Annotated in this window: 49 protein-coding genes, 1 pseudogene and 1 riboswitch (1 of these 51 running past the window's edge); of the genes and pseudogenes, 28 read left to right on the forward strand and 22 right to left on the reverse strand. The window is 71.2% G+C overall.

Annotated elements, in window-relative coordinates; all coding sequences use genetic code 11:
* Positions 1-1051: alpha-amylase family glycosyl hydrolase (locus tag ACF09J_RS22335; protein WP_392307191.1), on the reverse strand; the 1051-nt coding region annotated here is incomplete at its 3' end.
* Positions 1048-3165, reverse strand: coding sequence for an alpha-1,4-glucan--maltose-1-phosphate maltosyltransferase (locus ACF09J_RS22340; protein WP_392307192.1), 2118 nt, complete (start codon positions 3163-3165; stop codon positions 1048-1050). The genes ACF09J_RS22340 and ACF09J_RS22335, both read right to left, overlap by 4 nt.
* A gap of 345 nt (positions 3166-3510) precedes the next feature.
* On the opposite strand from ACF09J_RS22340, the gene ACF09J_RS22345 reads away from it, so the two are divergent.
* Positions 3511-6159, forward strand: coding sequence for a glycosyltransferase family 1 protein (locus ACF09J_RS22345; RefSeq protein ID WP_392307193.1), 2649 nt, complete (start codon positions 3511-3513; stop codon positions 6157-6159).
* Between the two features lie 9 nt (positions 6160-6168).
* Here the strand turns inward: ACF09J_RS22345 and ACF09J_RS22350 are convergent, their stop codons facing one another.
* The 6 genes from ACF09J_RS22350 to ACF09J_RS22375 form a co-directional block, all read right to left on the reverse strand.
* Entirely contained in the window at positions 6169-6687 is a 519-nt protein-coding gene (locus ACF09J_RS22350) for a DUF1990 domain-containing protein (protein WP_392307194.1), read from the reverse strand.
* Between the two features lie 71 nt (positions 6688-6758).
* A complete protein-coding gene (locus ACF09J_RS22355) occupies positions 6759-8417 on the reverse strand; it encodes a M4 family metallopeptidase (RefSeq protein WP_392307195.1) in 1659 nt (552 codons plus the stop codon).
* A gap of 381 nt (positions 8418-8798) precedes the next feature.
* Complete coding sequence (locus tag ACF09J_RS22360; protein ID WP_392307196.1) at positions 8799-10583, reverse strand: ABC transporter ATP-binding protein; 1785 nt, start codon at positions 10581-10583, stop codon at positions 8799-8801.
* The gene (locus tag ACF09J_RS22365; RefSeq protein WP_392307197.1) at positions 10580-12313 is read right to left on the reverse strand and encodes an ABC transporter transmembrane domain-containing protein; all 1734 of its coding nucleotides are present in this window, start codon (positions 12311-12313) and stop codon (positions 10580-10582) included. Before ACF09J_RS22365 ends, ACF09J_RS22360 begins: the two co-directional genes overlap by 4 nt.
* Positions 12314-12335: 22 nt before the next feature.
* Positions 12336-14195: an ABC transporter ATP-binding protein gene (locus ACF09J_RS22370; RefSeq protein ID WP_392307198.1), complete on the reverse strand. Its 1860-nt coding sequence runs from the start codon at positions 14193-14195 to the stop codon at positions 12336-12338.
* Positions 14192-16039 carry an ABC transporter ATP-binding protein gene (locus tag ACF09J_RS22375; RefSeq protein WP_392307199.1) on the reverse strand — a complete coding sequence of 616 codons (1848 nt, stop codon included), beginning with the start codon at positions 16037-16039 and terminating at the stop codon, positions 14192-14194. The genes ACF09J_RS22370 and ACF09J_RS22375 overlap by 4 nt, the downstream gene beginning before the upstream one ends.
* Before the next feature lie 208 nt (positions 16040-16247).
* Here ACF09J_RS22375 and ACF09J_RS22380 point away from each other — a divergent pair, with 208 nt between their 5' ends.
* The 4 genes from ACF09J_RS22380 to ACF09J_RS22395 are packed head-to-tail and all read left to right on the forward strand — an operon-like array spanning position 16248 to position 19803.
* A complete protein-coding gene (locus tag ACF09J_RS22380; RefSeq protein WP_392307200.1) occupies positions 16248-17150 on the forward strand; it encodes an ABC transporter ATP-binding protein in 903 nt (300 codons plus the stop codon).
* Positions 17147-17896: an ABC transporter permease gene (locus ACF09J_RS22385; RefSeq protein WP_392307201.1), complete on the forward strand. Its 750-nt coding sequence runs from the start codon at positions 17147-17149 to the stop codon at positions 17894-17896. Before ACF09J_RS22380 ends, ACF09J_RS22385 begins: the two co-directional genes overlap by 4 nt.
* Positions 17897-17921: 25 nt before the next feature.
* The gene (locus tag ACF09J_RS22390; protein ID WP_392307202.1) at positions 17922-19172 is read left to right on the forward strand and encodes a sensor histidine kinase; all 1251 of its coding nucleotides are present in this window, start codon (positions 17922-17924) and stop codon (positions 19170-19172) included.
* The gene (locus ACF09J_RS22395) at positions 19162-19803 is read left to right on the forward strand and encodes a response regulator (RefSeq protein ID WP_392307203.1); all 642 of its coding nucleotides are present in this window, start codon (positions 19162-19164) and stop codon (positions 19801-19803) included. Before ACF09J_RS22390 ends, ACF09J_RS22395 begins: the two co-directional genes overlap by 11 nt.
* A 240-nt stretch (positions 19804-20043) precedes the next feature.
* On the opposite strand, the gene glgX is transcribed toward ACF09J_RS22395, so the two are convergent.
* The gene (glgX, locus tag ACF09J_RS22400; RefSeq protein ID WP_392307204.1) at positions 20044-22629 is read right to left on the reverse strand and encodes a glycogen debranching protein GlgX; all 2586 of its coding nucleotides are present in this window, start codon (positions 22627-22629) and stop codon (positions 20044-20046) included.
* Between glgX and ACF09J_RS22405 the strand changes: the two genes are divergently transcribed.
* The 9 genes and pseudogenes from ACF09J_RS22405 (at position 22598) to ACF09J_RS22445 (ending at position 31039) form a co-directional block, all read left to right on the forward strand.
* Positions 22598-23827 (forward strand): Ig-like domain-containing protein, encoded by a 1230-nt coding sequence (locus ACF09J_RS22405; protein ID WP_392307205.1) that lies wholly within the window; start codon positions 22598-22600, stop codon positions 23825-23827. The two genes, glgX and ACF09J_RS22405, sit on opposite strands and share 32 nt — an antisense overlap.
* A 175-nt stretch (positions 23828-24002) precedes the next feature.
* Positions 24003-25247 (forward strand): Ig-like domain-containing protein, encoded by a 1245-nt coding sequence (locus ACF09J_RS22410; RefSeq protein WP_392307206.1) that lies wholly within the window; start codon positions 24003-24005, stop codon positions 25245-25247.
* Positions 25248-25321: 74 nt separating this feature from the next.
* Positions 25322-26089 (forward strand): enoyl-CoA hydratase/isomerase family protein, encoded by a 768-nt coding sequence (locus ACF09J_RS22415; RefSeq protein ID WP_392307207.1) that lies wholly within the window; start codon positions 25322-25324, stop codon positions 26087-26089.
* Positions 26090-26358: 269 nt separating this feature from the next.
* The gene (locus tag ACF09J_RS22420; protein WP_392307208.1) at positions 26359-26862 is read left to right on the forward strand and encodes an ATP-binding protein; all 504 of its coding nucleotides are present in this window, start codon (positions 26359-26361) and stop codon (positions 26860-26862) included.
* 80 nt (positions 26863-26942) lie between these two features.
* On the forward strand, positions 26943-27746 hold the full coding sequence (locus ACF09J_RS22425) for a polysaccharide deacetylase family protein (protein ID WP_392307209.1): 804 nt from the start codon (positions 26943-26945) through the stop codon (positions 27744-27746).
* Positions 27746-28921, forward strand: a complete 1176-nt coding sequence (locus ACF09J_RS22430) for a beta-propeller fold lactonase family protein (RefSeq protein ID WP_392307210.1) — start codon at positions 27746-27748, stop codon at positions 28919-28921. The genes ACF09J_RS22425 and ACF09J_RS22430 overlap by 1 nt, the downstream gene beginning before the upstream one ends.
* A gap of 97 nt (positions 28922-29018) precedes the next feature.
* A pseudogene (locus tag ACF09J_RS22435) lies at positions 29019-29260 on the forward strand (hypothetical protein); the annotation flags it as partial.
* A 65-nt stretch (positions 29261-29325) separates the two neighbouring features.
* Positions 29326-30246: a MerR family transcriptional regulator gene (locus tag ACF09J_RS22440; RefSeq protein WP_392307211.1), complete on the forward strand. Its 921-nt coding sequence runs from the start codon at positions 29326-29328 to the stop codon at positions 30244-30246.
* A 130-nt stretch (positions 30247-30376) separates the two neighbouring features.
* Positions 30377-31039, forward strand: a complete 663-nt coding sequence (locus ACF09J_RS22445; RefSeq protein WP_392307212.1) for an NADPH-dependent F420 reductase — start codon at positions 30377-30379, stop codon at positions 31037-31039.
* 7 nt (positions 31040-31046) lie between these two features.
* On the opposite strand, the gene ACF09J_RS22450 is transcribed toward ACF09J_RS22445, so the two are convergent.
* Both ACF09J_RS22450 and ACF09J_RS22455 read right to left on the reverse strand, forming a co-directional pair.
* Positions 31047-31601 (reverse strand): glycoside hydrolase family 25 protein, encoded by a 555-nt coding sequence (locus tag ACF09J_RS22450; protein ID WP_392307213.1) that lies wholly within the window; start codon positions 31599-31601, stop codon positions 31047-31049.
* 91 nt (positions 31602-31692) lie between these two features.
* The gene (locus ACF09J_RS22455) at positions 31693-32724 is read right to left on the reverse strand and encodes a phosphatidylinositol-specific phospholipase C domain-containing protein (RefSeq protein WP_392307214.1); all 1032 of its coding nucleotides are present in this window, start codon (positions 32722-32724) and stop codon (positions 31693-31695) included.
* 181 nt (positions 32725-32905) lie between these two features.
* Here ACF09J_RS22455 and ACF09J_RS22460 point away from each other — a divergent pair, with 181 nt between their 5' ends.
* Both ACF09J_RS22460 and ACF09J_RS22465 read left to right on the forward strand, forming a co-directional pair.
* Entirely contained in the window at positions 32906-34015 is a 1110-nt protein-coding gene (locus ACF09J_RS22460) for an SPFH domain-containing protein (RefSeq protein WP_392307215.1), read from the forward strand.
* A 19-nt stretch (positions 34016-34034) separates the two neighbouring features.
* On the forward strand, positions 34035-35135 hold the full coding sequence (locus ACF09J_RS22465) for a hypothetical protein (protein WP_392307216.1): 1101 nt from the start codon (positions 34035-34037) through the stop codon (positions 35133-35135).
* Between the two features lie 30 nt (positions 35136-35165).
* Here the strand turns inward: ACF09J_RS22465 and ACF09J_RS22470 are convergent, their stop codons facing one another.
* The 9 genes from ACF09J_RS22470 to gcvT form a co-directional block, all read right to left on the reverse strand.
* Positions 35166-35735 (reverse strand): hypothetical protein, encoded by a 570-nt coding sequence (locus tag ACF09J_RS22470; protein ID WP_392307217.1) that lies wholly within the window; start codon positions 35733-35735, stop codon positions 35166-35168.
* Between the two features lie 96 nt (positions 35736-35831).
* A complete protein-coding gene (locus ACF09J_RS22475; RefSeq protein WP_392307218.1) occupies positions 35832-35969 on the reverse strand; it encodes a hypothetical protein in 138 nt (45 codons plus the stop codon).
* Between the two features lie 279 nt (positions 35970-36248).
* Complete coding sequence (locus ACF09J_RS22480) at positions 36249-36689, reverse strand: helix-turn-helix transcriptional regulator (protein ID WP_392307219.1); 441 nt, start codon at positions 36687-36689, stop codon at positions 36249-36251.
* 14 nt (positions 36690-36703) lie between these two features.
* Positions 36704-38212 carry a hypothetical protein gene (locus ACF09J_RS22485; protein ID WP_392307220.1) on the reverse strand — a complete coding sequence of 503 codons (1509 nt, stop codon included), beginning with the start codon at positions 38210-38212 and terminating at the stop codon, positions 36704-36706.
* The gene (locus ACF09J_RS22490) at positions 38193-38675 is read right to left on the reverse strand and encodes a radical SAM protein (RefSeq protein WP_392307221.1); all 483 of its coding nucleotides are present in this window, start codon (positions 38673-38675) and stop codon (positions 38193-38195) included. Before ACF09J_RS22490 ends, ACF09J_RS22485 begins: the two co-directional genes overlap by 20 nt.
* A gap of 45 nt (positions 38676-38720) precedes the next feature.
* The gene (locus tag ACF09J_RS22495; RefSeq protein WP_392307222.1) at positions 38721-40088 is read right to left on the reverse strand and encodes an L-serine ammonia-lyase; all 1368 of its coding nucleotides are present in this window, start codon (positions 40086-40088) and stop codon (positions 38721-38723) included.
* A 101-nt stretch (positions 40089-40189) separates the two neighbouring features.
* Positions 40190-41452, reverse strand: a complete 1263-nt coding sequence (glyA, locus tag ACF09J_RS22500) for a serine hydroxymethyltransferase (protein WP_392307223.1) — start codon at positions 41450-41452, stop codon at positions 40190-40192.
* A 17-nt stretch (positions 41453-41469) separates the two neighbouring features.
* Complete coding sequence (gcvH, locus tag ACF09J_RS22505) at positions 41470-41847, reverse strand: glycine cleavage system protein GcvH (RefSeq protein ID WP_392307224.1); 378 nt, start codon at positions 41845-41847, stop codon at positions 41470-41472.
* Between the two features lie 127 nt (positions 41848-41974).
* Entirely contained in the window at positions 41975-43102 is a 1128-nt protein-coding gene (gene gcvT, locus ACF09J_RS22510) for a glycine cleavage system aminomethyltransferase GcvT (RefSeq protein WP_392307225.1), read from the reverse strand.
* A 157-nt stretch (positions 43103-43259) separates the two neighbouring features.
* Positions 43260-43356: riboswitch (glycine riboswitch) on the reverse strand.
* A gap of 146 nt (positions 43357-43502) precedes the next feature.
* Here gcvT and ACF09J_RS22515 point away from each other — a divergent pair.
* The 9 genes from ACF09J_RS22515 (at position 43503) to ACF09J_RS22555 (ending at position 54195) form a co-directional block, all read left to right on the forward strand.
* Positions 43503-44168, forward strand: a complete 666-nt coding sequence (locus tag ACF09J_RS22515; protein WP_392307428.1) for an AAA family ATPase — start codon at positions 43503-43505, stop codon at positions 44166-44168.
* Positions 44169-44677: 509 nt separating this feature from the next.
* Positions 44678-45469: an enhanced serine sensitivity protein SseB gene (locus tag ACF09J_RS22520; RefSeq protein WP_392307226.1), complete on the forward strand. Its 792-nt coding sequence runs from the start codon at positions 44678-44680 to the stop codon at positions 45467-45469.
* A 195-nt stretch (positions 45470-45664) separates the two neighbouring features.
* Entirely contained in the window at positions 45665-46444 is a 780-nt protein-coding gene (locus ACF09J_RS22525; protein WP_392307227.1) for an enhanced serine sensitivity protein SseB C-terminal domain-containing protein, read from the forward strand.
* A 784-nt stretch (positions 46445-47228) separates the two neighbouring features.
* On the forward strand, positions 47229-48227 hold the full coding sequence (locus ACF09J_RS22530) for an ABC transporter permease (RefSeq protein WP_392307228.1): 999 nt from the start codon (positions 47229-47231) through the stop codon (positions 48225-48227).
* A gap of 35 nt (positions 48228-48262) precedes the next feature.
* A complete protein-coding gene (locus ACF09J_RS22535) occupies positions 48263-50032 on the forward strand; it encodes an ABC transporter substrate-binding protein (RefSeq protein ID WP_392307229.1) in 1770 nt (589 codons plus the stop codon).
* Positions 50033-50103: 71 nt separating this feature from the next.
* The gene (locus ACF09J_RS22540) at positions 50104-51111 is read left to right on the forward strand and encodes an ABC transporter permease (RefSeq protein ID WP_392307230.1); all 1008 of its coding nucleotides are present in this window, start codon (positions 50104-50106) and stop codon (positions 51109-51111) included.
* Positions 51108-52202, forward strand: a complete 1095-nt coding sequence (locus tag ACF09J_RS22545; RefSeq protein ID WP_392307231.1) for an ABC transporter ATP-binding protein — start codon at positions 51108-51110, stop codon at positions 52200-52202. The genes ACF09J_RS22540 and ACF09J_RS22545 overlap by 4 nt, the downstream gene beginning before the upstream one ends.
* Entirely contained in the window at positions 52199-53413 is a 1215-nt protein-coding gene (locus tag ACF09J_RS22550; RefSeq protein ID WP_392307232.1) for an ABC transporter ATP-binding protein, read from the forward strand. The genes ACF09J_RS22545 and ACF09J_RS22550 overlap by 4 nt, the downstream gene beginning before the upstream one ends.
* Before the next feature lie 125 nt (positions 53414-53538).
* A complete protein-coding gene (locus ACF09J_RS22555; protein ID WP_392307233.1) occupies positions 53539-54195 on the forward strand; it encodes a trimeric intracellular cation channel family protein in 657 nt (218 codons plus the stop codon).
* Here the strand turns inward: ACF09J_RS22555 and ACF09J_RS22560 are convergent.
* Positions 54104-55342: an alpha/beta hydrolase gene (locus tag ACF09J_RS22560; RefSeq protein ID WP_392307234.1), complete on the reverse strand. Its 1239-nt coding sequence runs from the start codon at positions 55340-55342 to the stop codon at positions 54104-54106. The genes ACF09J_RS22555 and ACF09J_RS22560 overlap by 92 nt on opposite strands.
* Before the next feature lie 151 nt (positions 55343-55493).
* On the opposite strand from ACF09J_RS22560, the gene ACF09J_RS22565 reads away from it, so the two are divergent.
* Positions 55494-56357, forward strand: a complete 864-nt coding sequence (locus ACF09J_RS22565) for a thioesterase family protein (RefSeq protein WP_392307235.1) — start codon at positions 55494-55496, stop codon at positions 56355-56357.
* Between the two features lie 104 nt (positions 56358-56461).
* On the opposite strand, the gene ACF09J_RS22570 is transcribed toward ACF09J_RS22565, so the two are convergent.
* Positions 56462-57088, reverse strand: a complete 627-nt coding sequence (locus ACF09J_RS22570; RefSeq protein WP_392307236.1) for a TetR family transcriptional regulator — start codon at positions 57086-57088, stop codon at positions 56462-56464.
* Between the two features lie 111 nt (positions 57089-57199).
* Here ACF09J_RS22570 and ACF09J_RS22575 point away from each other — a divergent pair, with 111 nt between their 5' ends.
* Positions 57200-57358 (forward strand): hypothetical protein, encoded by a 159-nt coding sequence (locus ACF09J_RS22575; protein WP_392307237.1) that lies wholly within the window; start codon positions 57200-57202, stop codon positions 57356-57358.
* Between the two features lie 50 nt (positions 57359-57408).
* On the forward strand, positions 57409-57671 hold the 5' portion of the coding sequence (locus ACF09J_RS22580; protein ID WP_392307238.1) for a DUF4190 domain-containing protein. Its footprint extends 31 nt past the window's final position; 263 of the gene's 294 nt are visible here — the first part of the coding sequence; it begins with the start codon at positions 57409-57411; its stop codon lies off the right edge, out of view.

Consider the following 57671-nt stretch of genomic DNA (forward strand, 5'->3'; position numbering starts at 1 on the left):
TGGCGTATTCGGCCCACATGTAGTCGCGTTCTTCGTCGGTGACCATTTCGAGGGTGAGCTCGTCGTGGTTGCGCAGGAAGATGCCCCACTGGCAGGTGGCGGGGATCGCGGGGGTCTTGGCGAGGATCTCGGAGACGGGGTAGCGGCTTTCCCTCCGTACGGCCATGAAGATGCGGGGCATGACCGGGAAGTGGAAGGCCATGTGGCACTCGTCGCCGCCCGCCGCGTAGTCGCCGAAGTAGTCGACGACGTCCTCCGGCCACTGGTTCGCCTCCGCCAGCAGCACCTTGTCGGGGTACTGCGTGTCGATCTCCTTGCGCACCCGCTTCAGGAACTCGTGCGTGGCCGGGAGGTTCTCGCAGTTGGTGCCCTCCTGCTGGTACAGGTACGGCACCGCGTCCAGCCGGAACCCGTCGATGCCCAGGTCCAGCCAGAACTTCAGCGCGGAGATCATCTCCTCCTGGACGGCCGGGTTCTCGTAGTTGAGGTCCGGCTGGTGGGAGAAGAACCGGTGCCAGTAGTACTGCTTGCGGACCGGGTCGTAGGTCCAGTTGGACGCCTCCGTGTCGACGAAGATGATCCGCGCGTCCTGGTACTGCTTGTCGTCGTCGGCCCACACGTAGTAGTCGCCGTAGGGGCCGTCCGGGTCCTTGCGGGACTCCTGGAACCACGGGTGCTGGTCGCTGGTGTGGTTCATCACGAAGTCGATGATCACGCGCATGCCGCGCTGGTGGGCGGCGTCGACGAACTCCACGAAGTCGGCGAGGTCGCCGAACTCCGGGAGCACGGCGGCGTAGTCGGAGACGTCGTAGCCGCCGTCCTTGAGCGGGGACTTGAAGAACGGCGGCAGCCACAGGCAGTCGACGCCGAGCCACTGGAGGTAGTCGAGCCTGGCGGTCAGGCCCTTCAGGTCACCGACGCCGTCGCCGTTGCTGTCCTGGAAGGAGCGGACGAGGACCTCGTAGAACACGGCACGCTTGAACCACTCCGGGTCCCGGTCCTGGGCCGGAGTGTCTTCGAAGGTGTCAGGAACGGGCTCATTGACGATCATGTTGTGGGTGACCCTCCGATCTGCGGGGTGGACGGTCGCAGGACGGTGAGGACGTGCGCGGGCCGGCGGCCCGGCTCGAGACGCACATAGTTGGCCCTGCCCCAGTGGTAGGTCTCGCCGGTGAGCTCGTCGCGCACCGGCACCGACTCGTGCCAGTCCAGGCCGAGTTGCGGCATGTCCAACGAGACCGTGGCCTCCTGGGTGTGGTGGGGGTCGAGGTTGGCGACCACCAGAACCGTGTTCGAACCGCTCCGCTTCGAGTAGGCGATCACCGCGTCCTTGTCGGCGTGGTGGAAGTGCAGGTTCCTGAGCTGCCGCAGGGCCGGACTCCGTCGGCGGATGTCGTTGAGCTTGGCGATGAGGGGGGCGATGGTGCGGCCCTCGCGTGCGGCGGCCGCCCAGTCGCGGGGTTTGAGCTGGTACTTCTCCGAGTCGAGGTACTCCTCGCTGCCGGGTTTGAGGGGGGTGTTCTCGCACAGTTCGTAGCCGCTGTAGATGCCCCAGGAGGGGGCGAGGGTGGCGGCCAGGACGGCACGGACCTCGAAGGCCGGACGGCCGCCCTGCTGAAGATAGGCGTGCAGGATGTCGGGGGTGTTGGCGAAGAGGTTCGGCCGCATCCAGGCCGCCGCCTCGCCCGACAGTTCGGTCAGGTACTCGGTGAGCTCCTGCTTGGAGTTGCGCCAGGTGAAGTAGGTGTAGGACTGCTGGAAGCCGATCTGGGCCAGGGTGTGCATCATCGCGGGCCGGGTGAACGCCTCCGCCAGGAAGATCACGTCGGGGTCGGTGGCGTTGACGTCGGCGATCACGCGTTCCCAGAACACCACCGGCTTGGTGTGCGGGTTGTCGACGCGGAAGATCCGCACCCCGTGGTCCATCCAGTGCCGCAGCACCCGCAGGGTCTCGGCGATCAGGCCGTCCATGTCGGCGTCGAAGGCGACGGGGTAGATGTCCTGGTACTTCTTCGGCGGGTTCTCGGCGTAGGCGATGGTGCCGTCGGACCGGTGGTGGAACCACTCGGGGTGCTTGTGCACCCAGGGGTGGTCCGGGGAGCACTGCAGGGCGAAGTCCAGCGCCACCTCCAGGCCCAGCTCCCGGGCGCGGGCCGTGAAGTGGTCGAAGTCCTCCAGGGTGCCCAGGGCGGGGTGGACGGTGTCGTGGCCGCCCTCGGGCGAGCCGATGGCCCAGGGCACGCCGACGTCGTCGGGGCGGGCGTCCAGGGAGTTGTTGCGGCCCTTGCGGAAGGTGGTGCCGATGGGGTGGATCGGCGGGAGGTAGACCACGTCGAAGCCCATCGCGGCGATCGCGGGCAGGCGGCGGGCGGCGGTGCGGAAGGTGCCGTGCGGCCGCTCGGGCGTGCCCTCGGAACGGGGGAAGAACTCGTACCAGGACCCGTACAGCGCCCGCTCCCGCTCCACCAGCAGGCCGAGCGGCTCGGAGGCGGTGACCAGGTCCCGCAGCGGATGCCGGGCCAGGACCTCGTCCACCTCCGGCGTCAACGCCGCCGCCAGCCGGGCCGCGGCCGGCCGGTTCTCGTCCCGCAGCGCCGCCACGGCGGCGAGCAGGACGTCCCGCTCGGGCCCCTCGGGCACTCCGGCGGCGGCGCGCTCGTACAGACGCGCGCCCTCCTCCAGGACCAGGTCGGTGTCCAGACCGGCCGGGATCTTGATCTGCGCGTGGTGCCGCCAAGTGGTGACCGGGTCCGCCCAGGCCTCCACCTGGTACGTCCAGCGGCCGGGGGCTCCGGCGGTCACGGTGGCGCCCCAGCGGTCGGTGCCGGGGGCCAGTTCGCGCATCGGGGTCCACGGGCCGGCCCGGCCCTCCGGATCGCGCAGGACGACGTTCGCGGCCACCGCGTCATGGCCCTCACGGAAGACGGTGGCCGAGATCTCGAACGATTCTCCGGTCACCGCCTTGGCGGGCCTGCGGCCGTGCTGGACGACCGGGCGGACGTCGAGGACGGGTATCCGGCCGACGGCCGTGACACCCCCTGGGGGCCGGCCGGGGGCCGGCGGGGTCTCGTGGGCGGCTGCCCGTGGCCGGGCCTGCGGCGTGTCGGCGCCGCGGTTGCTCTTGCTGGTTGTCCGTGCTGCTGCCGAGTGGTGCGTGGCGGGCATGACCGCTCCTGTCCGCGTCAACGAGGGGTGTGGGCGGATGTCTGTGGGGAGGTGGGTCCTGCGGGGTACTGCTGGGTCGTGCGTGGTCCTGCTGTCGGTGTACCGGAGGAGCCTTCCCACCCTATTCGGGTGAGCAATCCGGCACTTTGTTAACTACTCGCGCGTAGGTCCAGACACAAGACCGGTCCAGTCCGGACATGGACGCAACGGGGAGTGAACCGGTCCGTTCAGGTCGATGTCGGACAGTGTCCGAACCCAGCGGTGCCCGCCCTCGGACCGGTACGGTTTTGTGTGACGGGGCGCACAGCGCAGTGCGTCCATCCAGCGAACGCGCCGAGGTGGCATGTGAAGGCGATCCGTCGGTTCACCGTCCGTCCCGTTCTCCCCGAGCCCCTGCGCCCGCTCAGCGAGCTGGCCCGCAACCTGCGCTGGTCCTGGCACGCCGAGACCCGTGACCTCTTCCAGTCCGTCGACCCCGAGCGCTGGGCCTCCTCGGGCGGCGACCCGGTGCGCCTGCTCGGCAGTGTGCCTCCCGCGCGGCTGGCCGAGCTGGCCGGTGACCGCCGCTTCCTGCGCCGGCTGACCGCCGCCGCCGACGACCTGCACGACTACATGACCGGCGACCGCTGGTACCAGGCCAGGTCCGAGGGCCTGCCCGCCGCGATCGCCTACTTCTCGCCCGAGTTCGGGATCACGGCCGCGCTGCCGCAGTACTCCGGCGGCCTCGGCATCCTCGCCGGCGACCATCTGAAGGCGGCCAGCGACCTCGGCGTACCGCTGATCGGGGTGGGGCTGCTCTACCGGCACGGCTACTTCCGGCAGACCCTGTCCCGGGACGGCTGGCAGCAGGAGCACTACCCGGTCCTCGACCCCCACGAGCTGCCCGTCACCCTGCTGAAGGACTCCGACGGGGCCCCGGCGCGGGTGTCGCTGGCGCTGCCCGGCGGCAAGGCCCTGCACGCCCGGATCTGGGTCGCCCAGGTCGGCCGGATTCCGCTGCTGATGCTGGACTCCGACGTGGAGGAGAACGACCTCGGCGAGCGCGGGGTGACCGACCGGCTCTACGGCGGGGGCAGCGAGCACCGGCTCCTCCAGGAGATGCTGCTGGGCATAGGAGGGGTGCGGGCGGTGCGGACGTACTGCCGGCTCACCGGCCACGCCGACCCGGAGGTGTTCCACACCAACGAGGGCCACGCGGGCTTCCTCGGTCTCGAGCGCATCGCCGAGCTGTGCGACCGGGGGCTGGACTTCGACTCGGGTCTCGAGGCGGTGCGGGCGGGGACCGTGTTCACCACCCACACGCCCGTACCGGCCGGGATCGACCGCTTCGACCGGGAGCTGGTCGCCCGCCACTTCGGGCCGGACGCGGAACTGCCCGGCATCGACGTGGAGCGGATCCTGCGGCTGGGCATGGAGACGTACCCCGGCGGTGAGCCGAACCTGTTCAACATGGCGGTGATGGGCCTGAGGCTGGCCCAGCGGGCCAACGGCGTCTCGCTGCTGCACGGGAGGGTCAGCCGGGAGATGTTCGCCGGACTGTGGCCGGGATTCGACCCCGAGGAGGTGCCGATCACCTCCGTGACCAACGGGGTGCACGCCCCGACGTGGGTGGCCCCGGAGGTGTTCCGGCTCGGTGCCCGGCAGGTCGGTGCCCAGCGCACCGAGGACGCGCTGACCGTGGGCGGCTCCGACCGCTGGGACGCCGTCGCCGGCATCCCCGACCCGGACGTCTGGGAGCTGCGCCGCGAACTGCGCGAGCAGTTGGTGGCGGAGGTGCGGAGCCGGCTGCGGGCCTCCTGGCGGCAGCGCGGCGCCGGGACCGCCGAGCTGGGCTGGATCGACGGCGTCCTCGACCCGGAGGTGCTGACGATCGGCTTCGCGCGCCGGGTCCCGTCGTACAAGCGGCTGACGCTGATGCTGCGTGACCGGGACCGGCTGATGGGCCTGCTGCTGCACCCGGAGCGGCCGGTGCAGATCGTGGTCGCGGGCAAGGCGCATCCGGCGGACGACGGCGGGAAACGGCTCATCCAGGAGCTGGTCAGGTTCGCCGACGACCCGCGGGTGCGCCACCGGATCGTCTTCCTGCCGGACTACGGCATGGCGATGGCGCAGAAGCTGTACCACGGCTGCGACGTGTGGCTGAACAACCCGCTGCGGCCGCTGGAGGCGTGCGGGACCTCCGGGATGAAGGCCGCGCTCAACGGCTGTCTGAACCTGTCCGTGCTGGACGGCTGGTGGGACGAGTGGTACCAGCCGGACTTCGGCTGGGCCGTCCCGACGGCGGACGGGGCGGATGGGGGTGCCCCCATGCGTTCAGCAATGGGGGACGACCCGGACCACCGCGACGACGTCGAGGCCGCCGCGCTGTACGACCTGCTGGAGCAGCGGGTCGCGCCGCGCTTCTACGAGCGCGGCCGGGACGGGCTGCCGGAGCGGTGGATCGAGATGGTCCGCCGGACGCTGTCCCTGCTGGGCCCGAAGGTGCTGGCGGGCCGCATGGTCCGCGAGTACGTGGAGCGGCTGTACGCTCCCGCCGCGCAGGCCCACCGGGCCCTCGGCCCGGACACGGCGCGTGAGCTCGCCGCGTGGAAGGCGCGGGTGCGCGGGGCGTGGCACGAGGTGACCGTCGACCACGTGGAGACCTCGGCCAGTACGGCCACCGCCGAGCTCGGCGCCACCTTCGGCCTGCGGGTGCGGGTGGGTCTGGGCAGCCTCGGCCCGGACGACGTGGAGGTGCAGGCCGTCTCGGGCCGGGTGGACGAGGAGGACCGCATCGCCGACGCCACCGCCGTCCCCCTGAAACCGGCGGGCGCCCCCGACCCCGACGGCCACTGGGTCTACGAGGGTCCCCTGTCCCTCGACCGCACCGGCCCCTACGGCTACACGATCCGCATCCTCCCCACCCACCGCTTCCTGTCCTCCCCCGCGGAACTGGGCCTGGTGACGGTCCCACCGGAGGAGGCCGGCGAGAAGGCGGGGGTCCTCCTGCGCTGACCGTGCCGGTCACGGCTCCGGGATGTCCGCGCACAGTTTGCGCAGGGTCGTTCCGCAGCGGTGGGCGTAGGTGTGCTGGAAGGCGCGGGTGAACGGGCCGGCTGCCCGGGTGTACCACTTGGCGGGGCGGCTGAAGGCGGTGATCGTGAGCCAGACGGTGCCGTCGCCCGTGCGGTCCACCAGGAAGGCCTCCTCGCCGCACTCGGGATGGCCGGGCAGGGTGCCGTAGGCCCAGCCGGCGAGGCGGGGTTCCTCCGCCGTCCAGACCACTCGGCAAGGGGCGCGCACCAGGCCGGCGAGGGTGATGGTGACGTCGACGCCGGGCGCGGCCCGGTCGGCGCCCGACTCGATGCCGACGCCGAGGGCTCGGTGCAGTTCCCATGTCATCACGGCCTCGGAGGCCCGGCGGAACACCTCCCTGCCCTCGCCTATGCGGGTGCGCACGCGCAGAGGATGGAAGCCGGGCGGGCAGTGACCCTGTTCGCGGGTCGCGCCGACCTCCTCGTAGGTGAAGTGTGCCGTCGACATGCGACCCAAGCGTAAAGCGGCCCCCGGGAGGAGAGTCCTCCCGGGGGCCGCCCCGTTCAACCAGGCAGGGATCAGGTCACGTTGACCGCGGTCCAGGCCGCGGCGACCGTGTTGTACTCGGTGCTGCCGGAGCCGTACAGCGCCGACGCCGCGTTCAGGGTCGCCGTGCGGGCGGCCTTGTAGTTGGTGGTCGACGTCATGTACGTGGTCAGCGCCTTGTACCAGATCTGGAGCGCCTTGGCGCGGCCGATGCCGGTGACCGTGGCGCCGTTGTACGTCGGCGAGTTGTAGCTGACGCCGTTGATCGTCTTCGCGCCGCTGCCCTCCGCGAGGAGGTAGAAGAAGTGGTTCGCGACGCCGGACGAGTAGTGCACGTCCTTGCTGCCCACGGTGGAGGACCAGTAGTCGGCGGAGCCGCCGTCCTTGCTGGGCTTGTCCATGTAGCGCAGCGGGGTGCCGTTGCCGTTGAGGTTGAGCTGCTCGCCGATGAGGTAGTTGCCCGGGTTCTTCGAGTTGTTGGCGTAGAACTCCACGCCGGTGCCGAAGATGTCGGAGGTGGCCTCGTTCAGGCCGCCGGACTCACCCGAGTAGTTCAGCCTGGCGGTGTTGGCGGTGACGCCGTGGCTCATCTCGTGGCCGGCGACGTCCAGCGAGGTCAGCGGGTGCGTGTTGCCCGAGCCGTCGCCGTAGGTCATGCAGAAGCAGCTGTCGTCCCAGAAGGCGTTGACGTAGTTGTTGCCGTAGTGGACCCGGGAGTAGGCGGCCACGCCGTTGTTCTTGATGCCGTTGCGGCCGAAGGTGCTCTTGTAGAAGTCCCAGGTCATCTGGGCGCCGTAGGCGGCGTCCGCGGCCGCCGTCTGGTCGGTGGTGGAGCTGGACGCGGTGCCGGTGCCCCACACGTCGGTGGTGTTGGTGAACAGGGTGCCGGTGCCGGAGGTGCCGCCGGCCAGGTTGTTGGTCTTGTGACCGCCGCGGGTCGTGTCGTACAGCTGGTACGTCGACCCCGACAGGGTGGTGCTCAGGGTGACGGTGCCCGAGTACAGGGTCTTGCCCGTGCCGGTCTCGATGCCCTGGTACTCGAAGAGCTTCTTGCCGGTGGCCGCGTCGGTGATGACGTGCAGCTGGTTCGGGGTGCCGTCGTCCTGGAGACCGCCGACGACCGTCTCGTAGGCGAGGACCGGAGTGCCCTCGCCCGCCCAGATGACCTTGCGCGGGGCCTGGTCGGCGGTGACCTTCTCCGAGCCGGCGGCCTGGGCCAGCGTCACGGCCTGCTTCTCGACCTTGGCGGTGGTGACCTTCGGGGTGAGCGTGGCGACCTTGATGGCCGACTTGTTCGCTCTGGTCACGCCCTGGGTCTTGCCGGCCTTGGAGCTGTGGACGATCAGGTCGCCGCCGAGGACGGGCAGACCGGCGTAGGTGCGCTCGTAGCGGGTGTGCACCGTGCCGTCGGCGTCCTGGATGACGTCCCTGGCGACCAGCTCCTCCTTGACGCCGAGGCCTATCTCCTGGGCGGTCTCGGAGGCGTCGGCCTGCGCCTGCTGGATCAGCGAGGTGCGGGCCGCGTTGGTCAGGAAGGTCGGGGCGGCGGCGAGGTGGGCCGCGCTCGTGGTTTCGGCCGTGGTCTGGGCCGAGGCACTGGTGGTCAGACCGGTGCTGAGGAGGGCTCCGGCGGCGACTGCGGTGGCGACGGCCAGAGTGATGCGCTTGTGACGCGCGTAGCGGGGAGTCACACAAGCTCCTTATGTGGGGGTGCCCGGTTCGGCGTGGGGCTGCCGGCCCGGATCGGGGGTGAGGGTGCTGTGCTCGTGCGGCGGGTGGAGGAAGAGTGGCACCAAGGACGCGTACATGTCAGTGCCCGGAAGTGATGTTGGCCGAAAAATGACTGTCCGGTGAATGTTGCGGCGTCATGAACTGGCCCCGGAGGGCGTGTTGTACCTCGGATCCGGCACCCGAGGTCCAAGGTCATGGACCTGTTGCGGGGGGAGCGATTTTCAGCCATCCGGGCGGCTGGATCGGCGCGATGGTCCCCGTGGCGGGACGGCACGATGTCGACCGAAATCCGAAGGTTCGGCGTGCGGCCGGCCCCGGCCGCGGGCGATCCGCGGCGGCCCCTACGGGAGCGCGCCGCCGCCCTCGCCCGACGGCGTCGCTCCGTTTCCGTGCCAGGTGTGCCACAGGGCCGCGTACGCCCCGCCGGAGGCGACCAGGTCGTCGTGGGTGCCCAGTTCGGTCAGGCGGCCGTCCTCCATCACGGCGACCCGGTCGGCGTCATGGGCGGTGTGCAGGCGGTGGGCGATGGCGATGACCGTGCGGCCCCGGAGCACGGCGGCGAGGGCCCGCTCGGTGTGGCGGGCCGTGGCCGGGTCGAGCAGCGCCGTGGCCTCGTCCAGGATCAGGGTGTGCGGGTCGGCCAGCACCACACGGGCCAGGGCGAGCTGCTGGGCCTGCGAACCGTCGGTGCGGTGACCGCCCGCACCCAGCACGGTGTCCAGGCCCTCGGGCAGTTCCCGCACCCAGCCGTCGGCCCCCACGGCGGCCAGCGCCGACCACAACTGCTCGTCACCGGCGGCGGGTTCGGCGATGCGCAGGTTGTCCCGGAGCGTGCCCAGGAACACGTGGTGCTCCTGGGTGACCAGGACGACCTGCCGGCGCAGCCGCTCCGGCTCCAGACCGGCCACGTGCACCCCGCCCACCGTGACCGAGCCCGCGGTCGGCGCGTCGACGCCGGCCAGCAGCCTGCTCAGCGTGGTCTTGCCCGCGCCGGACGGGCCGACCACCGCCAGCCGCTCCCCGGGACGCACCGTCAGGTCGACCCCGCGCAGCACCTCGCCGCCGCGCTCGTAGGCGTAACGCGCCCCGGTCACGTCGATGCGGTCGTCCGTCGGCGCCGGACCGTCGCCCTTCGGCACGGGACCCAGGGCCCGGGCGAGTCCCTCCACCCGGGCGAAGGAGGCACCGCTGTTCTGCAGTTGCTCGACCCGCATCAGGATCTCGTCGAGCGGCTGGCTGAACTGGCGCAGATACAGCGCGGCCGCCACCACCGCGCCCAGGCTCACCGTCCCGTGCGCGTGCAGCACCCCGCCGACCAGCAGCACTCCCGCGACGGGCAGCACGTAGGACACCTCCACCACGGGGAAGAACACCGTGCGCAGGTACAGCGTGTGGAAGCGGGTGCGCCGGGACGTCTCCAGCGCCTCGCGGCTCGCGGCGGTCCGCGCCTTCGCCAGCCGGAACGCCTCGACCGTGCGCGAGCCCGCCGCCGTCGCCGCGATGATCTCGGCGACCTCGGAGGTTGCCCCTCCCTCGGCGAGGTAACCGGCCCGCGCCCGGCGCAGGTACCAGCGCAGGGCGAACCAGACGGGCACCAGGCCCACGATGCCCACCGCGCCGAGCAACGGGTCGAGCACGAAGACCGCGCCGAGCACGAACAGCGCCTGCACGGTGCTGATGAGCAGCTCGGGCCCGGCATCGCGCAGGGTGGTGCCGGCGGTGGCCACGTCGGCCGTGCCGCGCGCCGTCAGGTCGCCGGTGCCGGCCCGCTCCACCACGGACGCGGGCAGCGCCAGCGCCCGGTCCACGAACTCCTCGCGCACCCGGGCCAGCGTCCGCTCGCCGAACCGGTGCCCCACGTACCGCGCCCAGCGCACCAGCAGAAGCTGCGCCAGCGAGCACAGCAGGATGACCAGGGCCATCCGGTCCACGGCACCGACCCCGCCCCCGGCCCGCACCGCGTCCACGATGCGCCCGAGCAGCCACGGCCCGGCCAGCCCCGCCGCGGCCGCCGCCGCGTTCAGCGCCAGGACACCGGCGAAGGCCCGCGCGTCGGCCCGCACCAGCCGCACGGCGGCGCGACGCACATCGGCGGGCTCGGCGACCGGAAGGTGGCGGCCCGTCATCGCACGACCTCCTCGGCCGCGTCCGAGGCCGCGTCCCGTGCCACCAGCGCCCGGTAGCCGGCCTCCTCCGCCAGCAGCCGCCGGTGGCTTCCGGTGGCCATGACCTTGCCGTCGACCAGGAAGTGCACCACGTCCGCGCGGTCCAGGACGAGCGGGGAGGTGGTCGTCACCACGGTCGTACGGCCCTCGCGGTGGGTCCGCAGCCGGTCCGCCACCGTCGCCTCGGTGTGCGCGTCCAGCGCGGAGGTGGGCTCCACGGCGAGCAGCACCTCCGCGTCTGCCAGCAGCGCCCGCACCAGCCGTACGCGTTGGCGCTGGCCGCCGGAGAGGTTGCGTCCCTGCGCGTCGATCGCCGAGTCGAGCCCTTTCGGCAGGCCCTGCACGATGTCGTCGGCCGCCGCCGTGCGCACCGCCCGCGCGATCGCCGCCTCGTCGACGTCGCCCGGCTCCCGGCATCCGGCGACCAGGTGCCGCAGCGGCCCGGCGAACAGGTCTGCCTCGTGGTCGGCGACCAGGATCCGCTCGCGGACCTGCGACAGGGGGATCCCGTCCAGGCGTACACCGCCCCAGGTGGCCTCGGAGGGCGCGTACCGGCCCAGGCGGTCGACGACGGCGGCGGCGTCGGCGGGCCGCGCCGCGGCCAGCGCGGTCAGCCGCCCGGGCAGCACCCGCACCCCCGACTCCGGGTCGTGCAACGGCGACGGCTCGGTGGGCGCGTCCGCCGTGCCGATGTCCGGCGCCGGCTCCAGCCTCAGCAGCCGTACGACGCGCCGGGCGGCGACCACGCCCCGGCTGAGCTGGTAGCTGCCCTCGATCAGGAAGGCCACCGGCCACCCGGCCAGCACGGCGACATATCCGTACACCGACACCAACTCGCCGATGCTGATGGCGCCCTGGGCCGCCATCCGGGCCGCCAGCCAGGTCACCACGGCGAGGAACAGCGTCGGCAGCCCCACCCCGAGCGCCTGGATCCAGCTGGTCACCGCCCCGACCCGATACCCCTGGGCGCGCAGCCCCTGCGAGTCCCGGCGGAAGGCGTCGGCGAACAGCGACTTGCCGCCGAGGCCGTTGAGGACGCGCAGCCCGCCCGCCAGGTCGCCGATCCGCGCGGTCAGCACGCCCTGCCGCTCGCGGTACTCCGTCTCCGTGCCCTGGAGCCGCCCGAGCAGCGGCCCGACGATCACGCCGAGCAGCGGCACCCCGACCAGCACCACCACGGCCAGCGGCACCGAGAGAGTGAGCAGCAGCCCCGCGACCACGAGGTAGGCGACGATCGCGCCGACGCCCGGCCCGACGACCGTCAGGGACTGGCTGATCGTCTGCACGTCGCCCACTCCGATCGTGACCACCTCCCCGGCCCCGACCTGTGCGGGCAGCGTGGCACCCAGCCGCACCGTCTGCCGGACGACCACCTTCACCGTGCGGAAGTTGGCGTCCATCCGCACCCGGGTCATCGTGCGGTGCCGCATGATGCTCAGCCAGGCGTTGAACGCGCCCACCAGGAACAGCACCGCCGTCCACCCGGCCAGCGCGCCCATGTCGCCGGGCTCCAGACCCTCGTCGATCGCCTTGGCCATCAGATAGGGCGTCGCCGCCAGCAGCACCATCCAGGTGCTGCCGAACACCGCGCCGGCGACGGACCGCCCCGGCTGCCGGGTCACCAGCCACCACAGGTAGTGCGGTCCGCTGCGGCGGTCGGGGCCGCCGGGTTCCTCGTAGGCGTCGATCATCCGTGCCGGATCCCCCGTTCGCTCATGCAAGGCTGTCCCGCCAGGCCCGGTGCAGCTCCGAGAACCGCCCGGTGCCCGCGATCAGCCGGTCCGGGCTGCCGTCCTCCACGATCCGGCCGTGCTCCATGACCAGCACCCGGTCGGCGATCTCCACGGTGGACAGCCGGTGGGCGATCACCACCGCCGTACGCCCCCGCAGCACCGTGGCCATCGCGGTCTGCACCGCACGCTCGCCCGGTACGTCCAGCGAGCTGGTCGCCTCGTCGAGGATGAGCACCGCCGGATCGGCGAGCAGGGCCCGCGCGAAGGAGACCAGTTGCCGCTGGCCGGCGGAGATGCGGCCGCCCCGCTTGCGTACGTCCGTGTCGTAGCCGTCGGGCAGGGCGCTGATGAAGTCGTGCGCGCCGATCGCCTTCGCCGCCTGCTCGATCTCCTCGCGGGTGGCGTCCGGGCGGCCGATCGCGATGTTCTCCGCGACCGTGCCGGAGAACAGGAAGGTCTCCTGCGTCACCATGACCACCCCGCGCCGCAGTTCGGACACGGCGAGTTCGCGCAGGTCCACCCCGTCGAGCAGGACACGCCCGGTGGAGGGGTCGTAGAAGCGGGCCAGCAGCTTGGCCAGCGTGGACTTGCCCGCGCCGGTGGAGCCGACCACGGCGACGGTCTGCCCGGCCGGAACGACCAGATCGAAGCGGGGCAGCACCTCGCCGCCGGTGCGGTAGCCGAAGCCGACCTCGTCGAAGACCACCTCGCGGCCGGGCAGGTCCGGCCTCGGCGCCGGGAGCGGCCGGGGCACCGCCGGCTCGGGCACCGACGGCGTCTGCGCCAGCAAACCAGCGATCTTCTCCAGCGACGCGGCCGCCGACTCGTAGGAGTTGAGGAACATGCCGAGCCGGTCGATCGGGTCGTACAGCCGGCGCAGGTACAGCACCGCCGCCGCCAGCACCCCCAGCTCCAGCGAGCCGTCCGCCACCCGGTAGGCGCCCCACAGCACGATCACCGCGACCGCCGTGTTGGCCACCAGCCGGGAGCCGACGACATAGCGGGCCATCTCCAGCAGCGCGTCGCCGTTGGTGCGCTCGTGGCGCCGGTTCAGGACCCGGAAACCGGCGTCGTTGGCGGCCTCACGGCGGAACGCGCGCACCGGCCGGATGCCGTTCATCGTCTCCACGAACTTCACGATCACCGCGGCGATCGCGGTCGACCGCGCCTGGAACACCCGCCCCGCACGGCGCCGGTACGCCCGGACCAGCAGGTGCAGCGGCACGAAGGACGCCACCGCCACCGCGCCGAGCCCCAGGTCGAGCCAGAGCAGCATCGCCGAGATGCAGACGAAGGACAGCACGACCGTGACGAGTTCCTGGAGCCCCTCGCTGAGCAGTTCGCGCAGCGACTCCACGTCCGTGGTGGAGCGGGAGATCAGCCGGCCCGAGGTGTAGCGGTCGTGGAAGTCGACGCTGAGGGCCTGCCCCTGGCGGAAGATCCGGCTGCGCAGATCCAGCAGCACGTCCTGGTTGACCCGGGCCGAGGCGACGATGAACGCCCACTGGAGCGCGCCGGAGGCGAGCGCGCACAGCAGATAGCCGACCGCCACCGCGACGAGCGGGCCGCGGTCGTGGTCGCGGAACGCCGGTACGGCGGTGTCGATCGCGTACGCCACGAGGAGCGGACCGGCCTGGACTGCCAGCTGCTGGAGCAGCAGCAGGGCCGTGGTGCCCGCGACCCGGGCCTTCATGGGCGCCAGCAGGGAGCGCAGCAGGGCGGCCGTGGCACCGGGCGGGGTGGGCAGGACGTCGCGGTCGAAGGGGTCGCCGGCGTCCTCGCGGCGCGGCGGATCCTGCTCGTCCCCGATGGCCGGGACGGGCTTCGTGGGGGCCGTCATCGCTCGTCGTCCTCCTCTTCCGGCGAGCCTTTGCCCGACATCAGACGGGCGTACTCGGCGTGGGTGCGCAGCAGTTCGTGGTGGGTGCCGACGGCGGTGATCCGGCCGCCGGAGAGCAGGGCCACCCGGTCGGCGAGCAGGACCGTGGAGGGGCGGTGCGCCACGATCAGGGCGGTGGTGTCGGCCAGCACCTGGCGCAGGGCCGCCTCCACGGCCGCCTCCGTGTGCACGTCCAGGGCGGACAGCGGGTCGTCCAGGATCAGGAACCGTGGCCGTCCGACGACGGCACGGGCCAGCGCGAGGCGCTGCCGCTGGCCGCCGGAGAGGCTGAGGCCCTGCTCGCCCACCTGGGTCGCGGTGCCCTGGGGGAGGGCGTGCGCGAAGCCGGCCTGGGCGACGGACAGCGCGCGGTCCAGCTCGGCGTCCCCGGCGCTGCCGCCGGCGCCCATCAGGACGTTGTCCCCGACGCTCGCGGAGAACAGGGTCGGCTCCTCGAAGGCCACCGCGACCATCGCGCGCAGTTCCTCGCGGGACATCGCGGTGATGTCCTCGCCGTCCAGCGTGATCCGCCCGGAGGTCGCCTCGTGGAGGCGGGGGACGAGCGCCGTCAGGGTCGTCTTGCCGCTCCCGGTCGCTCCGACCAGGGCCATCGACTCACCGGAGCGGACGTGCAGGTCGATGCGGTCAAGGAGGGGCGGGGAGCCGGGCGGGGCGTCGGGATAGCGGAAGCGGACGTTGTCGAAGCGGAGCCCCTCGGGCGCCGGGCCGTCCGAGCCGCCGGCCGGCACGGGCGTGCGCGCACCGCGCACCGCGGGTTCCCCGGACTCCCTTTCCGCGTCCATCACTTCGAAGTACCGCTCGGTCGCCGTCGCCGCCTCCTGGCTCATCGCCAGCAGGAAGCCGATCGACTCCACCGGCCAGCGCAGGGCCAGCGCCGTGGACAGGAAGGCGACCAGGGTGCCCGCCGAGAGACCGCCGGAGGCGACCTGGACCGAGCCCACGACCAGCGTGGCCCCGATGGCCACCTCCGGCAGGGTCATGATGACCGCCCAGATGGCCGCGAGCAGACGGGCCTTGCGCAGCTCCGTGCCCCTCAGGGTCTGCGACAGCTCGCGGAAGGCGCGCGCCTGGCTGCGGTGCCGGCCGAACCCCTTGATGACGCGGATGCCGAGCACGCTCTCCTCGACCACCGTCGTCAGGTCCCCGACCTGGTCCTGCGCCAGCCGCGCCACGTGCGCGTACCGCTTCTCGAAGACCGAGCTGAAGGCGATCAGCGGCACGGCGGGCGCCAGCATCACCAGCCCGAGCGTCCAGTCCTGCATCAGCATGATGACCACGCCCACGAGGATCGTGACCCCGTTGACCAGCAGGAACGTCAACGGGAAGGCGAGGAACATGCGCACCAGCATCAGGTCCGTCGTGCCCCGGGACAGCAACTGCCCCGACGCCCACCGGTCGTGGAAGGCGACCGGCAGCCGTTGCAGATGCCCGTACAGGTCCGCCCGCATCTCCGCCTCGACGTGCGACAGCGGCCGCGCCACCAGCCAGCGCCGCAGCCCGAACAGCAGCGCCTCCCCGACCCCGAGCAGCAGCAGGTACAGCGCGCCGAGCCACACCCCGCGCGGATCCCGGTCGGCGATCGGCCCGTCCACCATCCACTTCAGGACGAGCGGGATCACCAGCCCCACGCAGGAGGCGACGATCGCGGTGGACGCGGCGGTGAACAGCCGTATGCGGACCGGCCGCACATAGGGCCACAGGCGCAGCAGGGTGCGGACGGCCGAACGGCCGGCCGGACCGGGACGGTCGGTGCGGTCCTCGGGGGTGTCAGGTGTCGTGGGCATCACGGGCGAGCCTACGGACCGGCACCGACATCGCCCACCGAGTTTTGGCTTGACCGGACTCCGCCGCTGGTCCTACGACCTGCGTTTTCCACCGCGCGGACCACACCGGGACCGGTCCGGTCGTAGGACCGCATCAACCGATCGGCTGATGCGGCTTCGAGCGCGCCGGGCGATGTGCGCCGGCCGCGTCCGCCGGGATTCTGATGCCATGTCCGTCATCGAAGTCAGCGAACTGCGCAAGTCCTACGGCGGCCGGACCGTCGTCGACGGCGTCTCCTTCGCCGTCGAGGAGGGCGAGATCTTCGGCATCCTCGGCCCGAACGGCGCCGGCAAGACCACCACCGTCGAGTGCGTCGAGGGCCTGCGCGTCCCCGACGCGGGCCGCGTCCGCGTCACCGGCCTCGACCCCGTCGCGGACCACGAACGGGTCGCCCGCGTGCTCGGCGCCCAGCTCCAGCAGAGCGAGTTGCAGGCCAAGCTCACCGTCCGCGAGGCGCTCCAGCTCTACGCGTCCTTCTACCCTGACCCGGCCGACTGGCGGCCGCTGGCCGAACGCCTCGGCCTGACCGAGAAGCTCACCACCCGCTTCGCCAAGCTCTCCGGCGGCCAGAAGCAGCGGCTGGTCATCGCGCTCGCCCTCGTCGGCAACCCGCGGATCGTCGTCCTCGACGAGCTGACCACCGGTCTGGACCCGCGCGCCCGCCGCGACACCTGGCAGCTCATCGAGGACATCCGCGCCGGCGGAGTCACGGTGCTGCTGGTCACGCACTTCATGGAGGAGGCGCAGCGGCTGTGCGACCGGATCGCCGTGATCGACCGGGGGCGGATCGCCGCCCTGGACACCCCGCAGGGCCTGATCCGGCGCTCGGCCGGCGCCACCGTCATCAGCTTCACCCCGTCCGCGCCGCTGGAGGACGTTGATCTGAACGCGCTGCCCGAACTCGCCTCCATCGCCCGCAAGGACGGCCGGATCACCCTCTCCGGATCCGACGAGACCGTCAACGCCGTCATCACGCTGCTCGCCCGCCACCACATCACCGCCCACCAACTCCGCGTCACCGATGCCACCCTCGACGACGCCTTCCTGGACCTGACGGAGGTCGAGGCATGAGCAACACCCTGGTCGACCCGGCCGTACTGCGCACCGAGATCCGCCTGTTCGGCCGTGAGCCCGGCGCGGTCTTCTGGATCCTGCTGTTCCCCACCGTGCTCCTGGTGATCCTCGGCTCCATCCCGTCCTTCCGGGAGGCCGACCCGTCCTTCGGGGGCCTGCGCCCCATCGACGCCTACGTGCCGGTCACGGTGCTGCTCGGGCTGCTCCTCGGCGGCCTCCAGGGCATGCCGCAGGTCCTCACCGGCTACCGCGAACGCGGCATCCTGCGCCGGATGTCCACCACCCCGGTCCGGCCCGCCGCCCTGCTGTCCGCGCACATGGTGGTGTTCGGGGGCGCGGCCCTGGCCTCGGCGCTGCTCGCGCTCACCGTCGGCCGGCTCGCCTTCGGCGTGACCCTGCCGGGGCAGCCGTTCGGCTACGTCGTCGCCCTGCTGCTGGCCGTGGCCGCCGCGCTCGCCCTGGGCGCGATGATCTCCGCGCTGTCCCGCACCACGAGGATCGCGGGCGCGATCGGATCGGCGGCGCTCTTCCCGATGATGTTCTGCGCGGGCGTGTGGCTGCCGGTGCAGGCCATGCCGGACGTGCTCGCCCGGATCGTCGGCTGCACCCCGTTCGGCGCCGCCGCCCAGGCCCTGGACCAGGCCGCGGCGGGCCACTGGCCGGGCTGGTCCCACCTGGGGGTGACGGCCGCGTGGGCGGTGCTGCTCACCGCGGGGGCCGCGCGCTGGTTCCGCTGGGAATGAGCCGGCCGTGCCGGACACTGGTGGGATGACGGACGCGGCGCAGCAGCAGCCCCGGGCCTCCTTCGACACCTGGGGGCCTTGGGGGCTGCTGGCCGCCGGAGCCGTCGCGGCGGCCCTGTCCGCCCGCCTGATCGGCATGGACCGCTCCGAGACGGCCGTCTCCGGTGTGCTCGTGGCCGCGGCCGTCGTGCTGCAGGTGGGCTGGGCGAGGGCGAGACGGAGGCGGCCGGGTCCGAGCCGTACCGATGCCGTCCTCTACTTCCTGCGCTGGGCCATGGGCTTCGTGCTGACCTGGATCAACCCGTTCTTCGCCTTCTACGCCGTGACCGGCTACTACACTGCCGGCCGCGAGCTGCCCCGCCGCCTGGTGATGCCCGGTCTCTTCGTGACCGCCGTCACCATGTCCGGCAGCGAGATCGGCGGCATGCCGCCGCACGGGCCGATCCTGTGGCTCGGCTTCTTCCTTGTCCTGGCCATCAACATGTGCTTGGTCAGTGTGTTCACCCGGTACGCCGAGCAGGAGCAGGCCCGCGCCGTCGTCCAGGACGACACCATCGCCGAACTGGAGCGCACCAACACGGCGTTGCAGCAGGCCCTCGACGAGAACGCGGCGCTGCACGCCCAACTCCTCGTCCAGGCACGGGAGGCGGGGGTCGCCGACGAGCGCCGCCGGCTCGCGGCCGAGATCCACGACACTCTCGCCCAGGGCCTGACCGGGATCATCGCCCAGCTCCAGGTCGTGGCGAACGCCCCCGACCTGGACACCGCCCGCATCCACCTGGAGCGTGCCTCCGGCCTGGCCCGGCACAGTCTCGGCGAGGCCCGCCGCTCGGTGCACAACCTCGCCCCGGTCGCCCTCGCCGACGACGGGCTGCCGCAGGCGCTGAAGAAGACGGTCGCCGAATGGGGCGAACGCACCGGCGTACGGGCCGGCTTCACCGTCACCGGTACCGCCGAGCAGTTGCACGACGAGGTCTCGGCGACCCTGCTGCGCATCGCCCAGGAGGCCCTGTCCAACGCGGCCCGGCACGCCCGCCCGACCCGGGTCGGGGTCACCCTGTCCTTCATGGGCGACGAGGTCACGCTGGACATCCGCGACGACGGCACCGGCTTCGAACCGGCCGCCGTGCCCGAACGCACCCGCGCCGGCGGCTTCGGCCTCGACGGCATGCGCGCCCGCGCCGAGCGCATCGCGGGCTCCCTCACGGTCGAGTCGGAGCCGGGGCACGGCACGGCGGTCTCGGCTCGCGTACCGTTGGTGCGCCATGACCGATGACGCCGTGATCTCCCTGCTGATCGTCGACGACCATCCCGTCGTGCTCGACGGCCTGCGCGGCATGTTCGAGTCCGCGCCCGGATTCACCGTCCTCGGCGAGGCGCCGAACGGCGTCGAGGCGGTCCGCAAGGCCGCCGCGCTCGACCCGGACGTGATCCTGATGGACCTGCGCATGCCGGGCGGCTCCGGCGTGGACGCCATCCGGGAGCTGACCCGCCGCGGCGCCCGCTCCAAGGTGCTGGTCCTGACCACGTACGACACCGACTCGGACACCCTGCCCGCGATCGAGGCGGGCGCGACCGGCTATCTGCTCAAGGACGCCCCGCGCGGCGAGCTGTTCACGGCCGTCCGCGCCGCGGCCGAGGGCCGTACGGTCCTCTCCCCGGCCGTGGCCTCCCGGCTGGTCTCGGCGGTCCGCGCGCCCGCCCCGGGCAAGGAGCCGCTCTCGGCCCGCGAGCGCGAGGTGCTGGCCCTGGTCGCCAGGGGCACCTCCAACCGGGAGATCGCCCGCGAGCTGTTCATCAGCGAGGCCACCGTGAAGACCCACCTCACCCACCTGTACGCCAAGCTCGGCGTCAAGGACCGCGCGGCGGCGGTCGCGGTCGCGTACGACCGGGGCATCCTCGGCTGAGCGGCCGCCGCGACGCGCTAGTGCCGCGACAGGCAACGTTCGCCCCGTCGCGACGCCCGGCACGCTTCCCCAAGCTCTTCGAGCAGGGGGCACCCCCACTTGCCGCACCGGCCGAAAGCCCGAGTACATCCAGTACGAGGACTTCCGGCCGGCACTCCCCCAAGCTCTTCGACCAGGGGGACCCCCCAGAGCACGCACCGGACGCCGCTCCTTGACGGGCAAACGTCACCTGCCGCGGCGCTAGTCCACGACCTTGAGCAGCAGCACGCACCTCGCCGGCACCGTGATCGCGGCGGCCGAGGCGTGCTCCGTTTCCGGCGCCCGCGTCTGGTCCTCCCGCGAGGTGTCCACGATCACCTCGTAACGCCGCGCCCACGGCGGCCCCGGCAGGACGAAGTCCACCGGGCGGTCCCCGGCGTGCAGCACCGCCAGGAAGCTGTCGTCGGCGATCGGGGCGCCGCGCTCGTCGCGGCCCGGGATGTCCCGGCCGGACAGGTACATCCCCAGGGTGGCCGCGGGGGCGTACCAGTCCTGCTCCGTCATCTCCGTGCCGCACGGGGTGAACCAGGCCAGGTCCCTCAGGCCGTCCGCCGAGTGCGCGCGCCCCGAGAAGAACGCGCGGCGGCGCAGCACCGGGTGCCGGTGGCGCAGCGCGATCAGACGGGCGGTCAGCTCCGCCAGCTCCCGCCAGCCGGGGTCCTCCAGGAGGCTCCAGTCCAGCCAGCCGGTCTCGTTGTCCTGGCAGTAGGCGTTGTTGTTGCCGCCCTGGGTGCGCCCCAGCTCGTCGCCCGCGACCAGCATCGGCACACCCGTCGACAGCAGCAGGGTGGTCAGGAGGTTGCGCAGTTGCCGGCGCCGCAGCGCCCGCACCCGCTCGTCGTCCGTCTCGCCCTCCGCCCCGCAGTTCCAGGAGCGGTTGTCGTCGGTGCCGTCCCGGTTGCCCTCGCCGTTGGCCTCGTTGTGCTTGCGCTCGTAGGACACCAGGTCCCGCAGGGTGAAACCGTCGTGCGAGGTGACGAAGTTGACGGAGGCATAGGGGCGGCGGCCGCCCCAGGCGTACAGGTCGCTGGAGCCGGACAGCCGGTAGCCCATCTCCCGCACGTCAGGCAGCGCGTGCCGCCAGAAGTCGCGCACCGTGTCGCGGTAGCGGTCGTTCCACTCCGTCCACAGCGGCGGGAAGGCGCCCACCTGGTAGCCGCCCGAGCCGACGTCCCACGGCTCGGCGATCAGCTTGACCCGGCGCAGCACCGGATCCTGCGCGATGACCGCGAGGAACGGGGAGAGCATGTCGACGTCGTGCATGGCGCGGGCCAGCGCGGCGGCGAGGTCGAAGCGGAAGCCGTCCACGCCCATCTCCGTCACCCAGTACCGCAGCGAATCGGTGATCAGGCGCAGCACGTTGGGCTGGACCACGTGCAGGGTGTTGCCGCAGCCGGTGTAGTCGGCGTACCTGCGGGCGTCCGGCTGGAGGCGGTAGTAGCGCTGGTTGTCGATGCCCTTCAACGACAGTGTCGGGCCGTACTCGCCGGCCTCCGCCGTGTGGTTGTAGACCACGTCGAGGATCACCTCGATCCCGGCCGCGTGCAACGCGCGCACCATCCGCTTGAACTCGCCCACCTGGGCGCCCGCGGTGCCGGAGGAGGCGTAGGCGGCGTGCGGGGCGAAGTAGCCGATCGAGTTGTAGCCCCAGTAGTTGCGCAGGCCGCGGCGCAGCAGATGGTCCTCGTGCGCGAACTGGTGCACCGGCAGCAGCTCCACCGCCGTCACGCCCAACCTGACCAGGTGCTCGATCGCCGCCGGGTGGGCGAGACCGCCGTACGTGCCGCGCAGCTCCTCGGGAACGCCCGGGTGCAGTCTGGTGAAGCCGCGCACATGCAGCTCGTAGATCACCGAGTCCGCCCAGGGCGTGCCGGGGCGGCGGTCGTCGGACCAGTCGTCGTGGGGGGCGGGCCCCCCCCCCGCCCCCCCCGGCGCCGGGGGGGGGGGGGGGCCCGGGGGGGGGGGGGGGGGGGGGGCGCCCCCGGGGGGGGGGGGGCCCCCCCCCCCCCCCCCGACGCCCTTGGGCACGTACGGCGCCGAGTCCCGTTCGTCGCGCACGGTGTCCGCGACCCGCTGGTCCGGCCAGTCGCGTACGTGCCCGTAGACCTCGGGCGGCAGCCGGCTGTAATCATTTCCTTTGGCACCGTCCACCGCGCGCGCGTACGGGTCGAGCAGCAGCTTCGCCGGGTTCCAGCGGGCGCCCGTCCACGGGTCCCAGCGGCCGTGCACCCGGTAGCCGTAGTGCTGCCCCGGCAGGATCCCTGGCACGAAACCGTGCCAGGTCTCGTGCGTCAGCTCGGTCAGCCGGACCCTCGTCTCCTTCGCGTCCGGGCCCGGACCGTCGAACAGGCAGAGGTCGACCGCCTCCGCCCCGCCTGCCCACAACGCGAAGCCGGTGCCGGCCGCTTGGTCCGGGCCCGCCCGGAAACGGGCGCCCAGCGGTGTCGGCGCTCCCGGCCACACGGGCAGGCCGGACGACGGCGCGGCCCGCCGCACGCCGTTCACGGCGGCGGACGGCCGCTCCTCCTCGGTGGCGCGCCCGCCCGCCACCGCCTCCTGTTCGGCTGCGCTGGACACCAGGGCGGCCCCTTTTTTCGGCTCTCTGCGGCTCTTCCGGTTCCTGTCCGCCTCCGGCCCCGCCCCCTGCGGCTGACCCCCGGTCGCGGCTCCCCGTCGCGCGGTCCTCCCCACTGTTCTGCCCAGAGCTTGCCTCGCACTCACGTTTCCCGGGGGCACGCCGGTCGTTGGGCAGCTCGTGAGGCACGTAACTGGGCGCGCACGGCGCATGGGGGCCGCACTGGCCGCCGTACTGACATGGGCAGGACTGGCGGCCGGGGCCGCCGGCTGCGCCGCGGACGGCGCGGGCGGGTTCGACCGGCTCTTCGGCGGACCTCCGCGAGCCGAGGACGTCGTCAAGGTCTCGCCGGAGGACGGGCACAAGGGCGTACGCCCCGGAGAGAAGCTGCGGGTACGGGCCGCGGACGGGCACCTGGAGTCCGTCAAGGTCGTCAAGTCCCAGGACGCGAGGGACACTCCGGTGCCCGGACACCTCTCCCGCGACGGCCGCACCTGGCGGCCCGACGACGACCGGATCGCCCTCGCCGCCACCTACACGGTCGACGCGGTGGCCGTCGACGGACGCGGCCACCGCTCCGCCCGGCGCACCACCTTCACCACCCTCGTCCCCGCGGAACGCCTCATCGGCTACGTCACCCCGGAGAACCGCTCCGTCGTCGGCACCGGAATGATCGTCTCCGTGGCCTTCAGCCGGGACGTCACCGACCGCGCCGCCGTCGAACGGGCCGTCCGCGTCACCGCGCGGCCCGCCGTCGAGATCCGCCCGCACTGGTTCGGCAGGTCCCGGCTCGACTTCCGTCCACGCCGGTTCTGGACGCCGGGCACCCGCGTCACCGTCGAACTGCGCCTGAAGGACGTCGAGGCAGCGCCCGGTCTCTACGGACAGCAGGACAGGACCCTCTCCTTCACCATCGGCCGCAGCCAGTCCTCCCTGGTCGACGTCACCGCCCACACCATGCAGGTGCGCCGCGGCGGCGAACTGCTCGCCACCGTCCCCGTCACCGCGGGTGCGGCCCGGCACAGCACGTACAACGGGAAGATGGTGGTGATGGACATGCAGGAGGTCACCCGCATGAACAGCCGCACGGTCGGCCTCGGCGGTGAGTACGACATCCCCGACGTGCCGCACGCCATCCGGCTGACCGACTCCGGCACCTTCCTGCACGGCAACTACTGGTCACCCGCGGACACGTTCGGCCGCGCCAACGTCAGCCACGGCTGCGTCGGGTTGAAGGACGTCAAGGGCGGCGGCTCCCCGACCCCGGCGAGCTGGTTCTTCGACCGCAGCCTCGTCGGCGACGTCGTCGAGATCGTGCACAGCGACGACAGGACCGTCTCCGCCGACAACGGCCTGGGCGGCTGGAACATGGGCTGGGAGGACTGGAAGAAGGGCAGCGCGGTGAAGTAACCCGGTGGGGGCCGGCGCCCAGTCAAGAGGGCATGTTTCCTGGGGTCGTTGAACTTGGGACGGAACAGTGACAATTGCCTGACAACTCGCCTCTGACCTTGTGGTTAGTATGCGCCAGAGCGCGTACGGCGCGCTGGGGCACGGGTCGGGGCCGGCCCGGGGAGGGGAGAAACAAGTGAATGTGCGGCCGATATCGGGGGCGTCGGTGGGCGCGCGGGGGCGACGGGGGAGCAAGGGGCTGCTGGCGCTGGCCTCCGGCGTGCTGCTCCTGGCCGTCACCGCCTGCGGCGGGGGAGACACCCAGGGCGGGGCATCCGGCACGGGCAAGGGCAAGGACGCCGACAGCGCCCGCAGCGAGCAGTCGCAGGCGGTCGTGACCATCGCGCCCAAGAACGGCGCCAAGTCCGTCGACACCAGCGGAGCCCTGAAGGTCGGTGCGACCAAGGGCAAGCTCACCCAGGTCGACGTCAAGGACGGCAAGGGCACCGCGATAGCCGGGCGGATATCCGCCGACGGCACCTCCTGGACCCCGGACCTCCACCTGGCCGCCTCCACCAAGTACACGGTGCACGCCGTCGCCAAGGACTCCGCGGGCCGTGAGGCGGCCGAGGACTCCAGCTTCACCACGCTGACGCCGCAGAACACCTTCGTCGGCTACTTCACCCCCGAGGACGGCTCCACCGTCGGCGTCGGAATGCCGTTCTCCCTCCGGTTCACCCGGGGCATCACGGCACCCAAGGCCGTCGAGAAGGCGATCGAGATCAAGACCGAGCCGGCCGTCGAGGTCGCCGGCCACTGGTTCGGCAACGACCGTCTCGACTTCCGGCCCGAGCACTACTGGAAGGCCGGCACCAAGGTCACCGTCAAGCTCAACTTCGACGGCGTCCAGGGCCGCCCCGGCGTCTACGGCAAGCAGACCAAGACGGTCTCCTTCACCATCGGCCGCAGCCAGGTCTCCGTGGTCGACGCCAAGAAGCACACCATGAAGGTCATGCGGGACGGCAAGGTCCTCAGGACCATCCCCATCACCGCCGGCCGGCCGGGCAACGCCACCTGGAACGGCCAGATGGTCATCACCGAGAAGCTCACGGTGACCCGCATGAACGGTGAGACGGTCGGGTTCGGCGGCGAGTACGACATCAAGGACGTCCCGCACGCCATGCGCCTGACCGACTCCGGCACCTTCATCCACGGCAACTACTGGGGCGGCGGCGCCTTCGGCAACTACAACGCCAGCCACGGCTGCATCGGCCTGCGCGACGTGCGCGGAGGCTACGACGGCGGGGTGCCGGCCGCCTGGTTCTTCAACCGCTCGATGATCGGCGACGTGGTCGTCGTGAAGAACTCCCAGGACCGCACCGTCGCCCCGGACAACGGCATGAACGGCTGGAACATGTCCTGGGACGACTGGAAGGCGTAACCACTGCGACGGCTCCGCCCGGTGTGACGGACCGCACCGGGCGGACTGCCGTTAGCCCCCGTTAACCTGCCCTCATGACCGTATCTCTGGAAGTCGCCGAGGGCGTCGGCACGCTGCGCCTCGACCGCCCGCCCATGAACGCGCTCGACGTCGCGACGCAGGACCGGATCAAGGAGCTCGCCGAGGAGGCCACCCGCCGCGAGGACGTGCGCGCCGTGGTGATCTACGGCGGCGAGAAGGTGTTCGCGGCGGGCGCGGACATCAAGGAGATGCAGGTGATGGACCACGCGGCCATGGTCGTGCGGGCCCGCGCCCTGCAGGACTCCTTCACCGCCGTGGCCCGCATCCCCAAGCCGGTGGTTGCCGCGGTCACGGGCTACGCGCTGGGCGGCGGCTGCGAACTCGCGCTCTGCGCGGACTACCGCATCGCCGCCGACAACGCCAAGCTCGGCCAGCCGGAGATCCTGCTCGGCCTCATCCCGGGCGCGGGCGGCACCCAGCGGCTGTCCCGGCTGATCGGCCCCTCCAAGGCCAAGGACCTCATCTTCACGGGCCGTCAGGTCAAGGCCGACGAGGCCCTCACGATCGGCCTGGTGGACCGCGTGGTGCCGGCCGCCGAGGTGTACGAGGCCGCGCACGCCTGGGCCGCCCGGCTCGCGCAGGGCCCCGCGATCGCGCTGCGCGCCGCCAAGGAGTCGGTCGACGCGGGCCTGGAGACCGACCTGGAGACCGGGCTCGCCATCGAGCGCAACTGGTTCGCGGGCCTGTTCGCCACGGAGGACCGCGAACGCGGCATGCGCAGCTTCGTCGAGGAGGGTCCCGGCAAGGCGAAGTTCCAGTGAAACCTCGTCCGGAGCCTTGCAATTGACGTGATGTCTGATTCGGCTCCCTGGGCGGGCGGTTTGTGGCAGCCTTGAGCCAGCTTCAAGCCTGCCTTGCCGAGGGAGCCGGTCGATTGCCTCCAGCCGATCCGTCCGCCCAGGTCGACGCTTTCGACGGACCTGAAGTGCCACCGGCGCCTGCCGTTCGAAAGCCGTGCGCGGAAGGCCCCCAGGGGGCGTATTCCGCCGGAAGGGCCCCGCGCGAGACGCCGGACGGCCATGATGGGGGCATGGCGGGGCTGGAAGGCATCGGACAGCCGCGGGGACAGTCACGTGCGACCGCGGCGCGCTGGTCGCCCGCGGTCGAGGACGAACGGGCGCTGGAGGCCCTGGAGGTCCACGGCGACCCGACGGAGTGCGAGGTTCCGCTCCCGTCCCTCCCCGAGTCCGCCGCCATCGCCCGCAGACTCGCCCAGGTCGTCGTCCTGCGCCAGTGGGGCCTGTCCCCGAAACTGACCGAGGACACCGTCCTGCTGGTCTCCGAACTCGTGGGGAACGCGGTGCGGCACACCGGCGCCCGCGTCTTCGGCCTGCGGATGCGCCGCCGCCGCGGCTGGCTCCGCGTCGAGGTCCGCGACCCCTCCCGGGGGCTGCCCTGTCTGATGCCCGTGCAGGAGCTGGACGTCAGCGGCCGCGGCCTGTTCCTCGTCGACAAGCTGTCCGACCGCTGGGGGGTCGACCTGCTGCCGCGGGGCAAGACGACCTGGTTCGAGATGCGCGTGGCCGACCGCTGACCGCGCGCCCCGCGGCTGACTGACGCTCATATCGCGTCAATACGTGTGAATCGCCCGTTTTCTTACCCTCTCCCTCTTAAATGGTGCGGGTGACCACGACCGATCGCCGCGGCGTGCTGCGGACCGGTGCCGGGCTCGTCGCCGGTGCCGGGCTCGCCGCCGGGTGTTCCTCTCCCGGCGCCGCCCCGCACGCCGCCGCGTCCTCCGCCGCGTCCTCGGCCCTCTCCGCCGAGTCGCCCGCCGCCACCCCGCGGGCCGCGCCCGCGCCGCGCTCCTTCCCCCGGCAGCCCGCGCAGATCACCCACGGCCCGCGCGACCGGCCCCGCGTCGCCCTCACCTTCCACGGCCAGGGCGACCCCGAGACCGCGCGCGGCCTGCTCACCGCGGCCGAGAAACACGGCGCCCGCCTCACCGTGCTCGCCGTCGGCACCTGGCTCGACCAGTATCCGCAGCTCGCCCGCCGGATCCTCGACGGCGGCCACGACCTCGGCAACCACACCCAGCACCATGTGGCCGTCAACGACATGGCGGAGGCCGGCGCCCGCGCGGAGATCACCGGCTGCGCGGACCGGCTGAAGCGGCTGACCGGTTCGATCGGCACCTGGTTCCGCCCCTCGCGCGCACCGACCGCCTCCCCGCTGGTCCAGCGGCTGGCTCGCGCGGCCGGGTACCCGCACGTGCTGTCCTACGACGTCGACTCGCTCGACTACACCCGGCCCGGCGCCCCGGCCGTCACCCGCAAGGTCCTGGCGGAGGTCCGGAACGGATCCGTGGTGAGCCTGCACTTCGGGTACCCGGACACGGTCGCCGCCCTCCCCGACGTACTCGAAGAACTCGCCCGCCGCGGCCTCCACGCGGTCACCACCACGGAGCTGCTGAGCTGATGCCACCCACTCGATTCGCCCGGGCTCTGACCGCCGGCGCCGCCTGCCTCGCGTTCACCGCGCTCTCCGCCTGCACCGGCGGGGGCTCCAAGAACCACGCCGACGAAGCCCTCGGCAGCAAGGAACCCGCACGGCAGGCCGCCGACGTGCTGCCCGGCATGCCGCCGGTCCTCGACCCGGCAGACGTCTACGCCGCCGACCGGCCGGGCAAACTCTCCCCGGTCGTCAGGGACTTCCCCTCCCGCGTCTACGTCCCCAACACCAACTCCAACACCGTCACGGTCATCGACCCCGCGACATACAAGGTCATCGAGACCATCCCGGTGGGCCGCCAGCCCCAGCACGTCGTGCCCTCCTGGGACCTGAAGACGCTGTGGGTCAACAACGACCTCGGCAACTCCCTGACGCCCATCGACCCGAGGACCGGCAGGGCGGGCAAGCCGGTCGACGTGCACGACCCGTACAACCTCTACTTCACGCCCGACGGCAAGTACGCCGTCGTCATGGCCTCCAAGGACCACCAGCTCGTCTTCCGCGACGCGCACACCATGAAGACGGCCAAGGTCGTCCCGGTCACCTGCTCCGGGGTCAACCACGCCGACTTCTCCCTGGACGGCCGCTACTTCATCGTCTCCTGCGAGTTCAGCGGCGAACTGCTCAAAGTCGACACCGCGAGGATGGAGGTCGTCGGGCGGCAGAAGCTGGACGTCCGCGGCGCCATGCCGCAGGACGTGAAGATGTCGCCCGACGGCAAGAAGTTCTACATCGCCGACATGGTGGCCAACGGGCTGTGGATCCTTGACGGCGACACGTTCGGCAAGCCGGGCTTCCTGCCCACCGGCAAGGGCGCCCACGGCCTCTACGTCAGCCGCGACTCCCGCGAGATGTACGTCTCCAACCGAGGCGAGGGCACCATCTCCGTCTTCGACTTCGCTGAGGGCAGGCTGACCAAGAAGTGGCGCCTGCCGAACGGCGGAAGCCCCGACATGGGCGGCGTCTCCGCCGACGGCAAGGTTCTGTGGCTGTCGGGCCGCTACAACTCCGAGGTGTACGCCATCGACACCAGCACCGGCGCCCAACTGGCCCGCATCAAGGTCGGCAACGGCCCCCACGGCCTCGCGGTGTACCCCCAGCCGGGCCGCTACTCCCTGGGTCACACGGGCATCTTCCGCTGACCCGCGGCGGGTTGGCACCGGTCGGACAGGTCGTGGATATGCCACGACCGGGTGAAGATCCGCTGTCCGCCGCCGCGGAACCGGGATCGTGCCGTGCATGATCACCACTCGTCCGAGGCGGCGGACCACCGCCGCTCTGCCGTCCCTCTCCGCCGTCCTCGCCACCACGGCCGCGACCGCCGCCTCGACCTCGGCCGTGTCACACCCGCCCCGGTCTGGCGCACGACGTGCGGCACCCTGTGGCGCAACGACATCGTCGGCGCGTGCCCCGTGGACAGGACGACGAAGACGGAGATCCTGAACGGCTGCGAGAGCAACCCGCACTACCGGCCATGGCACCGAGCCCCGCCCGCCCCACCGCTCGCCTTGAGTCTCCAGCCGCTGGAAGGTACACACTCGCCGACATGACCGAAGACGGCACCGGCCTGCTCACCATCGGCGAGCTGGCCCGGGTCACCGGACTGACCGTACGCACCATCCGCTACTGGTCGGACGAGGGCGCCCTGCCCCCGGTGGCCCGCTCCACGGGCGGCTACCGCCTCTACGACGTGGCCTCCGTCGCCCGCCTGGAGCTGATCCGCACTCTGCGCGAGCTGGGCCTCGGCCTGGCCGACGTGCGCAGGGTGCTCGCAGGGGAGCGGACGGTCGCGGAGGTCGCGGCAGCCCACGTGGCCGCGCTGGACGCGCAGATCCGCTCCCTGAGGGTGACCCGGGCGGTGCTGTCGACCGTGGCCCGGCGCGGCTCGAGTGCGGAGGAGATGACCCTGATGAACAAACTGGCCCGGCTGTCTGCGGCCGAACGCAGGCGGATCATGGAGGAGTTCGTGGAGGAGATGTTCCACGGCCTCGACACCGCCGATCCCGAGATCCGGGAACGTATGCGGCGCACCGCGATGGACCTGCCCGAGGACCCGACACCCGAGCAGGTCGACGCCTGGGTGGAGCTGGCCGAACTGGTGCGGGACCCGGAGTTCCGGACCCAGATGCGCAGGGCGGCCGAGTTCAACGCAGCCGACCGCGGCCACGAGACGCCCGCCGGGGCGTCCATGTGGTTCGTCAAGCGGCTCGTCCAACTGGCAGGGCAGGCCCTGGAACGCGGCCTCGCGCCGGAGGCACCCGAAGCCGACGAGGTACTGGACGACCTCCTCGGCAACGCCGACCACGCGGCCGTCCTCGCACGCCTGGAGGCGTCCCACAACACCAGGCTCGCCCGCTACCGCGAGCTGCTGGCGACCTTGAAGGGCACGTCCGCTCCGACGCACGAGACGGAGTTCGCCTGGGTGATCGCCGCCCTGCGGGCGCGCGTGAGCAAGCCGAACACGTGATCAAGCCGAACAGGTGACACGGAGCGCTCGGCCGGCGCCGGGTCGGAATAGCCGGCGCCGCCCGGGGGTTTCATCTGTCCTGCGGAAGCTGTGCCGGACACCGACCACGGAAAGGCAAGGCGAGCAGGACATGAAGATCGGCATCATCGGCGCGGGCAACATCGGCGGCAACCTCACGCGGCGGCTCACCGCCCTCGGGCACGACGTCTCCGTGGCGAACTCCCGTGGCCCGCAGACGCTCGGCGCGCTGGCCGAGGAGACCGGCGCGACCCCCGTACCCGCACAGGAGGCGGCGCGCGGCGCCGAGGTCGTCGTGGTCACCGTCCCGGTCAAGGCCGTCCCGAACCTGCCGCCCGGGCTGCTCGACGGGGCGGCCGAGGGCGTGACGGTGATCGACACCGGCAACTACTACCCGCGTGAGCGGGACGGCCGGATCGCGGGGATCGAGGACGAGGGGCTCACCGAGAGCCGCTGGACCGAACGGCAGCTCGGCCACCGGGTGATCAAGGCGTTCAACGGGACCTTCGCCCAGGACCTCCTCGAACGTCCCCGCCCGGCCGGCGCTCCCGACCGCATGGCGCTCCCGGTGGCGGGCGACGACGAGGCGGCCAAGGCGAAGGTGCGGGCGCTCATCGACCAGCTCGGCTTCGACACCGTGGACGGCGGCGGCATCGACGACTCCTGGCGCCAGCAGCCCGGCACGCCGGTCTACGGCCTCCAGGCAGGCGCGGACACCGTCGCCAAGGCCCTGGCCGAGGCGTCCCCGGAGCGGCCGGCGCAGTTCCGGGGGTAGTCCCGGATCAGACGGCCGCCCACTGCCTCAGCGCGGTCGTGCTGCCGAAGTTCGCGACGTCCTTGTCCAGCGGGTCGTCGGTGTACTGGTGGAAGAGCCACTTCGCCTTGATCCGGGGCCGCCCGGCGGTGACGTAGTCGGCGATCCACAGGCCGTCGCCCGCGTAGGAGGTGGTGTCGATGTTGAGCCAGAAGTTCCGGTTCGTGTAGAGCACGACCCGGTTGTGCGGGCGCAGGGATTTGACCTTGCGGATGAACGCGTCCTTCTCCGCGTTGGTCGCGTGCGTGCCCTCGCCGGTCGTCTCCCAGTCGACGGCGAGGATGTCGCCCGCCTTCTCGGGCGCGTGGGAGACGAAGTACTCCGCCTGCGCGGTGATGTTGCCCGGCCACAGGAAGTGGTAGAAGCCGACCACGAGACCGGCGTCGCGGCCGTGCTTGGTCTGGTCGCTGAGCTTGGAGTTGACGTACGAGCGGCCCTCCGTCGCCTTGATGAAGACGAAGGAGAGGCCGCTCGTGCCGTAGGTGGAGGACTGGTAGGCGCTCACATCGATGCCGTGCAGCATGCACACTCCCTGAAGGTGCTGTGGGGGAGGAGTCGTTGGTTGGGTTCTGCCCCACAACTGGTACGGGCGATCCCTTCAGGGTGTTCGAACATCAGCCCCGGGGGACCACCGAACCCAGTACGGCGGCCGACTTGGCCGACCAGTCCGAGGTGATCAGGCTGGCGTGCTGCCCGGCCAGGAGGGACAGGCGAGCGGCCACCTCCGCGTCCGTGGGGTTGGTCGAGGAGATCGCCGGGGCGACCTGGGCCGCGTCCGTCGTGATCAGGATGTAGTGGTTCCGGGAGTAGAAGGACGTGTCGTAGTTCTTGGTGGCGTAGGTCGCCGCGTCGCCGTCGAAGAACACGAACCAGGGGCGGATCGAGGCGTCGTAGCGGCTCGCGCGCGGGTCGCCGGCGGCGGCGCCGAGGACGGCGGGGAAGGCCTGGGCGGAGGCGATGTTCCCGGCCGCGTACAGGTCGCGCAGGTGGTCGCCGTACTCCTGGTCGGTCCAGTAGTGGTCGAAGGGGTTGGCCTGTTCCACCGTGCCGGGGATCAGCTCGAAGAGGACCTTGCCGGTCAGGGCGTCTCGGGACGGCCAGGCGTCGGCCCTGGCGGCCGCGTCCAGCGACGCGTGCTTCCCGCCCAGCAGGTCGGACGGCTTGTAGACCAGGTCGCCGAGCTTCTGCCGCACCAGGGTGTCGAACGCGGCGGGCCCGAGTCCGAGGGTGTTGTTGAAGCCGTTCTTCATCTCCATCTTGAAGACGATGGGCCGGTGGTCGGGGTGGAGCTGGTGCCAGGCGGCGATGTTGTCCAGGCAGCTCCCGAGGTCCTGGTCGCGGCTCTTGCCGTACAGCTCGCCGGGGGCCTTCGCGGCCTCGCAGTTGTTGTCGTTGCCTAGCGGATTGCTGTGGCTGACCCGCCAGCGCCGGGTCAGCGGATCGGTGTAGACGTCGATCTCGAGCAGCGAGGCCCCGGAGTCCAGGGCCTGCGCGAAGTAGGTGTACTTGGCCTTCTCGTACGCGTTGTGCGTACCGATCGCCGTCGTCCCGGCGAACGTCGGCTCCGCCGCGCGGGCGTTGCCCGGGACCGCCGTCAGGAGCGCGACCGCACCCAGTAAGGCCGCCAGTCTTCTTGTCCCGCCCATGGCCAACTCCCTTTGCTCGTAGTTGAGTTGAGCGGAAGCGTAGGGAAGGGCGGTTACCGTTCGGTAGCCCCCGGGGGAACAGGTTCGATCAGGTGCCGGATCCCCGGGCGGGCGCCGATTGCTATCGTGCGGACGCGAAGTGAGCCGAAAGCAGAGGAAACGGGGGCGGGCCGTGGGACTGATGGACCGTATACGCGGTGAGTTCATCGACATCATCGAGTGGACCGACGACAGCCGCGACACCATCGTCTGGCGCTTCCCGCGCTACGAGAACGAGATCAAGATGGGCGCGAAGCTCGTCGTCCGCGAGTCGCAGACGGCGGTCTTCGTCAACGAGGGGCAGATCGCCGACGTCTTCACGCCCGGCACCTACACCCTGGAGACGGAGAACCTGCCGGTGCTCTCCACCCTGAAGGGCTGGAAGTACGGCTTCCACTCGCCCTTCAAGGCCGAGGTCTACTTCGTCACCACCCGCCAGTTCACCGACCTCAAGTGGGGCACCCAGAACCCCGTCATCGTCCGCGACCCCGAGTTCGGCATGGTCCGGCTGCGGGCCTTCGGCGCCTTCGCCGCCCGGGTCGTGGACGCCGCCGCGCTGCTGCGCGAACTGGCGGGCACCGACCCGCAGTTCCGCACCGAGGAGGTGCAGGAGTACCTGCGGCAGCTCGTCGTCGGGCGGCTGGCGACCGTCCTGGCCACGGCCGGGGTGCCGATGCTGGACCTGGCCACCCGTCAGGACGGCCTCGGCACCAAGCTGGCGGCCGCCCTCACCGAGGAACTGGCCCCGGTCGGCATCGCCGTGCCCAAGTTCATCATCGAGAACATCTCGCTGCCGCCCGAGGTCGAGGCCGCCGTCGACGCCCGCTCCCGGATGGGGATCGTGGGCAACCTCGACCAGTACACCCAGCTCCAGGCGGCCGACGCGATCGGCGACGCCGCACGCAACCCCGGCGCCGCCGGCGAGGGCGTCGGACTGGGCGTCGGCATGGCCCTGGGCCGGCGCATGGCGGAGGGACTCACCCCGCAGCAGGCCGCCGCCGCCCCGGCCCCCGCCTCGGCCCCGGCCGCCCCGCCGCCGCTGCCCCAGCAGCAGTGGTTCGTCGGCGTCGGCGGCGCCCAGCAGGGCCCCTACGACACCGCCGCGCTGACCGGCCTGATCAGCGCCGGCACCCTCACCCGGACCACCCTGGTCTGGCAGAACGGCATGTCCGGCTGGCTCCCCGCCGAACAGGTCCCTGAGGTCGAACGCCTCTTCGGCAGCGTCCCGCCGCCGCTGCCGCCCCAGGCCTGAGCGGACGGGGACGACGACCATGACCGAGGACCAGGCCACCGCCGCCTCCGCCCGCTCGTACCCGTGCCAGGCCTGCGGCGCCACCGTGGAGTACGCCCCGGGCACCGACGCGCTGCGCTGCCCCTACTGCGGGCACCAGCAGGCCATCGTGCCCGTCCCGCGCGCGGTCCGGGAGCACCCCATCCAGGAGCTGGCGGCCCTGCCCGCCAAGCCCCTGGCCGGACCCGGCTCCGTGAACACCTTCGTCTGCCCCGGCTGCGGGGCCCGCACCGAGAGCGACACGCTCTCCGTGCGCTGCCAGTTCTGCGCCACGCCCCTGGTGGCCGACGCGGGCGCCACCGAGCGGGTCGTCCCCGAGGCCGTCGTGCCCTTCGGCCTCGACCGCGACGGGGCTCGGGAGGCGCTGCGCACCTGGACGTCCTCGCGCTGGTTCGCCCCCAAGGACCTGAAGAAGGTCACCGAGGCGGAGTCCTTCAAGGGCAGCTACCTGCCGCACTGGACGTACGACGCGGCCACCGTCTCCGACTACCGGGGCCGGCGCGGCGAGTACTACTACGAGACCGTGACGCGCACCGTCACGGAGAACGGCGAGACCCGCACCGTGACCGAGCAGGTGCGGCACACCCGCTGGTACCCGGCCTCCGGAACGGTGTCGCGGGACTTCGACGACGTCCTGGTGCCCGGCACCGGCCATGTCAGCGCCAAGCAGCTCGACAAGCTCACGCCCTGGCCGCTGGAGGAGGCCCGGCCCTACCAGGAGGAGTACCTGGCGGGCTTCCAGACGGTGCGCTACGACATCGAGCCCGAGTCCGGCCTGGAGACGGCCAAGCAGCGGATGGCCGAGGTCATCGAGGGCGACTGCCGCAGCGACATCGGCGGCGACGAGCAGCGGGTCGAGTCGGTCGACACCCACTACTCCGACGTCACCTTCAAACTGATGCTGCTGCCGGTGTGGTTCCTGACCTACCTGCACGCCGGGCGGACCTGGCAGGTCACGGTGAACGCCCGCACCGGCGAGGTGGTCGGCGAGCGCCCGTACAGCACCGGCAAGATCGTCGCCGCCTCGCTCGCAGCGCTCGCGGTGATCGCGCTGGCCGTCTGGCTGATCGCCAGAAGGTAGCGGCCGCACGACGGCACGGGCCGGACCTCGTCAGCACTCGATGATGTTCAGGGACTTCTCAGGGACAATCCGCGACCGGTCCCGCTCCAGCCAGGTGTCCATGATCGCGAGGCCTCGCTGACCGGCTCCCGGCATGAAGTGAGCATAGTGGGTGAGCGTGGTGGTGGACGAGGAGTGCCCCAGCCATGAGGAGACGCTCACGAGGGACTCGCCCGCCTCGAGCTGCACGCTGGCGTAGGTGTGGCGCAGGACTTGGAACATGTCCTCGCGGCGCGCGGAGTAAAGCTTGACCCTCCAGCTCCGGTCGTTCCAGGTCCGGTAGTAGATCCGGTTGCCGTGCGAGGTCGTCAGCACCAGCCGCACGGTTACGGGCTTGCGCTGCCGGGCCTCCAAGGCGTTGGCCGGGGGCTCCGGAGCACGCCACGGCAACGTGCACGGGGTGGGCGGGTAGCGCCGGCAGTGCTCGCCCAGACCGAAGGCCTCTCCTTGGCGTAGCCCGAGCCCGAGACCGAGGTCGACTGCCAGCCGGTAACGGTCCTGGAGGTGAAGCCGAACAGCGTCGACGATCGGGCGGGTCCACGCCTTGGCCTTCTTGTCCAAGGCCCGCGGAGGCTTGATGCTTCGGTGCGCCTTGGTCGGGTTTCGCAGCAGCCGCTGGTCGTCGACCGCGTTGCCGGGGATCGCCGAGAGATGCCGCTAGATCACCTCGGCCGTCGAGCTCTCGACAAGGGTCAGCAGCGAGGCCGTGAAGGACCGCAGCCCCGAGGCGTCTATCTCACGAAGGGGAAGGTCCCCGAGGAGCGGGATGATGTGGTTCCGGATGCGGCTGGCCATCGGGCCCTGGGTCGAGGGCTCGTCGGTGCGGCTGGGCCACCAGTGGTCGATGATGTAGTCGGCGAGCGATATCTCACCGTCCCGCGGGTCGACGACCGTTCGTTCGACACCAGCGAGGACGCGAAGCAGTGGCTGGCCACGGCGAAGACCACACCGGCCATTCGGTGGTTCTCCGTGCTGTGGTGTGTTGTGGGTCGGTTGGTGGCAACGCTCGTAGCGGCCGGGGCTTATCCAGGCCGCGGACGGTCTTTTCCTGGTCTTTTCGAAAGGGCGCTGGTGCTACCAGAGGGACCTGGCGCGGCGTTGAGGCTTGCACGCAAGGGGGTTGAGGGCGGGGTTCGACCGGGAGTCGGCCTGCTCCTGGGCTCGTACCCACGCGTCAAGGGCGGAGACGCGGTACATCACGCGACGTCCCATGCGAAAGCTGGGAGGGCCCTGACGGCGATGGCGCCAGACGTAAAGGGCGTTGGGGGAGAGGCCGAGATGGTCGGCGGCCTTCGGGAGGGTCAGGAAGGCGGTCTCGAGGGGGCCAGTGGAGTGCTGCATCCGTTGAATTCCTGCCGTAGCTGAGGCGTTGACAGGAACAGAATCCACAGAAAGAGCGATTTGGGCGTGCCGGACCTCTCTGGTAACACGAGAGCCCGCCCGGAGGAGGCCAGGATCATGAGGCGCGTCCGTCGGAGGTCGAGCGTCGGCCTGGACCGGAGATTTTGAGGACATTCATGAGTGTCGGGTCACGCGCAAGTAGCCTTGCCGCTCTTGGTCGGCTCCAGCCACGCCTTGTTGGCGGGAAGTTTTACCGGTTCGTGCGCGATCGGGTCCCACAGCACGATAGTGCTGCCTGCGACGTTGATGAGCAGGTAGGGACGATCCGGGTTCAGCGCGGGGCCCTCACCAGGGATGTTCCCGAGCTCGGCGGTCGTCCGTACGCACGTCCAGGAAGGTTCGACGCCGAAGTACGCCGGCGATTTCGTGCCGCGTTCGGCAGCGGCCTTGGTGCGTTCGACAGCCTGGCTGGTCGAGTCCAGGGCTATTCCGGCCGTGGCGGCCAAAAGGGCAACGAAGATGAGGGCATTCAGAACGACGTTCGTGCGCTCGCCGGGCGCTGCGTAGAAGTGGTGGCGGTGCCGGGCGATGCCCCACCAGGCAGGGACGATCAACACGTAGGCCAGCATCGATACGAGCTTCAGCGAGGCGATGAACTGCCAGAGTGGCGGGACGTCGAGATCGTCGACGCTCAGGTCCAGCCCGTCGGCGTACAGGGCGTGGAGCACCGATCCCGCTGCCACGAAACTCGAGATCAGCAGCGTGGTGACGAGGGGGACAGCCCATCCGACCCATTCACCCCACGTCCACTGCCGTACCAGGAGCCAAAGTCCCGCGACCACCCCGAGAACGAGCACGGTGTAGGACATCGTGGAGGGCGTCCAGGCTTCGCTGCCGAGAAGTCCGCGCCCGGCAGCCGTCAAGAAGCCGGACGCCAGGAGGACCAGTACCGCGCCCATTGCCTTGCCGTCGGGGAAGAGCCGCCAACCGGCGTGTGCTGCTCTCACAGCGCCGGTAAGCGCGACCAGGGCCCAGAACCACAGACTTGCCGGTACTGCATGGGCTGCCAAGGCGAGGGCCACAGCCGGCATAAAAGCCCACACGACGGCATGAAGGGCCCGGCGGTTGCCTTCCTCCTCCGGCCAGCGGCGCACCGGGTCCTTCCACATGCCGTCCAAGGGACGGACGGCGACTCTTGAACCGGCCGTCGGGTTTCCGGTACGTGCCAAGCGCAGGGCTTGTCGTGCGGGGCCGGTTATGAGGCCACCGACGTCGTAGGCGCCGCGAGCCATGGCCCAGTTGGCGACGTACCGGCGCCAAGGCGAGTCGAGGGCGCGTCGTCTGGCCTGAGCGTCGATGATGCGCCAACGGGAGCGTGTCTCCCGGTCCCGATGCAGGCGTTCGGCACGTAAGACGTAGGCTTCCAGCCCTGCGGCCTGCGCCACCTTGCGGATTCGATCGGCCGCACCTCGGTCACATCCCTTGGCGATACCGAAGAGGCGCACTTCGATCTCGTAGACCCGGGAGTCGGGAGACGGGTCAACGGCATTCCCCAGCGGTCCTTGACCAGAGGGGTGTTCGCCGCGGATGGGCCAGCCTTGCTGAAGAAACCGCTCCTTGGCCTCCTCCCAGTCCTGCTGACCACCGCGGACTTCGACGAAGGCCCGCACCCGCTGGTCATAGCGTGCCTGCCCCATCGGCCGCTCCCTTGCATGGCACCTTGTTCGGCTCCCGCCGGATCTGTTGTCTCCGACGGGTTCGGAGTGTATGGGCTGTCTGTGACATCGCGCGTGGGGAGCCGGGAGCCGTTGCCAGAGGCGACTCTTCAGCGTAGGTATCATCAACCGTGATCGCCCTCGACAGGGACCTGGGGCAGCGGTCCTCCTCGGTCTCTTCGGGGAGATCGTGGATCCAACTGGTCAGCTGGATGATCCCGGCCGCGGAGAGGAGCCGGCAGCCGTCGATCGTGTCCTGCACCGTCGCGTTCTTGGTCATGAGCTTGAGCATGCGGTCGGAGCCGGACTCGCAGCCGACGAAGATCGCGCTGAAGCCGACGTCACGAAGCCGCTCCAGCTCGATGTGTCGGGCGAGTTGGACGATGTCCGGCAGCCGGGACCCCAGGGACTGAGGGGCTTTCCATCGCGTAAGCAGGGAAGGCACCGACAGCACTGAAAGAAGCAAACGCGCTGGTCAGTGCCCGCTCCCTCAGCACTCGATGATGTTCACCGCGAGCCCGCCCCGGGCCGTCTCCTTGTACTTCACCGACATGTCCGCGCCGGTCTCCTTCATGGTCTTGATGACCTTGTCGAGGGAGACCTTGTGGGAGCCGTCGCCGCGCATGGCCATACGGGCGGCGGTGACGGCCTTGACCGCGGCCATGCCGTTGCGTTCGATGCAGGGGATCTGGACCAGACCGCCCACCGGGTCGCAGGTGAGGCCGAGGTTGTGCTCCATGCCGATCTCGGCGGCGTTCTCGACCTGCTCGGGGGTGCCGCCCAGGACCTCGGCGAGGGCGCCCGCCGCCATCGAGCAGGCGGAGCCGACCTCGCCCTGGCAGCCGACCTCGGCGCCGGAGATGGAGGCGTTCTCCTTGAAGAGCATGCCGATCGCGCCGGCGGCGAGCAGGAAGCGGACCACGCCGTCCTCGTCCGCGCCGGGGATGAAGTTGATGTAGTAGTGCAGGACCGCCGGGATGATGCCGGCCGCGCCGTTGGTCGGGGCGGTGACCACCCGGCCGCCGGCCGCGTTCTCCTCGTTCACCGCCATTGCGTAGAGGGTGATCCACTCCATCGCGCGGGCCGTCGCGTCGCCCTCGGCGCGGAGCTGGCGGGCGGTGACGGCGGCGCGGCGGCGCACCTTCAGACCGCCCGGCAGGATGCCCTCGCGGGACAGGCCGCGTCCCACGCACGCCTGCATCACCCGCCAGATCTCCAGCAGGCCCTCGCGGATCTCCTCCTCGGTGCGCCAGGCCCGCTCGTTCTCCAGCATCAGCGAGGAGATCGACAGGCCCGTCTCCTTCGTCAGGCGCAGCAGCTCGTCGCCCGAGCGGAAGGGGTACTTCAGCACCGTGTCGTCCAGCTTGATGCGGTCCGCGCCCACCGCCTCCTCGTCCACGACGAAGCCGCCGCCGACCGAGTAGTACGTCTTGGCCAGCAGCTCGGCGCCGGAGGCGTCGTACGCCCACAGGGTCATGCCGTTGGCGTGGTAGGGGAGCGCCTTGCGGCGGTGCAGGACCATGTCGTCGTCGTAGGAGAACGCGATCTCGTGCTTGCCGAGCAGGCTCAGCCGGCCGGAGGTCCGGATCGTCTCGACCCGCTCGTCGGCCGTCTCCACGTCCACCGTGCGCGGCGAGGCGCCCTCGAGGCCGAGCAGCACCGCCTTCGGCGTGCCGTGGCCGTGGCCCGTCGCCCCGAGGGAGCCGTACAGCTCGGCGCGGACCGACGCGGCCCGCTCCAGCAGGTCCTCGTTGCGCAGCCGGCGGGCGAACATGCGGGCCGCCCGCATCGGGCCGACCGTGTGGGAGCTCGACGGGCCTATGCCGATCGAGAACAGGTCGAAGACCGAGATGGCCACGGTGACTCCTCAAGACGGGGTGGTGCTGGGGGTGCGAGGGGCGGGGCGCCGCGCACGGGCCGGGTTCTCCGGCCCGCACGCGGCACTCCTCGGAACGGGACTTACTTGTTCAGACCCGGGTACAGCGGGTGCTTGTCGGCCAGGGCGCGCACCCTGGCCTTGAGGGCCTCGGCGTCGTAGGACGGCTTCAGCGCCTCGGCGATCACGTCCGCGACCTCGGTGAAGTCCTCGGTCGTGAAACCGCGGGTGGCCAGGGCCGGCGTGCCGATCCTGAGGCCCGAGGTGACCATCGGCGGGCGCGGGTCGTTCGGGATCGCGTTGCGGTTGACGGTGATCCCGAGCTCGTGCAGGCGGTCCTCGGCCTGCTGGCCGTCCAGCTCGGAGTCGCGCAGGTCCACCAGGACCAGGTGCACGTCCGTGCCGCCGGACAGGACGTCCACGCCGACCGCCCGGACGTCGCCTTGGACCAGGCGCTCGGCCAGGATGCGGGCGCCGTCCAGGGTACGACGCTGGCGCTCGCGGAACTCCTCGCTCGCGGCGACCTTGAAGGACACCGCCTTGGCGGCGATTACGTGCTCCAGCGGGCCGCCCTGCTGACCGGGGAACACCGCGGAGTTGATCTTCTTGGCCAGCTCGGCGGTGGACAGGATGACACCGCCGCGCGGGCCGCCCAGCGTCTTGTGGGTGGTGGTGGTGACCACGTGGGCGTGCGGCACCGGGTTCGGGTGCAGGCCCGCGGCCACCAGGCCGGCGAAGTGCGCCATGTCGACCATGAGGTACGCGCCGACCTCGTCCGCGATCCGGCGGAACGCGGCGAAGTCGAGCTGCCGCGGGTAGGCGGACCAGCCGGCCACGATCAGCTTCGGCTTGGACTCCTTCGCCAGGCGCTCCACCTCGGCCATGTCGACGCGGCCGTCCTCGCCCACGTGGTAGGCGACGACGTCGTAGAGCTTGCCGGAGAAGTTGATCTTCATGCCGTGGGTCAGGTGCCCGCCGTGGGCGAGGTTCAGACCCATGATCGTGTCGCCGGGCTTGAGCAGCGCGAACATCGCGGCCGCGTTCGCCTGCGCGCCGGAGTGCGGCTGCACGTTGGCGTGCTCGGCGCCGAACAGCTCCTTGATGCGGTCGATGGCGATCTGCTCGACCACGTCGACGTGCTCGCAGCCGCCGTAGTAGCGGCGGCCGGGGTAGCCCTCGGCGTACTTGTTGGTGAGGACCGAGCCCTGCGCCTCCATGACCGCCACCGGGGCGAAGTTCTCGGAGGCGATCATCTCCAGCGTGGACTGCTGGCGGTGCAGCTCGGCGTCGACCGCGGCGGCCACGTCCGGGTCGAGCTCGTGCAGGGGAGTGTTGAGAACAGTCATGTGCGTGTGTCCGATTCTCAGCCGGCCGTCTCGGCGGCGTACTCGTCGGCAGTGAGCAGGTCGGCGGGCTCCTCGGCCAGGCGCACCTTGAACAGCCAGCCGCCCTCGAAGGGCGCGGAGTTCACCAGCGACGGGTCGCTCACCACGTCCTCGTTGATCTCGGTGACCTCACCGCTGACGGGGGAGTACAGGTCGGACACCGACTTCGTCGACTCCAGCTCGCCGCAGGTCTCGCCCGCGGCCACCGTGTCGCCGACCTCCGGGAGCTGGGCGTAGACGACATCGCCGAGCGCGTTGGCCGCGAACTCCGTGATGCCGATCGTCGCCACGCCGTCCTCGACGGGCGACAGCCACTCGTGCTCCTTGCTGTAGCGCAGATTCTGAGGGTTGTTCATGGCCAGAATTCTCCTGTACGCGGGTCAATGGTGATGAATGGGGAGGGCGAAAGGCGCGCGCGGCCAGGGGTGACGTGCCTCACGTCGCCCCCGTGACGGCTACGACGGTGTCACGCGCGCCGCTTTGTCACTTCTGCCGCTTGTAGAAGGGCAGCGCCACGACCTCGTACGGCTCGTGGTTGCCCCGGATGTCCACACCGACACCGGCCGTGCCGGGAGCGGCGTGCGCGGCGTCGACGTACGCCATGGCGATCGGCTTGCCCAGGGTGGGGGAGGGGGCGCCGGAGGTGACCTCGCCGATCACCTCGCCGCCAGCGACGACCGCGTACCCGGCGCGCGGGACGCGGCGGCCCTCGGCGACCAGGCCGACGAGCACCCGGGGCGGTTCGGCGGCGGCGCGCTCGGCGGCGGCCAGCAGGGCCTCGCGGCCCACGAAGTCGCCCTCCTTCTCGAACTTGACCACCCGGCCGAGGCCCGCGTCGAAGGGGGTCAGCGAGGTCGACAGCTCATGCCCGTACAGCGGCATGCCCGCCTCCAGGCGCAGCGTGTCCCGGCAGGACAGACCGCAGGGGACGAGACCCGCGTCCGCGCCGGCCTCGGTCAGCGCCTGCCACAGCTTCTCCGCGTCGCCCGGGGCCACGAACAGCTCGAAGCCGTCCTCGCCGGTGTAGCCGGTGCGCGCGATCAGGGCGGGGACGCCGGCGACCGTGCCGGGGAGGCCGGCGTAGTACTTCAGGCCGTCCAGGTCGGCGTCGGTGAGGGACTTCAGGATGCCGGCGGACTCGGGGCCCTGCACGGCCAGCAGCGCGTAGTTGTCCCGGTCGTCGCGGACCTCGGCGTCGAAGCCGGCCGCCCGCTCGGTGAGCGCGTCGAGCACCACCTGGGCGTTGGAGGCGTTGGCGACGACCATGTACTCGGTCTCGCCGAGCCGGTAGACGATCAGGTCGTCCAGGATGCCGCCGTCGGCCTGGCAGATCATGGTGTAGCGGGCCCGGCCGAGACCGACCGTGGCGATATTGCCGACCAGGGCGTGGTTCAGCAGCGCGACGGCCTGCGGGCCGGTGACGGTGATCTCGCCCATGTGGGACAGGTCGAAGAGGCCGGCCTTCGTCCGCACGGCGATGTGCTCGTCGCGCTCCGAGCCGTAGCGCAGCGGCATGTCCCAGCCGGCGAAGTCGGTCATCGTCGCGCCGAGCGAGCGGTGCAGCGCGTCGAGCGCGGTGCGGCGGGGTCGGTCGGGTTCGGTACTGCTCATCGGACGGTCTCCCAGGCATGACAGGCGAGGACGGATCGTGTCCTCCCCATCTGTCATCGGAACCTGAGAGGTTCGCCATGACCGCCGTCGGACGGACGGACCACGGCTTGCACCTTGGGTGGAGCCACTGCGCCAGCGGCCCGCTTTTCAGATGTGCCTCGCCCGCGCGGTAACGGTGCCTGAGAGATTCAAGGGAGGTACTTGCTCCTTCGGCGCCCCAGCGAGACGGCTGGGGACTCTCCCGCGCGGATTCAAGCGGCCGATATGCAGTTGCGCGCACATCATTGCACGCCCGGCCCGCTTCGCGGCAGGTCGGCATCCGTGACCGACCTGTGGCAGTACGTGCACGGAAACGCGGCGCTCGCACATTACCTTCTCTTTACGTTCGCTGGGAGGAATGATGACGACGCGCAGGACGGCCTTATCCGTGACGGCCTTGTCCACGACAGCCGTGACCGCGACGCCGGCGCACGCGATGGCCGAGGCCTCCGCGCCCCTGGTCCGCGACCTGCGGGACCGGTCCGGCCGTGGCCCGCGGACGCTGCGCTTCGGCCCGCGCGACCTCGTCGTGGTCACGGGCCTGCCCGGCAGCGGCAAGTCCACGCTGATGCGGCGCGCGGTGCACGGCGTCCGCGTCGACTCCCAGGACACCCGCGACCGCTGGGACGCCCGCCTGGCCGCGCACCTCCCCTACGCGCTGTACCGCCCCCTGGTCCGCCTCGCCCACTTCGCGACGCTCCGGCGCGCGCTGCGCTGCGGGGCGGCGCTCGTGGTCCACGACTGCGGCACCCAGCGCTGGGTACGCGCCTGGCTCGCCCGCGCCGCCCGCCGCCGCGGCGCCACCCTGCACCTGGTCCTGCTGGACGTCACCCCCGCCATCGCCCTGACCGGCCAGCTCGCCCGGGGCCGCGCCGTCTCCCGCCACGCCTTCCGCCGCCACCGCCGCACCACGACCGACCTGCTCCGCACCCTCGAACGAGACACCCTCCCCAGCGGCTGCGGCTCGGCGACCCTCCTGGACCGCACCGCGGCGACACACCTGCACCACATCGAGTTCGGCCCCTGAGGGCGGCCCGCCGCGCCGCCCGGAGCACGAAAGCCGCGAACGGCACCGCACGCCGGCCACCGACCCGGCCCACGGCGCCGGCCACCGGGCAGGGGCCGCCCGCGGACGCCGCGGCGTGTGCACGTACCGCGCCGCTGTCCGCGCCCGCCGAGCCCGGGGCTCGTCCGCCGATGCTGCGGCGTGGTGCACGCACCGCCCCGCTGCCCGCCCGCCGGGTGTGTTCCGGCTTGCCCCCGCTGTCCGCCCGCCGGGCCTGGGGGCCCGCCCGCCGACGCCGCGGCGTGGTGCGCGCACCGCCCCGCTGTCCGCGCCCGCCGGGCGTGTTCCGGCTTGCCCCCGCGCGACCGCCCGGCGCACCGGACCCGTACCGGCGCCGTGCGTGCCGTGCCGGCCACCGGGACGGTGACGGTACTCGCCGGGTAGGGGCGGGCCTGGGAGTTTTCGTGAGGTTCGGGCGCGTACCCGATAGCCTTTCGGCCACAGCAGTGGTTCACAGCAGGCGGTAGCAGATGGACTTCCCGGCGGACTTCTCCGCAGACCTTCCGGCACAGGCGCACTCCCATCCGCACGGCGGATGGCCCGGCAACGAGCTGGAGGAGGTGCTGTCCGCCTCCCTCGGCGTACCGTCCGCCGGCGGCCGGATCGTCGAGGTGCTCGGCCGCAGCTTCCTCTGGGTGCCCCTGCCCAACGGCGGCGGCCCGCGCAGCGGCCCGCTCGACCTGCCCACGCTGGACATCGACGGCCAGGCGTACGTGCCGGTCTTCAGCTCCGAGGAGCAGTTCCGCCAGGTCGTGGGCCCGCACATGGCGTACACCGTCGCGCCCGCCCTCGAGTTCGCGCGCGGACTGCCCCCGCAGGCCGGCATCGCGCTCAACCCGGACGGCGTGGTCGGCGTCCCGCTGCCGCCGGCCGCCGTGGCCGAACTGTGCCGGGCGGGGCACACCCCGCTGGACGGCCCGTCGGGCGGCGGCCGCGTCCGCCTCTTCGAACCGGACTGGCAGGACGACCCGGTGGACTTCCTCGCCGCCGCCGGCGCCGAGTTCGCCGCGACCGGCGTGGTCAGCACCGCCCGCCGCTGCCTGGCCGTCGTCGAGACGGACGAGCCGGTCATGTTCATAGGCGTCGAACTGTCCCAGTGGGACGGCGACCCGCAGGCCGGCCCCCTGGACGCCCTGGGCCGCGCCCTGGCGGGGAACCCGGCCAAGTGGCCGGTCAACCTGGTCCTCCTGGACGTGGCCCAGGATCCCGTGGCGGACTGGATGAGGGAGAACGTCCGCCCCTTCTACCAGCACGCCCACTGAGTCCGGCCGGGGACGCGGGAAGCGCACACGATCCGCGGTCGGCGGCGCACGGCGAGTCCCCGGCCGCCGGACGGCGGCTTAAGCTAGCCCTGCCGTCACTTTCCGCCTGCCCGCCGGGCGGACGGCGGGAAGGTGACGACAGGACCCGGACCCACGGCTCGGTCGAAACGTCGGTTGTATGGAGGGGCGGTACAAGTGAGCGCCAGCGGCACCACGGCCGGACAGGTCGAGCAGACGCTGCGCCAGGTGACGCCCGGGCGTTACGACGCCTACGAGGCGCTGCTGCGCGCCCTGGCGACCCCGTCCTCCGGCCAGGTCTGGATGCTGCTGTGGCACGGCCAGGCCGGCTCCCCCGACGCCCAGTACGGCCACATGGAGGTCGACGGGCACGGCTACGCGCCCTGCGTGACCTCCGCCCAGGAGCTGTCGGCCAGCGGCTGGAACCGTTCGTACGAGGTCGTGGACGGTCTCGACGTGGCCCGCACCCTCTACCCCGACCACTACGGCCTCTGGCTGAACCCGCACGCCCCGGGCGGCGGCGTCGGCATCCCCTGGCTGGACCTGCGCCGCATCGCCACCGGCCTGGACCGCCAGCCCGCGGGCCCGCTCTCCCTGTCCGAACCCGCCGTCGAGGCAGCGAAGTTCTACGCGCTGCTCACGCAGAACGCCCAACGCACCCCGGCCCTGCGCTCGTTGCGGCGCGCCTGGGTGCAGCCCGCGTTCGGGGCGCCGTACCTCGCCATCGGCCTCGACGTGTACGACACCTCGCCGCCGGCCGTCGACTCGGTGCGGATGATGATGCAGCAGTCCATCGGCGCCGTCCCCGACGGGCTGCCGGTGTCGACGGTCGCGATGTCCGACGAGTACGACCCGGTCGCGATGTGGCTGCGCGCCAACTCCCGCCCGTTCTACGACCGCGAGAGCCAAGCACCCCCGGCGGCCGGGTACCCCCGCCCCGACCAGTGGGCCTACTGAGCGCGTTCGTCATCCAGCGGTTCGGACGGAAACGCGCACCCGATCCCGGTCGCCGGCGCCGCCCCTGACACGGGCGCTTTCCTGGACCGAGTGGATGTATCGCGCCATGCTGACCGCGCCGAGCGGTCAGGGCGCCGGGCGTCGGCGGGACACCGGCGCCGGGTCCCCGCCCGTGGCCGCCACGCCCCGCCGGGACCCTCTCCCGAAGCGCCGGGAAGTCCGGTTGCCGGGGCGACCGGACTTCCGTGTCGAGACGCTGGTGAGGACCGCTGCGTCGCGCCGGGACGGGCCGGGGTGCGCCGTGCCGGAACGTCCGTTCACCGGTGCCGGAGCTCCCGCCGAGCGGGTCGTGCCCCCGGTGCGGGAAAGGCCGTCCGCAAGGCTCTGAGCAGGGCGTATCCGGTCCGCGGGTACCGGACGAGAAAGCGCTGTTCGTCTGGTTTGTGATCTCCGCAGGGGGGCCAAGTCGTGCCGTGATCCGGCCAGTTGGGTGGAGCGGAGCACGTTCGAGAGGCGCTACCCTGTGTCCGGATAACGGAAACCCCCAACCCGCATCACGTTTGCGCATCCATTCACGGTCAGCCCTGGCGAGTGATCGCCGGCCCGTTGAAGACTCGCCTCGCGGATGCAGGGCCTTCGATCCTGTGATCGAACCATTCGGGGGATCCGCCGGACAGTCGTGCCGCATCCGTCTGCCGCCATCGCGCAGCAGGCAATCGAACCAAAGCCGTCCACAGCGGCGGGGAAAAGGCCGGTCACCACCGGCGAGAGGGGTCAGGTCACTGTGACCGCACCGATCGAGACCACCGGGGCGGCAGCCGAGACGCAGCCGGAGGCTGTGCTCGCTGGTGCCGGCAAGGGGCGGATCGAGGGCCGTTCCCTCGGACAGATCGCCTGGACCCGGTTCAAGAAGGACAAGGTCGCGGTCACCGGTGGCGTCATCGTGCTCCTGCTGATCCTGCTCGCGATCCTCTCGCGTCCCATCCAGGCCGTGTTCGGGCTCGACCCGAACGCGTTCAACCAGGATCTGATCGACCCCAACACCTCGCTGCCCAACGGCGCCTGGGGCGGCATGAGCGCGGACCACCCGCTGGGCGTGGACCCGAAGTTCGGCCGTGACATCGCCACCCGCATCCTCGAGGGATCCTGGGTGTCGCTGGTCGTCGCGTTCGGCGCGACGATCCTGTCCAACGTCATCGGGGCGATCATGGGCGTCGTGGCCGGCTACTACGGCGGGCGCGTCGACACGATCATCAGCCGTCTGATGGACACCTTCCTCGCCTTCCCGCTGCTGCTGTTCGCGATCGCCATCTCCGCCACCCTGCAGGGCGGCGCGTTCGGCCTCACCGGGCTGCCGCTGCACCTCAGCGTGCTGATCTTCATCATCGGCTTCTTCAACTGGCCCTACCTGGGCCGGATCGTCCGCGGCCAGACGCTCGCCCTGCGCGAGCGCGAGTTCGTGGACGCCTCCCGGGGCATGGGCGCCCGGGGCCCGTACATCCTGTTCCGGGAACTGATGCCCAACCTGGTCGGTCCGATCATCGTCTACTCGACGCTCCTGATCCCGACCAACATCCTCTTCGAGGCCTCCCTCAGCTTCCTCGGCGTCGGCATCCAGCCCCCGCAGGCCTCCTGGGGCGGCATGCTCCGGGAAGCGGTCACGTTCTACGAGGTCGACCCTCAGTACATGATCGTGCCCGGGCTCGCCATCTTCGTGACCGTCCTGGCGTTCAACCTGCTCGGCGACGGTCTCCGCGACGCTCTCGACCCGCGCAGCCGCTGACTACAGCTGCCGAGAGCCCAACAAGTTTCCGAACAATGGAGGGGAACCCGCCCATCATGCGAAGGTCAGCGCTGGCCGCGGTTGCGGCCATCGGCTCTGTCAGCCTGCTTGTCGCAGGTTGCAGCAAGGCCGATGACAACAAGAACGACAACGGCACCAAATCGGCTGGGGCCGACGCCGCGACCAAGGGGGTCGTCAACGCCTCCAGCAAGAAGGGCGGCACCCTCACCTACGAGATGTCCGACGTCCCGGACTCCTTCGACCCGGGCAACACGTACTACGCGTACATGTACAACCTCAGCCGGCTGTGGGCCCGCCCGCTGATGACCTTCAAGCCCGGCGCCGGCACCGAGGGCAACACCCTCGTCCCGGACCTGGCCGAGGGCAAGGGCACCCCGAGCGACGGCGGCAAGACCTGGACGTACAAGATCCGTTCGGGTCTGAAGTACCAGGACGGCACGCCGATCACCACGAAGGACGTCAAGTACGCCGTCGAGCGGTCGAACTTCGCGCGTGACGTGCTCTCGCTCGGCCCCAACTACTTCCAGCAGCTCCTCAAGGGCGGCGACAAGTACAAGGGCCCCTACAAGGACAAGAGCGCCAAGGGCCTGTCCTCCATCGAGACGCCGGACGACACCACCATCGTCTTCCACCTGAAGCAGGCCTTCCAGGAGTTCGACTACCTGGTCGCCGCCCCGGAGACCGCTCCGGTGCCTCAGGACAAGGACAAGGGCGTCGACTACGTCAAGAACATCGTGTCCTCGGGCTCGTACAAGTTCGAGAGCTACTCCGAGGGCAAGCAGGTCGTCCTCGTGCGCAACGAGAACTGGGACGCGAAGACGGACTCGCTGCGCACGCAGCTTCCGGACAAGATCGTCGTCAACATGAAGGTCAACCCGGAGACGATCGACAAGGACGTCCTCGCGGGCGACGCGATCGACCTCGTCGGCACGGGTGTCCAGGCCTCGACCCAGGCGCAGCTCCTCAGCGACCCGAAGAAGCGGGCCAACACGGACAACACCTTCGGTGGCCGCCTGGTCTACATGGCGATCAACACCAAGGTCGCGCCGTTCGACAACGTCGAGTGCCGCAAGGCCGTGCAGTACGCGATCGACAAGGCCTCGGTGCAGACCGCCGAGGGCGGCCCGATCCGCGGTGAGATCGCCTCCACCGTCCTGCCGCCGGACATCACCGGCTACGAGAAGTCGGACGTCTACGCGACCGCGGACAACAAGGGCGACGTGGCCAAGGCCAAGGAGCACCTGAAGGCCTGCGGCAAGACGTCGATCACGACGAACATCTCGGCCCGCTCCGACCGCCAGCAGGAGATCGACGCCGCCACGGCGATCATCAACTCGCTGCAGAAGGTCGGCATCAAGGCCACCCTCAAGCAGTACCCGTCGGGCAAGTACTTCACCGACTACGCGGGTGTCCCGAAGGTCACGAAGAAGCAGAACATCGGTCTGATGATGATGCAGTGGGGTGCCGACTGGCCCTCGGGCTACGGCTTCCTGCAGCAGATCCTGAACGGCGAGGCCATCAGCCAGTCCGGTAACACCAACCTGTCGCAGTACGACAGCAAGGAAGTCAACGGCCTGCTCTCCAAGGCGATCGCGACGCAGGACGACGCCGCGCGCAACGCCCTGTACGCGCAGATCGACAAGAAGACCATGGACGACGCCGTGATCGTCCCGCTGACCTACTTCAAGGTCCTGTTGGCCCGCCCGCAGAACGCCACGAACCTGGTTTCCTCGGCGGCCTGGAGCGGTCAGTACGACTACCTCAACATCGGCACCACGAAGTAGCAGCCCCGGAAGGCAGGTGAAGGCATTGGTGCCCGCGGGCTTTACAGCCCGCGGGCATCGGCGCCGGCCCCGTGATCTCGTACATCCTCCGCCGGACGTTCGCAGCAGTGATCCTGCTGCTGGTCGTCTCCGCGGTCACCTTCGCCATCTTCTTCCTGCTGCCGCGGCTCGCCGGTCAGTCCGCTGACCAGCTGGCGCAGCAGTACATCGGCAAGAGCCCCTCCAAGGCCGACATCATCGCGGTCAAGCACAACCTCGGTCTGGACCAGCCCCTTTACGTCCAGTACTGGCACTTCATCAAGGGGATCGTGGCCGGCGCCACCTATGACCTGGGCCCCACCTCGGTGCACTGCGACGCGCCGTGCTTCGGCTACTCCTTCAAGACCCATGAGGCGGTCTGGCCCGAGCTGACCTCCCGTATGCCGGTGACGTTCTCACTGGCCTCGGGTGCGGCCGCCCTGTGGCTGCTCTCCGGCGTGACGGTCGGCGTCATCTCCGCCCTCAAGCCGCGTTCCATCTTCGACCGCACCTTCATGGGTGTCGCGCTCGCCGGTGTCTCCCTGCCCATGTTCTTCACGGGCAACCTGGCGATCCTGCTCTTCACCTACCAGTGGCCGATCTTCGGACGCACCTACGTCCCGTTCACCGAGAACCCCGCCCAGTGGGCCAACACGCTCTTCCCCGCGTGGTGTTCCCTGGCACTGCTCTACTCCGCCATCTACGCGCGGCTCACCCGCTCGGGCATGCTGGAGACGATGAACGAGGACTTCATCCGCACCGCCCGGGCCAAGGGCCTGGGCGAGAGCACAGTCGTGGTCCGGCACGGGCTGCGGGCCGCGCTCACCCCGATCATCACCGTCTTCGGCATGGACATCGGCCTGCTGCTCGGCGGTGCGCTGATCACGGAGACCGTGTTCTCGCTGCACGGAGTCGGCCAGTACGCGGTGCAGGGCATCACCGACAACGACCTGCCCAAGATCCTCGGCGTGACCATGCTCGCCGCGTTCTTCGTCGTGATCGCAAATCTTCTGGTGGACCTGCTGTACGCCGCCGCCGACCCGCGGGTGAGGCTCTCATGACCGAACTCTCCAAGACAGGCGCCGCCGTGGGCGAGCCGGCCGCCACCGCCAAGGCCCCGACGGCCTTCCTCGAGGTCCGCGACCTGAAGGTGCACTTCCCGACCGACGACGGCCTGGTCAAGTCCGTCGACGGGCTGAACTTCAAGCTGGAGAAGGGCAAGACGCTCTCCGTCGTCGGCGAGTCCGGCTCCGGCAAGTCGGTCACCTCGCTCGCGATCATGGGCCTGCACCGGCTCGGCGCCCGCGGCAAGAACGTCCAGATGTCCGGCGAGATCTGGCTGGACGGCAAGGAACTGGTCAACGCCGACCCGGACGAGGTGCGCAAGCTGCGCGGCCGGGAGATGGCGATGATCTTCCAGGACCCGCTGTCCGCGATGCACCCGTACTACAAGGTCGGCGACCAGATCGTCGAGGCCTACCGGGTGCACCACAAGGTGAGCAAGAAGGTCGCCCGCACCCGGGCCATCGAGATGCTCGACCGGGTCGGCATCCCCGAGCCGCACAAGCGCGTCGACGGCTACCCGCACGAGTTCTCCGGCGGTATGCGCCAGCGCGCCATGATCGCCATGGCGCTGGTCAACAACCCCGAGCTGCTCATCGCGGACGAGCCGACCACCGCGCTCGACGTCACCGTCCAGGCGCAGATCCTCGACCTGATCCGCGACCTCCAGAAGGAGTTCGGTTCCGCGGTCATCATCATCACGCACGACCTCGGCGTGGTCGCCGAGATCGCCGACGACGTGCTGGTGATGTACGGCGGCCGGTGCGTGGAGCGCGGCCCGGTCGACGAGATCTTCGAGCGGCCGCAGCACCCGTACACCTGGGGGCTGCTCGGCTCGATGCCGCGCATCGACCGCGAGACCTCAGAGCGGCTCATCCCGGTCAAGGGCCAGCCGCCGAGCCTCATCAACGTCCCGTCCGGTTGTGCCTTCCACCCGCGGTGCCCGTACGCGGACATCCCCAAGGGGAACGTCACCCGCACGGTGCGTCCGGAGCTGGAGCTGGTGGACACCGGACACTGGTCCGCCTGCCACCTCTCGGCTGAGGACCGCACGCGGATCTGGACCGAAGAGATTGCGCCGAAGCTGTGAGTGAGACGAAGAAGACGGACGCTGCCGACGGGGTCCTGCTCAAGGTCGAGGGCCTGACCAAGCACTTCCCCATCAAGAAGGGGATTCTGCAGCGGCAGGTCGGCGCGGTGAAGGCCGTCGACGGCATCGACTTCGAGGTGCGCAAGGGCGAGACTCTGGGCGTCGTCGGCGAGTCGGGCTGCGGCAAGTCGACCATGGGCCGGGTCATCACCCGCCTCCAGGACCCGACCAGCGGCACGATCACCTTCGAGGGCCAGGACATCACGCGGCTGAACGCCGGGAAGATGCGCCCGCTGCGCCGCGACATCCAGATGATCTTCCAGGACCCGTACGGCTCCCTGAACCCCCGCCACACCATCGGCTCGATCGTCTCGGCGCCCTTCCGGCTCCAGGGCGTGGAGCCCGAGGGCGGGGTGAAGAAGGAGGTCCAGCGGCTGCTGGAGCTGGTCGGCCTCAGCCCCGAGCACTTCAACCGCTACCCGCACGAGTTCTCCGGCGGTCAGCGCCAGCGCATCGGCATCGCCCGGGCGCTCGCGCTCAAGCCGAAGCTGGTGGTGGCGGACGAGCCGGTCTCCGCCCTGGACGTCTCCATCCAGGCCCAGGTGGTCAACCTCATGGACGACCTCCAGGAGGAGCTGGGCCTGACCTACGTGATCATCGCGCACGACCTCTCGGTCGTCCGGCACGTCTCGGACCGGATCGCGGTGATGTACCTCGGCAAGATCGTCGAACTCGCCGACCGCACCTCGCTGTACCAGGCGCCGATGCACCCGTACACCAAGGCGCTGATGTCGGCGGTGCCGATCCCGGACCCGAAGCGTCAGGGCGGCAAGAGCGAGCGGATCCTGCTGCGCGGCGACGTGCCCTCGCCGATCTCCCCGCCGAGCGGCTGCCGCTTCCACACCCGGTGCTGGAAGGCGACGGAGATCTGCCGTACGACCGAGCCGCCGCTCAAGGAGCTGAGGCCCGGTCAGCGGGTGGCCTGCCACCACCCGGAGAACTTCGAGGACCAGGCTCCGCAGGACACCGTGCTGCTCACGGCCGCCAAGGCGGCCGCGGAACTGGTCGCCGACGAGGTCCTGGCGGAGTCGGCGGCGACGTCGGCCGCGGTGGCCGCGGAGGTCGCCGAGACGGCCGCGGACGCCGGGACCGCCGAATCCCCGGAGTCCGGCACCGAGGACTCCGCCGGCCAGGAGCCGGCCGGGAAGTAGACGGCGTGACGCGGTGAAGCCGCGTACGTGATCGAGCGGGAGAGTGCCCGGCCGGTGGACCCGGCCGTCGCACTCTCCCGCTTCGCCGTGTCCGGGGGCGAACCGGGCCCGGGTGACAATGTGGCGTGCCTCAGCAACTGTTCAGTCCCTCCGTGCAGCACACGCTCGACGTGGTCGGCATCTTCGTCTTCGCCATCTCCGGCGCGCTGCTGGCCGTCCGCAAGAACTTCGACGTCTTCGGCATCGCCGTCCTCGCCGAGGTCACCGCGCTGGGCGGCGGGCTGTTCCGTGACATCGTCATCGGGGCCGTGCCCCCGGCCGCCTTCACCGACCTCGGGTACTTCCTCACCCCGCTGCTCGCCACGCTCGTGGTCTTCTTCCTGCATCCGCACATGGAGCGCATCCAGACCGCGGTGCTGGTGTTCGACGCGGCCGGCCTCGGCCTGTTCTGCGTGGCGGGTACGACGAAGGCGTACGCCTACGGGCTGAACCTCACCGCGTCGGCGACGCTCGGCATGGCGACCGCCGTGGGCGGCGGTGTGCTGCGGGACGTGCTCGCCAACGAGGTGCCGTCGCTGCTGCGCTGGGACCGCGACCTGTACGCGGTCCCGGCGATCGTCGGCGCCACCATGGTGGTGCTGTGCATCCACTACGACGCGCTGAACCCGCTCACCAGCGGTCTCGCCGTGGTCACCGCCTTCGTTCTGCGGCTGCTCGCGATGCGGTACCACTGGCGAGCTCCGCGGGCCTGGAACCGCCGGTCGACGGTACGGGAGGAGTGAGGGCCGTGTGGAGGCGGTGGGGCGGCCGCTGCCCCAGCTCCGCGGTCAGCCAGCGGAACGCCGCCGGGACCTGCGGACGCCACAGCGCCATGCTGTGGCCGCCCGCGCTGCGCGGCACGAAGACCACGTGCACGGTCGTCGGCGGCTTCGCGATCCGTTCCAGCGCGACGCCCGCCTGGTACCCGTCGCCGCTCTGGCCCGAGAGGTAGAGCGCGACGCGCGGCGGGACGCGGTAGTTCTTCAGCAGGACGTAGGGGTTGTTCGCGCGCCGCAGCGCCATGTTCTGGTTGGCGAGCGAATTGCGTTCGCCGATCGGGTCGTTGTACCCGGACAGGCTCACCGCGGCGCGGTAGCGGTCGGGGTGGGCGACGGCGAGCTTGGTCGCGCAGTGCGCCCCGGCCGAGTAGCCGGCGGTGGCCCAGCCGTCCGGGGCCGGCGCGGCACGGAAGTTGTCCGTGATCATCTTCGGTACGTCGATGCTCAGCCAGGTGTCCGCGTTCACGGTGCCCGGGATGTTGGCGCAGCCCGTGTCGATCTTGGCGATCAGGTTGGTGCGCGGCGCCACCAGTATGAACGGCGCGACCTGACCGCTGCGCATCAGCGGCTCCAGTTGCTGGTGCACCTTCAGGGAGCCGAACCAGGCCTTCGCCGAACCCGGGTAGCCCGACAGCAGCTCGACCACCGGGAACTTCCGGTTCTTGTAGGCGGGGTCGTCGTACTGCGGCGGCAGCCACACGTAGACCTCGGCGTTCACCCCGGAGACCCGGCCCCTGAGCTGGGTGACCCTGACCCCTCCGGACGCGCGCGTCCCGGGCCCGTCGGCCGGGGCGAACTTCTGCGCGACCCTGGGAAGCTTCCGGTAGGCGATGCCTCCGGTGCCGTCGGCGCCCAGGTTGGCGGCCTGCTGCACATGGTTGCCCGTGCCGATCAGGTCGGCCCAGTTGTCGTACAGGCTGTTGGCGTTGTTCACCAGCACGAAGACCAGGCTGATGGCCGTGGCCTGGGCGAACAGCAGCATCAGCGCCCGCAGGGCGGTACGCAGCACCCTGGGGCCCCTCAGCCGCGTCCACAGGGCGAACGGCAGGGCCAGCGCGACCACGGCCAGCGCGACGGTGGTGTACAGGAACGGAGTCCCGGTGAGGCTCATGTCCCGATAGAGGGTGAACAGGGCCTCCGGGTTACGGGCAAGTACGGGCACTTACCGAGAAATTGCCTCCCTTTCACCCCGCGAGCTGGTCGTCATACCAGCACACGGGTGAAAGCTACCGCTTAGTAGCGCCCTGTTGTACCGTTCACCCATGTCAGAAGCAGTCACCGCCGCGCGGGCCACGATCGGCGACAGCGAGTTCGACCGGGACACCGCGGTCACCCGGAGCGAGCCCGGCGTCTACGGCATCGACCTCTCCGCCGGCTGGACGATCATCAACGCCGTCAACGGCGGCTATCTGCTGGCCGTCCTCGGCCGCGCGCTCGCGGACGCCCTGCCGCACCCGGACCCGTTCACGGTCTCGGCCCACTACCTGACCGCCTCCCGGCCCGGCCCCGCGGTCGTCCGCACGGACGTGGTCCGCGCCGGCCGCACCCTGTCGACCGGCCAGGCCTCCCTCTTCCAGCGCGACGACGACGGCCGCGAGGTGGAGCGCATCCGCGTCCTGGCCTCCTACGGCGACCTCGGCGCCCTGCCCGACGACGTGCGCACCTCGGCGAAGCCGCCCGCGATCCCGCCCCTGGAGCAGTGCTTCGGCCCCCAGGACGCCCCCGGCGTCCCGGCGCCCGTACCCGGCAGCTCGGCCATCACCGACCGCCTGATGCTCAAGCTGGACCCCGCCACCCTCGGCTGGGCGCTCGGCGCGCCCTCCGGCAAGGGGGAGATGCGGGCCTGGTTCGGGCTCGCCGACGGCCGGGACCACGACCCGCTGTCCCTGCTGCTCGCGGTGGACGCGCTGCCCCCGACCGCGTTCGAGCTCGGCATCGAGGGCTGGGTGCCGACCGTCGAGCTGACCGTGCACGTCCGCCGCCGCCCGGCGCCGGGCCCGCTGCGCGTGTCCATCACCACCCGCAACCTGGCCGGCGGCTTCCTGGAGGAGGACGCCGAGGTCTGGGACGCCGACGACCACCTGGTGGCGCAGTCCCGGCAGCTCGCACGGGTCGGGCTCGGCTGAAACCCGCACGGGCCGGGCTCGGCTCACGACACGGGCCGGGCTCGGCCCGAGAAGGGCCGCCCCGGCATCCGGAAGGGGCGGCCCCTGGGCGTCCGGCCGGTCCGTCACTCCAGCCAGTGCCGGCGGCCGACACTGATCAGACGTAGTTGCCGGGTCGCGACCCTGGTGACGCGCTCGCGCTCCTCCTCGGGGGCGTCGAGCGCCTCCAGGAAGAGCGAGCCGGTGATCAGCATCTGGTCGACGTACAGATGGGCGAGCATGAGCAGGTCGTCCTCGCTCCACCCCGTGGACTGGGGGTCCTTGGCCAGTTCGTCCCTCACCTCGTGGGCGAACCGGGCCAGTTGACCGCGCACGACCTCCCGTACCTGCTGCACCCCGCCGTGCCGTTCACGGGCGATGAAGCGGACGTGGGCGGGGTACGTCTCGACATGGCGGGCGATCAGGTCGACCGCGCGCGCGATGCGCTGCTCACTGTCGTCCGCGGTGGACACCGTCGACCGGATCATCGGGTGCAGGCTGCTCAGCGCCTGCTCGACCAGCGCCACGCCCAGATCCGCGGTGGAGTGGAAGTGGCGGTAGAAGGCGGTCGGGGCGACTCCGGCGGCGCGCGTGACCTCGCGCAGGCCGAGGCTGCTCAGGCTCTGCTCCTCCAGCAGCCCCAACGCCGCGTCCATCAGGGCCTGCCGGGTCTTCTGCTTCTGGGCCTGCCGGATGCCGGGAGTGTGACTCATGCCATTCAGTCAACAAGTGTTCTCCGGATTGTCAAAGCGGATGGCGCGCTAGACTGGGTAGTCAGTGAACAACTGTAACTACAACCGTTCACCGACAGGGGGTCCGATCTCATGCTGTTCCTCGTCGCCGCACTGCTGCTGCTCGGCGTCGTCCTGGGCACGGTTGCCCACGCGCCGCTCGACTTCACGCTCGCCGCGGCCGTGGTCATCGCCGTCTGGCTCGGCGTCTTCGCGCTCCGCGAGCGCCACGGCCGCGGCACGTCCCGCTGACGCCTCACCGACCCGGCCCGTCCTTCACGACCGTCTGGAGCAGAACCGCCATGCACCTCACCGCACCGGCCGCGCGCCGCACCGGTACGCAGAACACGGACTCCACGGACTACACCGACGACACGGACGGCATGGCCGTCGCGTCCTTCGTCCTCGGCCTGCTCGGCCTGCTCGTCCTCAACCTGTTCCTGGGGCCCGTCGCCATCGTCCTGGCCGGCGTCGCCCTGTCGCGCGGCACCGGCCGCCGCGGCCGCGCCCTCCTCGGCCTGACCCTGGGCGTCGCCGACCTCGTGGTCCTGCTGGCCTTCGCGCA

Origin of the sequence: Streptomyces sp. NPDC014889 (assembly GCF_043081205.1) — a bacterium.
In the GTDB taxonomy this organism is placed as follows: domain Bacteria; phylum Actinomycetota; class Actinomycetes; order Streptomycetales; family Streptomycetaceae; genus Streptomyces.

What these genes read in the sequence shown, in the direction of transcription:
- ACF09J_RS22460 (WP_392307215.1), top strand. Translation starts at nt 32,906, where the DNA reads ATGGACCGTATACGCGGTGAGTTCATCGACATCATCGAGTGGACCGAC.
- ACF09J_RS22565 (WP_392307235.1), top strand. Translation starts at nt 55,494, where the DNA reads ATGTCAGAAGCAGTCACCGCCGCGCGGGCCACGATCGGCGACAGCGAG.
- ACF09J_RS22340 (WP_392307192.1), bottom strand. Translation starts at nt 3,165, where the DNA reads ATGCCCGCCACGCACCACTCGGCAGCAGCACGGACAACCAGCAAGAGC.
- ACF09J_RS22520 (WP_392307226.1), top strand. Translation starts at nt 44,678, where the DNA reads ATGGACTTCCCGGCGGACTTCTCCGCAGACCTTCCGGCACAGGCGCAC.
- ACF09J_RS22575 (WP_392307237.1), top strand. Translation starts at nt 57,200, where the DNA reads ATGCTGTTCCTCGTCGCCGCACTGCTGCTGCTCGGCGTCGTCCTGGGC.
- glgX (WP_392307204.1), bottom strand. Translation starts at nt 22,629, where the DNA reads ATGCGCCGTGCGCGCCCAGTTACGTGCCTCACGAGCTGCCCAACGACC.
- ACF09J_RS22360 (WP_392307196.1), bottom strand. Translation starts at nt 10,583, where the DNA reads ATGACGGGCCGCCACCTTCCGGTCGCCGAGCCCGCCGATGTGCGTCGC.
- ACF09J_RS22450 (WP_392307213.1), bottom strand. Translation starts at nt 31,601, where the DNA reads ATGCTGCACGGCATCGATGTGAGCGCCTACCAGTCCTCCACCTACGGC.
- ACF09J_RS22440 (WP_392307211.1), top strand. Translation starts at nt 29,326, where the DNA reads ATGACCGAAGACGGCACCGGCCTGCTCACCATCGGCGAGCTGGCCCGG.
- ACF09J_RS22445 (WP_392307212.1), top strand. Translation starts at nt 30,377, where the DNA reads ATGAAGATCGGCATCATCGGCGCGGGCAACATCGGCGGCAACCTCACG.
- ACF09J_RS22425 (WP_392307209.1), top strand. Translation starts at nt 26,943, where the DNA reads ATGGTGCGGGTGACCACGACCGATCGCCGCGGCGTGCTGCGGACCGGT.
- ACF09J_RS22370 (WP_392307198.1), bottom strand. Translation starts at nt 14,195, where the DNA reads ATGACGGCCCCCACGAAGCCCGTCCCGGCCATCGGGGACGAGCAGGAT.
- ACF09J_RS22570 (WP_392307236.1), bottom strand. Translation starts at nt 57,088, where the DNA reads ATGAGTCACACTCCCGGCATCCGGCAGGCCCAGAAGCAGAAGACCCGG.
- ACF09J_RS22390 (WP_392307202.1), top strand. Translation starts at nt 17,922, where the DNA reads ATGACGGACGCGGCGCAGCAGCAGCCCCGGGCCTCCTTCGACACCTGG.
- ACF09J_RS22535 (WP_392307229.1), top strand. Translation starts at nt 48,263, where the DNA reads ATGGAGGGGAACCCGCCCATCATGCGAAGGTCAGCGCTGGCCGCGGTT.
- ACF09J_RS22365 (WP_392307197.1), bottom strand. Translation starts at nt 12,313, where the DNA reads ATGATCGACGCCTACGAGGAACCCGGCGGCCCCGACCGCCGCAGCGGA.
- ACF09J_RS22475 (WP_392307218.1), bottom strand. Translation starts at nt 35,969, where the DNA reads ATGGCCAGCCGCATCCGGAACCACATCATCCCGCTCCTCGGGGACCTT.
- ACF09J_RS22415 (WP_392307207.1), top strand. Translation starts at nt 25,322, where the DNA reads ATGACCGTATCTCTGGAAGTCGCCGAGGGCGTCGGCACGCTGCGCCTC.
- ACF09J_RS22465 (WP_392307216.1), top strand. Translation starts at nt 34,035, where the DNA reads ATGACCGAGGACCAGGCCACCGCCGCCTCCGCCCGCTCGTACCCGTGC.
- ACF09J_RS22455 (WP_392307214.1), bottom strand. Translation starts at nt 32,724, where the DNA reads ATGGGCGGGACAAGAAGACTGGCGGCCTTACTGGGTGCGGTCGCGCTC.
- ACF09J_RS22420 (WP_392307208.1), top strand. Translation starts at nt 26,359, where the DNA reads ATGGCGGGGCTGGAAGGCATCGGACAGCCGCGGGGACAGTCACGTGCG.
- ACF09J_RS22560 (WP_392307234.1), bottom strand. Translation starts at nt 55,342, where the DNA reads ATGAGCCTCACCGGGACTCCGTTCCTGTACACCACCGTCGCGCTGGCC.
- ACF09J_RS22430 (WP_392307210.1), top strand. Translation starts at nt 27,746, where the DNA reads ATGCCACCCACTCGATTCGCCCGGGCTCTGACCGCCGGCGCCGCCTGC.
- ACF09J_RS22350 (WP_392307194.1), bottom strand. Translation starts at nt 6,687, where the DNA reads ATGTCGACGGCACACTTCACCTACGAGGAGGTCGGCGCGACCCGCGAA.
- ACF09J_RS22380 (WP_392307200.1), top strand. Translation starts at nt 16,248, where the DNA reads ATGTCCGTCATCGAAGTCAGCGAACTGCGCAAGTCCTACGGCGGCCGG.
- ACF09J_RS22545 (WP_392307231.1), top strand. Translation starts at nt 51,108, where the DNA reads ATGACCGAACTCTCCAAGACAGGCGCCGCCGTGGGCGAGCCGGCCGCC.
- ACF09J_RS22395 (WP_392307203.1), top strand. Translation starts at nt 19,162, where the DNA reads ATGACCGATGACGCCGTGATCTCCCTGCTGATCGTCGACGACCATCCC.
- ACF09J_RS22480 (WP_392307219.1), bottom strand. Translation starts at nt 36,689, where the DNA reads ATGTCCTCAAAATCTCCGGTCCAGGCCGACGCTCGACCTCCGACGGAC.
- ACF09J_RS22485 (WP_392307220.1), bottom strand. Translation starts at nt 38,212, where the DNA reads ATGGGGCAGGCACGCTATGACCAGCGGGTGCGGGCCTTCGTCGAAGTC.
- gcvH (WP_392307224.1), bottom strand. Translation starts at nt 41,847, where the DNA reads ATGAACAACCCTCAGAATCTGCGCTACAGCAAGGAGCACGAGTGGCTG.
- ACF09J_RS22515 (WP_392307428.1), top strand. Translation starts at nt 43,503, where the DNA reads ATGACGACGCGCAGGACGGCCTTATCCGTGACGGCCTTGTCCACGACA.
- ACF09J_RS22375 (WP_392307199.1), bottom strand. Translation starts at nt 16,039, where the DNA reads ATGCCCACGACACCTGACACCCCCGAGGACCGCACCGACCGTCCCGGT.
- glyA (WP_392307223.1), bottom strand. Translation starts at nt 41,452, where the DNA reads ATGACTGTTCTCAACACTCCCCTGCACGAGCTCGACCCGGACGTGGCC.
- ACF09J_RS22385 (WP_392307201.1), top strand. Translation starts at nt 17,147, where the DNA reads ATGAGCAACACCCTGGTCGACCCGGCCGTACTGCGCACCGAGATCCGC.
- gcvT (WP_392307225.1), bottom strand. Translation starts at nt 43,102, where the DNA reads ATGAGCAGTACCGAACCCGACCGACCCCGCCGCACCGCGCTCGACGCG.